Source organism: Flagellimonas sp. (genome assembly GCF_965215805.1).
Taxonomy (GTDB): domain Bacteria; phylum Bacteroidota; class Bacteroidia; order Flavobacteriales; family Flavobacteriaceae; genus Flagellimonas.
Genome location: NZ_OZ244124.1, coordinates 3,061,201 through 3,118,871, shown reverse-complemented (window position 1 = coordinate 3,118,871; position 57,671 = coordinate 3,061,201). Strand labels below are relative to the sequence as shown.

Sequence of the window (57,671 nt, the reverse complement as noted above, 5' to 3'; positions counted from 1 at the left end):
TACATAATAATAGGAATGACCTGGAGGCGTAAATGACACATCAGGATCATCTCCCCACCAAATAGCCGCTTCTTTTTCCTCTTGGGTGAGTGCCAAATCTTTTTTATAGACTTCCATAAATTCCTCATAGTAGGGAGAGCCAGGTATGGTGTCATATGGAATCATATTAGGTAGCTCCAATGCTGAATTTTCCTTTAAAAACCTTCGGTTTTCACCCCAATGCGGATGCAAGGGATAATGACTGAATGACTGGGCAAACAAAGGCGGTTTCCAAGAACCTGGTCGCTCTGGGTGAACCATTTCCTTATCAAAATTGTAAAGATACCCTCTGTGTCCTCCGTCAGATTTTGACCATTCGAAAATGGCATTCGCTACTTCTTTTCCATAGGAAACGGATCGCTCCACAATTTCCAAATCGTTGATCTTATCCGAATAACTCTGGTATATATCCTGTTCCAACGAATCTATACGGGCCTTGTTCTCATCTGAAGTTTGCAGATAAATCTGTCGTAAAATTTGGGCCTGTCCTGCATTCAGGGACAATTCCCAGCTGTAGGTTTTATCATTTTCGGGTTGTGGAAGTTGATCCAAACCGTTGAGTTGGCCTTGCAATGAATTATTGTTTTGAAAACCGTGCACCACAGACTCATACATGGTCAATCCAATGTAACCAAACCCGCGGGAAGCAAAAGTTGGAGAATTTGCTGGGGTAAATTGGGTAATATATGTAGCCATTTTAGCCCATTCCAGGACTACGTCCTGCTCTGAGTACTCTTTACGTTCGCTGCAGGAATTTATGAAGACTGCAACGACCAAAATCCAATATGATTTTCTAATCACTTTTATCATGCACACATTTAATTAGCCCCAAATTGATAGGCCTCCAGGGATTGACCCTGAATTCCCACAAGCAATAGGTCATTCAAAATCACGGCACTTTCCACAACTCCATCTATGCGCAATCCAGACTTGGTCTGTTCCGTATATGAAAAGTTTCCATTCCCATCTCCCAAGAATAGCGTTCCGTAGTTGGCATCAAATTTTCCCAATCGTAATTTATAACGATGATTGTTCCCCAGTAACAGGAGGTCTAAATGACCGTCCTGATTAAAATCCTTGGATACAATCTCGTTCACAGGAGAAAATTGAGCTTGTCCAGGAAGCTTCATTTCCTTGAATGTTCCATTTGGTGTTCCTTTAAACAGCGTTGTTTCCATGTGATTCACAGAGAGCCTTTCAACTTTAGAAGTAATTTCCTCTTCAAAAATTTCAGATAAGTCGGCATCAGCATAGCTGCTATAGCTATTGAATTTAGGTCGTAAATGGGTCAATTGTCCCAACAGTTCATCCCTTGTTACATAGGGATAGCTTTTTCCTTGAATATAAAAACAGAATATGGGGTCTACTGCACCATTATGGTCAAAATCGTCATAATAAAGTTCCAAAGGTTCAGTGGACGAGGCTTGAAATTGGGTATTTGTCCCCATGTTGCCCGCAACGATATCCAGCTTTCCATCTTTGTCCAAATCCTCAATATGTACCGTGTTCCACCATCCCTGATACGAACTCCCAAAAAATTGGGATGTTGATTCAGCCAGCTTACCCTTTTCTATAGAAAAGACAGTAATGGGCATCCATTCACCAACTACAACCAACTCTTTTTTCCCGTTGGCATTCAAATCTGCCCAAGCAGCATCAGTAACCATTCCCAATTCAGAAACCTCAGATGCCAGTTGTGCGGTCTGATCTTTAAAACTGCCCTTCCCGTCATTCATCAGAATAAAACTTTTAGGGGTTTCAGGATATCGACCAGGAACCACCCTACCTCCCACAAACAAATCTGGGAATCCGTCTTCGTTAACATCATGGGATGCTATGCAACCCGTGCTAACATGCATTGCAGGAAGTGCATCTACGCTTCTTGAGAAATTGCCTTTTCCATCGCCTAAATACAGGCGATCTTGCAAAAGTTTGTCCCCAGAATCCAAATGGTGATAACCTCCGCTGGCTACATAAAGGTCAAGGTTGCCATCGGCATTAACATCCAAAAAAGATGCTGCGGAATCGTGAAATTCCTTGTCCACATTAAAATCTGGGATATTCAGTCTCTGAAATCGGCCATTGGCATCTTGCACAAATAGTGCACCGGATTGGTTTTGGGCTCCGCCAATAAAAATATCTTCCCTACCATCATTGTTCACATCCCCCTTACTAAGGCATGGGCCGTTATGGGAAAACTCTTCTAGTAGAAGTGATTGTCGTTTAAAATCATTGATCTGCACTTGTTGGTGGGCATAATCAATTGGCGAGGTGATTTCCTTAAAGTACTGCCCTGAACTTTGCGCAGTTTTACCCGCTGAAGGAACCGCATTGGACTCTTCGAGCTCTAGCACTTGATTGGACGAAACCTGGGTCAACGTCTGTACTTTACCACTGCTCCATCTTATTTTTAGAGAATCCACGAAAGTCAGGTCACCTAACCCAAAATGCATCACATCTGAAACAGACGATAGATAGCCCCTAGTGGTCATTTGTTCCTGGATTTGGATTCCGTCCCGGGAATACAAACTTACTTTTGCACCCAAGCCACGTAGATTTCCTGGCTTTCCCTTCAGTTTTACTTGAAGGTAATTATGCTTTTCATTGGACTCATTCTGATAAATAAACACAGGCTTGTTGATGTTGTTCACAATCAAATCCAAGTCGCCATCATTGTCCAAATCGGCATAAGCAGCGCCATTACTGTTGGACACCTGATCCAATCCCAGCGTTTGGGTTTTATTCTCAAATTCCAATCCACCTTTGTTGATGAACATATAGTTCAGCAAATCGGTTGAGGGCATTTGTTTGATAATCTGCAATACGTCTTCCCTGACCAATCTACCTTTGGACTGGACATAGTCTTCCATATAATTGATGAAATCCAAGTTGGTATAATCCCTAAAATAGCCGTTGGTTACGTACAGGTCCTTCCAGCCATCATTGTCAAAATCGGCCAAGAGGGCGGCCCAGCTCCAGTCGGTATTGGAAACTCCCGCCAACTGTCCTATCTCACTGTAAGTGCCATTTCCATTGTTGCGTTGTAACATATTACGCATGTATTGATAGTGGAAACCGCTGCGTAGGTTTAAATCAAATTTTTCATAATTGTCCGGGGAAAGAAGCAGTTTTTGCCTGCGGTTATCCTCAGGTAGCATATCCAAGGTATAGATATCCATCCACCCATCGTTGTCAACATCCGCAATGTTATTTCCCATGGAAAAATGGCTGGTATGGCCCATGCTGGTTTTCAGCTGATCTGTAAAAGTACCATCGCCATTATTTATGTAGAGATAATCAGGGATCGTGTAATCATTGGAGACGTAAAAATCTTCCCAACCGTCATTGTTGACATCGCTAATACATAGTCCCAATCCATAGCTCAAGGCCGAACCGCTTATGCCGGAATTTGGGGTTACGTCTTGAAAAAAGCCATTGGTTTGTTTGAACAGTCGAAGGCCGCGATGCGGATCATCAATTTTTAATTGGTTCTTCGTACTGGTCTCATTTAATACAGGTAAGGACTTTGGGTTATGGTTGAGCATCAAAACGTCTAAATCCCCATCATGGTCATAGTCAAAAAAATGGGCTTGATTGCTAAATCCTGCAGTATCCAATCCGTATTGCTTGGCACTTTCTTCAAAAACGGGAATTCCATTTTCATTGTTCCCCTTATTGATGAACAATTGATTTCTTCTTTTCTTATCAGGCAAGGCGCCCGAGTAGCAAAGGTAAATATCCAACTTGCCATCACTATTGATGTCCACGGAGCTTACCCCAGTTTTCCAAGGTCCTTTTCTTCCAGAAGTCCCGGAAGCCAGGGTAACATCTTCAAACTGCATATCCCCTCTATTTAGGTACAGTTGATTGTCGCCCAAATTGGCTGAAAAATAGATGTCGATATTCCCGTCCCCATTGTAGTCACCTACCGCAACCCCTCCACCGTTATAGAGATACTCATACATCAAAACATTGATGTTCAGATTCTCTTGCAGCCGATTTTGAAAATGGATATTGGTCTGTTCAGGGGATAGTAGGGTAAATAACCTCTCCTCAGCTTGGTGCCCTTTGGAATTTGCCGATTCATTGGATTCTTCTTTGCATCCAAATAGTAACAGCAGGCAAAGCGCCCAAGCCGAAGTAATATTTCTGAGGTTATGTATCATATCTGGAATGGAAAAAATCCATCCTAATGAAAGGACGGATTTTCCACTAACTCAAACGAAATTAACTAATAAACCTAAACTTAATATTCAAATTAGTATCCGGGGTTTTGTTCCAACAATTCGTTTCGGTTGATTTCATCCCTACTGATTACCCTGTAATACATTTTGTCATCCCAAATACGGGTTTCATTGTCTGTATTATCAATGGGTACGTATAGATAATCGTATACATCTTTGTCATGTCTGTACGGTATGTGTGCTGTTTGACCACCTTTGAGGGTTGCCGATGTCTGCATTACCTTAATTCCCCTACCAATGGTCTCTGCAGGAATCATCCAGCGTCTTGCATCAAAATATCTGTGCTCCTCATAGGCCAACTCAATCCGTCTTTCATTTCTGTAGCGGTCTCTGAGAGCATCCCCAGTATCAGCAATGGCAGGCATTCCAACTCTGTATCGGATTCTGTTCAGCCAAGTAATCGCCTCAGCTTCGTCTCCAGTTTCAATACAGGCTTCCACATAATTCAAGGCCACTTCGGTATATCTTATAAACGGCCATGGAACCACCTGGGCATTGGAACGGTTATCTACCAATCCTGGATCCGGGTCAATGAACTTTCTTACATAATATCCGGTTCTACTTCCATTCCAATCCTCAATTGGGGATTGTCTGGTATCCACACCAGGAATTGTTCCTCCAGCACCATCATCATAGGAACCTGTCTGGATTTGATCCACTGGATCTATACTTACAACGTCGGATGGGCGGGGTTTCCAATCGGCACCATCGTATAGTACCGTTGCGTAAAAACGCGGGTCCCTATTGGCAAATGGGTCTGCTGCATGGGTTGGATTGTTCCAATCAAACTGGGAACCATCCATCATTTCGTAGTCATCCACCAATTGTTGAATAGGGGTGTTTCCTGCCCAGTTGTGATAACCGTTAGGCCCGTTGTTTACCCCAACATTGATTCCGCCCAATGGCCAATCGTTTTCTTCGGTATACAAACCTGTATGGGTACGCTCCCAAATCAACTCTACAGCCGCAGCGGCATCGCCCACGCTACTTCCGCCTCCCATTGAAAGTGAAACATAGTTGGCCTCACCTTCTTCGGCAGATACTGGTGCATTTAAATCCAATTTATATCCTGATGACATATCCAAAACTGCTTTTGCGGCAGTTTTGGCCGCTTGCCAACGAGAAGCTTGGTCACCTCCAGTGTAGGCTACCAACGCTAGATTGGAAAATGAACTTAGGGTTCCGGAATTCCCGGAAGCTGTTGGTCCATGGTGCAGGTCACTAGCCGCGTACAACAATACACGGGCCTTTAAGGCCAAAGCAGCCAATTGACTTGCTCTTCCTTTTGTGATTTCCTTCCCAGCCAACATTCCGGCTGCAGCATCCAAATCGCTGATAATAAAATCTACAGTTTCAGCATACGTATTACGGGCTATGCTAAAATCCTCACCAAGTTCATATGGTCTATCAATGAGCGGTACACCACCAAAGTGTCTTAATAGTTGATGGTAGTAATATGCCCTTAGGAAATGACTTTCACCCATTAATCTTTCCTTGAGGTCTGCATCATCAAAGGTTGCCTCAGGTAATTCCTGCAAGGCAATATTTGCATTACGAATGGCACCGTACAATTCTTCCCATGTTGGAAGAATCCTTGTGTTACCCAGGTTAGAAGGCGTGGAGGTTCCCTCCATTAATACATCTATACCCCTACCGGAGTGGGTAAACATAGCTTCATCTGTTAAAGCGGAAAGACCTTCCTCTTCAAAGCCTGCGTTACCCAGTGCAGAATAAATACCAAAAACAAAAGCTTGTGATAAAGCGCCATCTCCCCAAGTTGCATCCGAAGACACACTATCCTTGGGCTGTGTGTTCAAAAAGTCATCGTTGCACGAAATAAACAGCGCGGAGGCCATCAAAACAAATGCAACCCATTTTTTCATAATTTTCATAACCAATTTTATTAAAAAGTTAAACTAAATCCTGCGTTAATTACCCTAGATTGTGGATAAGCCCTTCCGTTTCCTGCATTGGATTCCGGGTCGAAAATCTTGTTTTCGGCAAAGGTTACCAAGTTCAGACCACTCAAGTACACTCTTGCGGCTGATAACCCAAAAGGTGCAATAACGTCCGTAGGAAAATTGTATCCCAAGCTTACGTTCTTAATTCTAAGGTAATCCTTGCTGAATAACAAATAAGAGTTTTGACCAAAGGCTCCACCTGTATAATAGGTGTCTCCCCTACTGGCCAATCTTGGATGTACACTGCTAGGATTGTCTATACTCCATCGGTTGTCATAGCTATACTTTAAATAGTTACCTATGTCACCGGATTCAGTGAAAATACGCAGGGAAGCTCCTGTTGCTCCCTGTAACAACACTGAAAGATCAAAATTCTTGTACTGTGCATTGAAAGTTGCACCAAAGTTAAAGGTTGGGGTATCATTTTCGTCCAAACGAACTTGATCGTCCCCATCAATAACGCCATCATTATTGATATCCTTAAATTTCATGTCACCAGGTCTAAGCTGGGAAGTAACCCCACTGTAGTCCAAGGTATTGGCGGCTATATCCGCTTCATCCAAAAACGCGCCATCAGATTGGAACACAAAATGGCTTCTAATTGGCTTTCCTTCCATTCTTTGATAGGAAGGCGCCCCTGGAACTTCGTCCATAAAATCCACCGTGTTCTTCGCAACCCCACCATTAATTCCGGCATCCCAACTAAATCCGTCAGGGTCTCCACCAAAATAGTTTACTGCAAATTCAAATCCTTTATTGGTCACCTCACCTGCATTTACCGGAGGTAATCTATCAGCAATACCCGAGGAGCCAGGTGTAGAACCGGTTTGCTGAATCAGGATTTGATCCCTTTTGTTCAAGAAATACTCCAATACAAAGGCAATCTTGTTGTCCATGAGCCTACCATCCAAACCAATGTTGAAGTTGTTGGCGCGCTCCCAAGTAAAGTTGTTGTTAGCCAATAGCGGCTCCAATATGGTGGTCTGAACAGCTCCGTTAATCGGATATCTGTTAAAGTCATATATGGATAGGTATGCATATTCCCTTAGCTCATCATTGGAAATTTGACCATCGCCATCATCATCAAAAGCAACTTGGTCATTACCCATTTGCCCATAAGAAGCCCTGATTTTCAGGTTGTTGATGAAATCCACATTGAAGAATTCCTCATTGGAAATATTCCAACCTACCAAGAATCCCGGGAAGAATCCAAATCTATCATTTTCAGGAAAAATGTAGGAACCATCATATCTCCAGATAAATTCCGCCAAATATTTTTCCTTAAAATTGTATTGTACCCTTCCGTAATAACCCAATCTATTTCTGTTGAAGGCTACACCATCTGCAACCTGTCCATCTTCACCACCTACGGTAAGTTGGTCAATGGCATCAGAAAGGAAATTTAATCGACTACCAAACAGCTCTTCAATATTAATGGTCTCCCTGGTTACACCGGCCAATGCACCAATAGTGTGATCTCCAAAGGATTTCTCGTAATTTAAAAGCGCGGTAAGGTTGACATTCAATTGGTTTCTGGACCATTGTTGCAATCTGGATCAGTGAATGAAGAACGTTGTGCTCCATTCAGAATTACCTCACCGGTATTTATATAAGTATCCCTATCCAAAAAGTAAAGATCCCATGGCGTCTCCCATAATTTTCGTTGGTCAAATCTTTGGTCAACACCAGCCAACAAGGTCAATTTTAAACCATCGATCCATGGGTTGGTAATATCCACAGAACCAGTGAATTGAAGATAATCTCTTTTCTCCCTATCATATCCAGTTTCGTTGGTAGCGATTACCACTGGTTGCTGTCCATTTTCAATATCCGGACCAGGTAATCCTCCAGGCCATACGGCCACATCAGTTGGCTTACCACGCATCAACATTCTAAAAATTGCATCAGAGCTTTCAGTGGGAAGAGATCTATCCTCTTTTCTATATCCCATGCTCATCTTTGCGGTAACATAGTCGTTAATGGTTGCTGTGGTGTTCAATCTAAAGTTATACTGTTGGTATCTGGTACTTGAATTTTCATAAATACCATCTTGATCGGAATAACCTAAAGAAGAGAAATATTTCATCTTTTCCGAACCTCCAGAAATGGATAGGTTATGTCTGCTCTGGCTTGTCCAATCTTTAAAAGTCGCATCAAACCAATCACTATCTGGGTAGAGATAAGGGTCTGACTGGTTCAGATAACCCTGCACGTCCGCAGGACTGAAGACAGCATTAACAACCCCTGTTCCCGGATCTATTGGCGTATAGCTTCCGTTGGTGCGGATAGCTTGGGATGCTGCAGACCACTCACTGGCAGGCAAATTGTAAATAGGCAACTCATTTCTTATATCCGCATACTCCACAGCATTTGCCATTTCAGGTACGAAAGTGGGCTGGCTCAAGCCAAAATCAGCTGTATAGGTAATCGTAGGCTTTCCTTGCTGTCCTTGCTTGGTAGTTACGATAATTGCACCATTCGCCGCTCTTGCACCATAAATAGCTGCAGAAGCATCTTTTAGTACGGAAATGTTTTCAATGTCATTGGGGTTTAAACGTCCAATTCCACCATCTCTATCTGGAATTCCATCAATAACCACCAAAGGCTGATTGTTACCCAAAGTATTTGTACCCCTAATGGTGATGTTTGATTCATCGTTACCAGGCTCACCACTGGTTTGGATAATTACCACCCCGGGCAAACGCCCAGCAAGGGAGTTGGAAACACTAATGGCCGGGGAGGATTCCAATACAGCACCCTTTACTGCTGTAACGGCTCCCGTCACCGTGGCTTTCTTTTGTGTACCATAACCCACCACCACAACTTCATCCAGTTGAGAGGCATCTTCTTGCATTTGAATGGTCAGGTTGGTCTGGCCATTAACAGGCACCTCCATGGTTCTATACCCCAAATAGCTCACGATCAAAACGGCATCTGGCGCGGCTTCCAAGGTAAACAGGCCATCAAAATCAGTGGCTGTACCATTGTTGGTGTTCTTTACAACAACCGAAGCTCCTGGAACGGCAATGTTTGTTGCCGCATCCACAACGGTTCCCGTAATGGTATTCTGAAGGTGGTCAATCAAGACCTCATTAATTTTCTCCGGGCTGATACTTGCGCTAACCTTTTGCTCGTTCTCACGTAAAAGGTTTTCGATTTTTTCTTTGATCTCCGGCTGGTTTTTGGGAAAAAGGATGATTTGGTTTCTTACATAACTGTAATCAATCTCAGTTTCCAGAAACAGCACGCTCAACGCGTCATCAATAACGGTATTGTTAACACTTAACGACCGTTTTTTATCAACGTTGACGATGCTACTGTTGTAAAAAAAGCTGTAATCGCTCTTTTTCTCAATTTCTTTAAGAATCGTTTTGAGTTTGGCATTTTTCATGTTCAAGGTAATGTTTTGAGCGTAAAGGTCTGATGCCAAGACTTTTACCATACTAAAACATACCAACAGAAAGTAAATCTTCATAATCCGAATAAAGGGGATTGACGAAAAAAAAAGTCTCTTTTTTTTCATAATTTTGAATGGTTTTAGTTACTTAATTAGCTACAATTGGGTAATTAGTCAAAGGGGGTGTTTGCGAGACGCCCTCTTTTTGTTTTTATTCTTTCGGTTTTATTTTTGTTTTTCCAGTACTACATAGTTTTGTTTTAGGGTACACTTTATGGGCGATGATAATTCAAACAGGCTCAACACCTGATCTATACTGAGATTATCAAACACTCCTTTAAATTTATATTCAAGCAATTCTTCGGAATTGACCAAAAAGGTCACATCATACTCCCGCTCCAAATCCTTGATCACATCCTTTAGAGGGGCCTCGTCATAAATCAATTTGCCATCCTTCCAAGAAATCAGAGGTTCGGTTTGAACCTTATCAATAATCAAACGGTCATCAGATTTGTTATAGGTTGCCCGTTGCGAGGGGTAAAGCAATACCGTCTTGTTATCCTTTCGTTCCACAACCTGAACCTTCCCACTTACCAGGGTGGTCTCTACTTTTTTGTCTTCCGGATAGGACTTTACATTGAAAACAGTTCCCAGAACCTTGATATCCATACCTTCATTGGTATTGACAATAAATGGTTTTTCCTTGTTTTCAGTTACTTCAAAAAAGGCTTCACCTTTGAGCATTACCTCTCTGGTGTTTCCAGTAAAATTTGTAGGATAGGATAAAACGCTATTGGCATTTACGATTACCTTGGTTCCATCAGATAGCATAACTTCTTCCTTTTCCCCAATGGAGGTGGCAATCATGACCATGGCGTTTTCGGTTTCAACGGCTGTGCTCTCGGCAGAATGATTAAAATAGAAGGCAAGACCAAAAAGTACAACAAGTACGGCAGCATACTTCAGCAGTGCCCTAGTTTTTCTCGGATGCACCGTTTTAACCTCCCCAGTATCTTCCCTTAAGGACAGAGCAACTTGTTCTGCCTTGGCCCGATGGTATTTTTTTTGAGCTCTCTTGTTTTTAAGTAGCCATTCTATAACTTGCTTCTTTTTGTGAAAACCAAGTCGTTCTTCAATAAGATCGTAAATGTGCTTATTCCTCATTGCAGCGTGTGCCTTTTATATTAATGACGTATAAGAGACCACCTATCCCCTACTTGAGGTTCAATTTTTTTTATTCGAAAGTGAAATGTTCCCTTAATTGGGTCTTTAAAAGCCTGATTGCCTTGGAGATATGGTTCTCAACGGTTTTGGTGGAAATGTTGAGATCTTTGGCAATTTCTTTGTGTTTCAAGCCTTCTTTTCTGCTTTTGACAAATACTTGTCTGCATTTTTTTGGGAGCTGGTCAATGGCTTTATCAACTTGCTTGTGCAATTCATCCTCGATTATGGACGAAGCACTTTCGTTGGAAAGTGCATGGAAGTTCAAAAGATTCTGACGCTGTTCAAGATTGGTCTCTATCGCCAGCACGTTCTTTTTGCTTCTCAGAAAGTCAAGGCAAGCATTGCGGGTCATTCGAAATAGGTACCCTGTGAGGTTTTCTATGCTATGGTTTTCTTCCTGCTTTTTCCACAATTTCACAAAAACATCCTGCACAATTTCCTCTGCATCCTGTTTGGAAGAAATGTATCCTCGAGCGATTAGAAAAAGCTTGTTGAAATATAAATCATGAATGACCTCAAAACTCTCATTGCTATCATGAGAGACTGCTACAGGAGTCTGTATGAACAAATTTTCAGTGGCCATTGTTAGAGTTAGTTGAGTCGATTCCAATCAGCAATAATTGGAAATCAATAGTAATATTACCTCAATTATTTAAATAATCAAAAGAATGGCCTTATTTTTTGAAGAAATCACAAAATTTTAGAATTGTCTTAAAATTCCAAAACTTATTCTAAAATCTGCGCTGCATGATTTTTGGCCTTTACTTTATCAATAACCTTGGTAATAATTCCATCTTCATCCAAGACAAAAGTGATGCGATGGATGCCATCAAAAACCCGACCCATGAACTTCTTTGGACCCCAAACCCCAAAGGTATCTATAACCTCATGGTCTGTATCTGCAAGTAAGGGATAAGGAAAATTAAACTTATTTCTAAAATTGGTTTGTTTTCGTTCAGAATCCTCGCTAACCCCCAAAATTTCGTAGCCATTGTCCTGAAGCTCGGCATAATGGTCACGCAAATTGCAGGCCTCAACAGTGCAAGTTGGCGTATTGGCCCTAGGATAAAAAAAGACGGCCAATTTTTTACCTTTGTAACCACTCAATTTAATTGTGTTGCCATCTTGGTCTTTTGCTGAAAATTCTGGTACTTTATCTCCTACTTTTAAAGTATTCATATGTATTTGCCTTTAAATCAATTGTTTAATTTATTTCATTCAAAGTTAAACAAAAATGACTAAACTAGAAAAAGTCAATTTTGCCATCCGCACCCTGGATGAGCTATATCCAACTATTCCCATTCCGCTAGATCACAAAGATCCATATACCCTTCTTATCGCGGTGCTGATGTCCGCACAAAGTACAGACGTAAGGGTCAACCAAATTACACCACTGTTGTTCGCCAAGGCGGACAATCCTTATGACATGGTTAAACTGTCTGTGGATGAAATTAGGGAAATGATTAAACCCGTGGGGCTTTCCCCAATGAAGTCCAAAGGTATACATGGATTGTCCCAAATCCTAATTGAAAAGTACAATGGAAAAGTGCCTAGGGACATGGCCCTATTGGAAGAATTACCTGCCGTGGGACACAAAACGGCAAGCGTTGTGGTTTCCCAAGCATTTGGGATTCCTGCATTTCCAGTGGATACCCACATCCATAGATTAATGTACAGATGGGGATTTAGCAATGGTAAAAATGTGGTGCAAACGGAACGGGATGCCAAACGGCTTTTTCCTAAAGAAATCTGGAATCGGTTGCATCTGCAGATCATTTGGTATGGAAGGGAGTACTCCCCTGCACGGGGTTGGGATTTGGAAAAAGATATAATTACCAAAACAATAGGAAGAAAATCTGTTTTGGACGAATATCATAAAACCAAAAAGAGCCGCTAATTGCGGCTCTTTTTGACTTGTTTTTCAATCACTTAGTTCAAAGTAACTTCAAACTTGTGTTTTTTGTAATCAACTACTTTAATTGATTTTGAATAGCTCAATAAGAAATCAATGGTTTCTCGTCTAGCTTTTACCGACTTTACGGTTTCTTGTTCTTCAGAGTAAACGTTTTCCATATTCTAGCATTAATGTTACAATTAGATAACGCCGCTAGAATTGAAATATTGTCGTCTTCGATGGAATGCAGATTAATTCGTTAAAACGATATTGTTCCGTTCTACAATTTTTCTCAGGTTGATCAGTGCATATCGCATCCTACCAAGAGCGGTATTAATGCTTACACCAGTGTTTTCAGAGATTTCCTTAAAGCTCATATCCTTATAGATGCGCATCATCAAAACCTCTTTCTGATCTTCAGGCAATTCCTCGATCAAAAGGGTAAGATCACTATCTATCTGATCCTTGATAATTTGTTTTTCAGCGTTGAGCTTCTCATCCTTGATGACAGAAAAGATGTTGAAATCATCGCTCCCCTCGAACTTGGGCATCCTTTTGTTCTTTCTAAAGTGGTCTATAATCAGGTTATGGGCAATTCGCATAACCCATGGCAAAAATTTACCTTCCTCACTATAGGAACCTCTTTTAAGGGTCTTGATTACTTTAATGAACGTATCCTGGAAGATGTCCTCTGCAACATCCCTGTCCAATACTTTAGAATAAATAAAACTGGAAATTCTTTGGTTATGCCTGTTGATTAAGGTCTCAAGGGCCTTTTCGTTTCCGGCAATGTAATCCTTGACTAATATCGAGTCATCAATCTGTAGTTCCATACAAATTACTTTTTTGGTTATAATCGCCAGCCTTCCTTTTCCTAAGAAGGGCTGAGAGTTATTAGCTTAATTTTAAAAAAGTAATTATTTCTGTATAGGCCTATCAGCGTTTTAATTACATACCAAATATAGAAAAACAGTATGCCCGCGAAAAAACAATGTTGTGATTTGGGCTTTTTCCGATGTTAACTCATGCAATATACGTATTAAGTACCTTGTACCGTATCTTTGGGTCTCAAATTTTAACATATGACAGCGGTTGACCATATAGATCCCAAGAAAAACATCATCATAAAAGGTGCCAAACTCCACAACCTTAAGAATATAGATGTTGTTATTCCCAGAAACAAACTGGTAGTGATCACAGGACTCTCGGGTTCTGGAAAATCCAGTTTGGCCTTTGATACCCTATATGCTGAAGGTCAAAGACGCTATGTGGAAAGCTTGTCATCCTATGCCAGACAATTTTTGGGCAAATTGGACAAACCCAAAGTGGATTATATAAAAGGTATAGCCCCTGCCATTGCCATTGAGCAAAAAGTGAATTCAACCAACCCTAGATCTACGGTAGGTACCACCACCGAAATCTATGACTACCTAAAACTATTGTTTGCGCGTATCGGCAAGACCATATCTCCCATTTCCGGTAAAGAGGTCAAAAAAAATACGGTAACCGATGTCATTGATTATATAAAGCCGTTGGCAGAAGGAACCAAGCTTTTGCTGTTGGCACCAATAATAATTAAGGAAGATAGGGAACCGCTAAAATCCCTGGAACTTTTTTCCAAACAGGGTTATGCCCGTATTAAATACCAAGGAGAAGTGCTTCGGATTGATCAGGTTCCCGAAAATATAGGTCGGGAATTTGATTTGGTCGTAGATCGTGTCATTGTTAAGGATGATGAGGATTTTTACAACCGTTTGGCCAACGCAGTGGACAATGCCTATTTTGAAGGCAAGGGACAATGCGCCATAGAAAACTTGGAAAGTGGGAAAACCAAAATGTTCAGCAATCAATTTGAGCTGGATGGAATGAAATTCTTGGAACCCAATGTACATTTGTTCAGTTTCAACAATCCCTATGGTGCATGCCCCAAATGTGAGGGTTATGGGGACGTTATCGGTATTGATGCCGATTTGGTGATTCCCAATACCGCCCTATCCGTTTACGAAAATGCCATTTTTCCTTGGCGTGGCGAAAGCATGTCCTGGTACAGAGACCAATTGGTCAATTCCGCATACAAATTTGAATTTCCCATTCACAAACCCTGGTTTGAACTTTCCGAAGAACAAAAACAACTGGTCTGGGACGGGAACGAGCACTTCACGGGACTCCATGGTTTTTTCCAAATGTTGGAGGAAAAAAGCTATAAAATCCAGAACAGGGTAATGCTGTCCCGATATCGAGGTAAGACCAAGTGTACTGTTTGCAAGGGCAAAAGACTTCGGAAGGAAGCAGATTATGTCAAAGTGGGCGGGCATTCCATTTCAGATTTGATAGAACAACCCATTAAAAAGCTGGCTCCCTTTTTTGAACAGCTACAATTATCCGAGCACGACAATAAAATTGCCAAACGTTTACTAAAGGAAATCACTACGCGACTGGATTTTTTAAGTAAGGTGGGATTAAGCTACCTCACCTTGAATCGCAAATCCAATAGCCTATCTGGTGGAGAAAGTCAACGCATTAATTTGGCAACCTCCCTGGGTAGTAGTTTGGTGGGTTCCATGTATATTTTGGACGAACCTAGTATTGGCCTGCATCCCAAAGACACCGAAAACTTAATAGAAGTCTTGCTATCCCTTCGGGATTTGGGGAATACGGTAATCGTGGTGGAACATGATGAGGACATTATGAAGGCCGCCGATGAGGTTATCGATATTGGCCCCGAAGCAGGAACCTTGGGAGGTGAAGTAGTGGCCACCGGAAGTTTAGACCATATACTAAAGGCCAATTCCCTCACCGCTGATTATTTAAATGGCACCAAAGAGATTGAAGTGCCAATTGACCGAAGGAATTCCAAAAATTACATCCAAATTGTTGGAGCAAGAGAAAACAACCTAAAAAACATAGATGTTACCTTTCCTTTGAACATGCTTACCGTGGTTACAGGGGTTTCTGGAAGCGGAAAAAGTACCTTGGTAAAGAAAATCCTGTACCCGTCCATACTCAAGGAGGTGGGCGGCTATGGTGAAAAGGCTGGGCAGTTCACCAAAATCGAAGGAAAGTATGCGCATGTCAAACATGTGGAATTTGTAGATCAAAACCCAATCGGGCGTTCCTCCCGCTCCAATCCGGTAACCTACATAAAGGCTTATGATGATATCCGAAGTCTCTTTGCTTCGCAAAAACTGAGCAAGCTAAGAGGATATCAGGCCAAACATTTTTCTTTTAATGTGGATGGGGGTCGATGTGAAAAATGTAAGGGAGAGGGAGAAATCACAGTAGAAATGCAATTCATGGCCGATGTACATTTGGAGTGCGATGTCTGTGGCGGTAAACGATTCAAAAAAGAGATTCTGGAAGTCCAGTTTGAGGGAAAGAGCATTCATGATATTCTAAGCCTTACCATAGATGAGGCCATTGACCATTTTAAGGCCTTCAAACAAGATAAAATTGTAGGCAAACTACAGCCACTGCAGGATGTAGGATTGGGATATGTGACTTTGGGGCAGTCTTCTTCTACCCTATCCGGGGGTGAGGCACAGCGTATCAAACTGGCATCCTTTCTAGTAAAGGGGAACACCAAGGAAAAAGCGCTTTTCATCTTTGATGAACCTACAACGGGACTCCATTTCCACGACATTAAAAAGCTGCTGAAGTCTTTTGATGAACTCATTCGTAAAGGTCATTCTGTTCTGGTGATAGAACACAACATTGAATTGATCAAATGTGCGGACTACATTATTGACCTTGGCCCAGAAGGTGGGGAAAATGGGGGTAACCTGGTTGCCGAAGGCACTCCTGAGGAATTGGCACAAAACAAAAAGTCCGTTACTGCGAAATATTTAAGGGAGAAAATCTGAACAAAGTTCAAGAACCAAGACCCAAGACTCAAGACTTAAGAGTTCTTTATTCTAAATGTTGAATGCTAAATTTTAGATTCTGAAATCATTCAGCATTAAAAATTCCCAACCAAAAATTGAACATTGCTAATTGTTAATTGTTTACTGTTCACTGTTCACTGTTCACTGTTCACTGACATCCAACACCAAGCCTCCAGCATCCTGCTCTTAATCAAATCCATTACCAAAATCACCCCATCCATCAATTCAAAAGGGTCATTCATCAAATCAGGCACATTTTAAGCAACCCGCCACCATACTTTTAAGTTGCGGATAGTTTTATCCCAAATCTTTTAGAAACACTTAAAATATGCTTATGAGAAAAATTACTTTTTTGATTCTGATTCTTACCTGTACCACAGTATTTTCAAATGGAAACAGCTCCATCCTTACAAACGATGTAAAAATCATCGAAGTTTTAGCTGACAGTCTAGAAAATGTAAATTATAGCAATTTTGATTTTGAGGTTCCAACCAAAATTATTTTTCCGAATTTAACTTACATTGATGGGGATATTTTAGCCGAATCATCCAAAAATTTAGTAGAACTTGATTTCAAAGTTTTAGATAGTATAAGAGGAAGTATCTATATCTGGGAAAGTCCAGATTTTCGGAAAATCAATGCCCCAGGTTTAAAAAGTGCATTAGGTACCATCTCTTTTTATTCAAATCCCAAATTGGAAATTGTAAATTTCACAGGATTAATAAAAACCGGCAGGGATATTCATTTTGTACATAATCCAAAATTGTTGGAATTTAATACCCCTAAACTTGAATCAACAGGCGACAATTTTTACTTTCATTCGAATATCAATTTGATTGAAATCAATGCACCCTCATTAAAATCGGTAGCCAAGCATCTATCTATTCATGGCCACGAGAAACTACAAAAATTAAACCTCTGCAGTTTAGAATTTGCGCTTTACACAGATATTTCCGGTAATAATCCAGTTGTTGAGGAGCCACCATATTGTCCAGACCTATTCGATGACGAAGAGGAAGAAGAAGATAAAGAAGATGAATCAGAAGATGAAGAAGATGAATCAGAAGATGAAGTAGAAGAAGTAGAAGATACCGACGACGATAATCTAGAGGAAGAGGAAGGTTCCGAAGATGATCCCAGGGTGGTGGATGAACCAACCCGAGTTGCCCTCTACCCCAACCCCGCAAGAGGAGTCTTTCGTATTGATTCCGAAATTGAGTTCTATAAAATAGAAATCTATGAGGCTACCGGGAATCTTGTTACCACCTTTAGATCTTCTCAAGAGGAATATGATATCAGTCTCCTCCCCGCAGGTTTATACTATGTAGTTGCCCATCACACAGACGGGGTGCATGCAACAGTTAAAAAATTAATGGTTCTATAGTTTTGGCTGTTGCACTTTAATACTCCTCAAAGCAAAAAAAGAAATTAACTCAATTTTATATAGTTAATTTTCAGTTAGTTACGCTAATCCAATATTTTTTGGCACGCTGTTTGGTTCATGCTATACAGAATGTAAATAGTTGCATTCAGAATTTAAAACCCTATAGTATGAAAAAGTTAGTACTCATTATAGCAGCAGTGCTTTTGGGTGTTCCAAACATCCAGGCAGCCAAAGAGGATACAGCCTTTGTTACAAATGCGTATCGTTACGGGAACTCATTCATCTTTGTCGAAAATGGGGTGACTTTTTCAGTTTACCCAGATGGCGAGTTCGATTTCTATATCGACAATCAAGTAAATGTGGGTATAGGTGCCCGAATTGGAAATGTGGGCGTAACCTTCAATTCGGGATATAACTACAATCCTTTTGTACAGTATGACGATTATGGTGCTGTAGTTCAGGTAGAGAACATCCCCATTTATTATGACTATTACGGTCGTGTATCACAAATTGGTGGTGTGGACGTATGGTACAGAAACGGTCGTGTAAGACGAGTTGGTGGATTGAACATCTTTTACAACGGTGGAGTTTTTAGTCACTATACTGGATATATCAATATCTATAACAGACACTATGTATACAGACCTTTCCACAGGTATTTTATCAGACCTTCCGTTGGATTCTGTAATGTATACACAAGACCTTATAGAAGGTATTATAGACCTATTAGGTATACCTACTATAGACCTTACAGACACAACTATAGAAGAAGTTATGCCCATAGAGGGAAGGTTTTTAGACATGATCGATACAATGACAGAAACTATAAAAGAGGTAATATCTATAGAAATGACAAGCGGGTTACCAGACGTAACCATGTACGAAGAGATGGAGCCGACTATGGTAGAAGCAACAGATATACTGGTAGAAACGATTATAGAAACAACGATTACAGAAAAAACAATACGGTAAGTCGTTCCAATAGAAGCGTTAAAAGAGGTACCGGTGTTGATCGCTCCATAAAGCAGGGCAACTATAGAAACAGTAATAGTGTTCGAAGAAACAATGAAGGAAGAACTGTAACCCAAAGACAGGTGACCAAAAGGCCAAACAGCCGTACAGTCACTAAGAGAGAGGTCACTTCTACACCAAAAAGTAGAACGGTTACGCGTAGCACAAGCACTACCTATAGGAAACCACAGACCAGAAACAACAACAGGTCGGTAACCAGTAGGAACAATGTTCAAAAGAGAACGGTTTCACGTAGCACAAATAATAGCTATAGAAAGCCTCAGGCTAGAAAAAGTACTAGCAGGTCAGTGACAAGCAGAAGCAGTGCTCCCAAAAGAACCGTAAGCAGAAGTACCAAAACAACGGTACGCAAAAGTTCAGGGAATACCAATTCAAGAAGAAGTAACAATACAGGCACTAGGACAAGAAGCTCCAGAAGAGTGCAATAAAGATAGTTTTTAGGTTGGTTAGTTGTTACCCCGTAGTTGGATTTATTCGCTACGGGGTTTTTCGTTTCAACCACTTGGCCAAAACCCCGGACACTTCCTCAGATATGTTAAAACGAAAAAGAATTCCCAAATACATGGCAATAACCAAAGCCGACTTCAACCCAATATTGACCAAGGGATGAAATGGGAACTGGAGCATTCCAAACAACGCTCCAATTAGCAGAAGGGTGGCAAACACCTTAAAGGTGGCTGCCGTCATCGGTAGCATTCCAAATTTGAGTTTTACAAAAATCAACTTGGAGAGATTAAAAAGGAAAATAGCTATGAAACTCGCCATGGCCGCACCTTCAATTCCGTAAATGGGAATCAACCATAAATTGAGCAAGATGGTCGCCAATGCAAAACAAATCCCCACGGTCAATACCCATTTGTAGTATTTTGAATAGTAGAGTATTGCGGTGATATTACCCAATAAAGAATCAAAAACCTTGGCCAGACCAATAAGAAATACAATGAAAAATCCATCTCGGTATTCCTCTGGAATCATCAAATACAAATCGTTTAGGTTGAGCACGATCAAAACAAAGAGGATTCCAGAAGCAATAAAGGAAGTCAGGGAAGTCTTTTTATACAAGTTTTCCAGCTCAAAGGTATTCCCATAATTCAAATAACTGGCGGTCATCGGATAGGTTATTTGATGCATGGCCCTTGTAGGTACAATAATGCTAGTAGCAATGTAAATGGCAACTCCATAATACGCCACCTGATCCAATGTTCTAAACTGATTGATCATGACCTTATCAATCTCGAGCAGAATTAAGGCTACAGACCCGCCTAGAACCATTAACAAACCATAGCCCAGTATCTGTTTGGTCTCCTTCGGGAAATTGAAATTAAGAACGGGGCGTTGCAGGGAATATGCATACAGTTTCATCATAAGGGTACGTAGCAAGTAGACTCCAACAAGGGCTTGGTAAAAAAAGTCAAGAGAGATAATTTCCAGATACAATAACACCAACAATACGGTGGCGCAAACCCTGGCAAAAACTTCTTTTAAGAAATTTCCAAAAACGGACTTCAAATGAACCTTGCCCCAAGCATAGAACACCTCAAAATAGGCCAGCGACAATCCTACCAAAAACAAATACCAGATATAATCCTTGACCAAGGAATTCTGCATGGAAAGAAAATCCCCAATGTTGTCATAAAATAGCCAGACCAATAAGGTCAAGGGCAAAATGATCATTAAGGGCGCCAAAAGAATTAGCGTCAGAAATCCATTTTTGTCTTTGTCGTCCTGGGCACTATAAAATTTGACCATAGAATTATGCGCCCCTGCAGACATTATGGGCATTAGGATAGCACCAGAGGCCAAAATAAAGGTAACCAGCCCGTAATAGGCAGGTTCAAGAATATTGGTGTAGAGAAAAAGGGTGTTTAGGGCCCCAAACCCAAACCCAATAAAGGTTGTGATGGTATTTGTTACTGTCTGTTTTAAGACGATTCCCATACAATAAAGTTTACCAGCTCTTTGGTCAATTCCCGGCGGTGGAATTTTTCAATTCCTATGGAATTGGCGCTCAATGCGCCTTTTTCAAATTGTTCAAACCAATCCAAAAGTACATTTTTTAATCCTGGGGCATCAGCAGCGGATAAAGAGATTCCCGCTTTTGTTTCCTGTACTATCCTCCCCGCTTCCCAATCCTTGGGTCCCAAGGCCAAAATGGGCCTTTTCGCGTTCAGGTATTCAAATAATTTTCCTGGAATAATTCCTTTGGTTTCTTCGGATGCTATTTCCAACAACAATAATAACTGCGACTTTTGCTGAACTTCCACTACTTGTTCATGGGGTAGATATCCCAATTGATTTGTATAAGACTGCAAGCCGTGCTTGCCAATGGATTCCCAAACTTCCTCCCCTACTACACCCGCTAACTGTATGCTCAATTGTTTTGCAAATTCTGGTCGTTCGTTGACCAGTTCTTGTAGCACTTTCCAGAGCACATTTGGGTTCCTTCCTGTTAGTAGCGAGCCCAAATGTGAGATGGTGAACTTGGAGTCCAATTCCAAAGGTCGCAATACTTCATCAAACCCGTTGGTGATCACCTTAATGGGTCGGTCGGTTATAGCTTCAAATTCCAATTGGGTAGTCCTGCTGGTGACCACAATCTTGTCCGAGTTTGTCAAAACCTTCTTTTCCAAATCTTTGTGTTTTTTCTGGGAACTTTTGGTCAACCGAAGCTTATTGTGATACCCAATGGTGGTCCATGGATCACGGAAATCCGATATCCATTGAATGTTCGCCTTCTTTTTCAGTTCCAATCCAATCAAATGTAGGCTGTGCGGGGGACCCGTAGTGATTATGGTTTCAATTCCTTCTTTTTGAATAATCCCTGAAAGAAATTTGACCGAGGGATTTACCCAGTACTTTCGCGCATCTGGAATAAATAGGTTTCCCCGAATCCAAAGCAAGATTTTTTCTAGAGACGACGGCTTTTTCTCTGGGATGATTCCAGAACTAATGGTTTTGGTTTTCTTTTTGGACAATAGGGATGCCCACGCATAGGGTTCCTTAATGGGTCGCTTTAGAACCTGAACATCTTTCCGCACTTCCGAAAGTAAATTTTCATCCACCAAAGGATAATGCGGATTTTCCGGAACATAAACTATAGGTTCAATATCAAAATCTTGGAAGTACTTAACAAATTTCAGCCAACGCTGTACCCCTGGCCCACCCGCAGGCGGCCAATAATAAGCTATGACCAAGACTTTGCGCATTATTCCTTTTTGGATTTTTTAGGTCTGAGTGAAAACCCAAGTCCACCAATGATGATCAATCCCAATAAAATATTGCTTGCCAATGCAATTTGACTCCCCATCTGAACAACTGTAGGTTCAAACTTAAATTCTATGGTGTGCTCCCCAGCAGGAACCTTCATCCCTCTTAGCGCATAATTTACTTTATAATGGGGTTCCAACTTTCCATCAACAAATGCATTCCAACCCAGGGGATAGTGCATTTCCGAAAAAACAGCAAACCCATCATTTACATTATTTGTTTGATACTTGATCACATTGGGGCGATGGTCAACAAGGGTTATTGAGGCCAATGAATCCAGTTCAAAATTCAGTTTGGTAACTGTGGGATAGGCTTTGGTATTTACAATAGCCTCTTCCTTGGAATCAAAATCTACCAACCCCTGAATCTCTTCATTGGCTGAACCAACTGGTTTTATTTTTCCAACAAACCAAGCATTTCCATTGGCATCATCGTTTATGGCAGGAAAACTACCCCCTTCTTCATCCTGCTGGATGATGTACTTTACATTGAGCATGTTCAGCACCTGCAGATTGTTTTGGTACAGATGGTGTTCAAACAAATCTTGTAATTGTCTGGGCTTGGCAGCGTGGTACCCACCAATGGAATTGTGAAAGTAAGATGTTCTGGCTCCATTCAGTCCTTCTTGCGGATCAAACACCCGATAGACGGAATCATCTTGTTGGATCATTTGGTCAATCTGGCTGGCTTGGAATGGTGTTGCCACACGGCGTTGGCGCACAAAATCTCCCTCATTGACATACCTTACGTCCACCCCTATCAAATCAAATAAAATCAAGGCACCTAAAGCAATTGCCATCAAGTTCTTTCCTATTTTATCTTTGATAAAGAACCATAATACGGTAGCCGCCAACAACACATAAATCAAAGAGCGAATGGTATCACTAATATAGACTGCTTCACGATCACGTTGTATCATGGTCATTAATTCATCTCCAAAATACCCGCGATACGTCTCGTCCCGTAGTCCTTCAAAATCAAAGAAGCCCTTCAATAAAAAAATGAAGACCGTAAGTCCCAAGCTAATAAAGAAGGCCAATTTTAGCGAACGAATCTTCTCCTTGGATTTCATAGAATTTCTGAACAACTCCCGAATACCCAGTATCCCCATCACAGGCATGCACAGTTCCAAAACCACTTGAATGGAAGAAACCGCCCTAAATTTGTTGTACAACGGAAAGTAATCCACCATAAACTGTGTCAAAGCCGGAAAGTTCTTTCCCCATGAAAGCAGCAAGGACAAAACAACCCCGGACAATAACCACCACTTCTTCTTGCCTTTAACCACAATCAAGCCCAAAACAAAGAGAAAGAAAATTATGGCCCCTACATAGGCTGGCGCAGCCACAATGGGTTGGTCACCCCAATACAATGGCATCCCACTGGAAAACTCCAATGCCTTGGTTGGGGAAAGTCCTTGGTCGGTCAAATATTCGAAGGCTTTGGATTTGGAACCCAAATCCTCGTTTCCTGAACCTCCGAACAATCGCGGAGAAAACAGATTAAGAGATTCAGCAATACCATAACTGTATTGGGTTATGTAGTCGTAGTCCAATCCAGAGGTGGCCACTTTTGGGCTGCCATCAGGGTTAATGGTCAATTCCGATTTTCCCCTGGTACTCCAGTCCGCATATTCCTTGGTAGCCAAAAGTCCAGTGGCGTTAGTGGCAATGGACAGCGCAACAGCACCAATCAAAATCCCGACAGAGGCAAAGAAATGTTTTAGTTTTTTGTCCTTGATGGCATAAACCAACTGTACCAAGCCCAAAATCAATACCAATAACATAAAATAATAGGTCATTTGGTAGTGATTGGCATTTATCTCCAAGGCCATGGCCAGTGACGTTAAAATAAAGCCCAACAGGTACTTCTTTCGAAAGACGAGCACTATCCCGCCCAAAACCATGGGAATATATCCCAGTGCATGCGCTTTGGCATTATGCCCCACCCCCAGGATGATAATCATATAGGTGGAAAAACCAAACGCCAGTGCGCCTAATATGGCCAATCGATACTCGACTTTAAGGCAAAGCATCAAAATATAGAATCCAATAAGGTACAGAAACAGATAGTCGGCAGGTCTTGGGAGAAAACGAATCAGCCGATCCAACTTTTTAATGTAATCGTGCGGATAATTCGCCCCAAGTTGATAAGTCGGCATGCCTCCAAAAGCGCTATTGGTCCAATAGGATTCCTCCCCGGTCAACGCTTTGTAATCATTACGTTCCTTGGCCATGCCGTTGTATTGGGCAATATCTGACTGGAAAATAGCCTTGCCCTGAAGCACTGGGTAAAAATAGACCAGGGATGCAAGGATAAAGAATGCTACGACACAAATATGGGTGCTTAGCGCTTTTACGGAAAGGTTCATGGATTGATTTTGAAAAGACAAATATTAGTCAATTTCTTCAAAATCTATGTATTCTCCAACTTTTTTTGAGGGATTGGATTTTGGGTTGGGTTGCTTATAAATACTTGTTTCTCCTTCTTTTTCCTTGGGTTCACTGTAATCCTGATACGATCCAAATTGTTGCCCAAATCGTTCTTCAGTTTTGCGTACCGCATAATTCAGCAATCGGGGTGCCAGCCATTTTAGCAGCAATTTGACCGCGTAATATACTAATACAACCAGTAAAATCGTTTGTAATAAAACCATATAACAATAGCTATTGCATCAAAATTACATTGTTAGTACCGTAAACGCACTTAAAGTTTCATAAAATAGTATTAAAATCAGTTATATGGATTTCCCTAGTTTGAGAAAAATCTCTTTGCTTTTCTTTTTGGTTCCCTTTATTTCCATGGCCCAATACACAGATGTTATCAATTCCAACAGGCCCGGGAGAGCCGTTAGCGCCTATGCCGTTGGAAGAAATGTGGTACAGTTGGAAATGGGATTGGTTTACGAGCAACGTGACGACGCTTCCTTAAACACGGATTCGAATATTTTTGGAACCGACCTTGCCCTTAGATACGGGCTGTTGTTTGAAACTTTGGAACTGGTTTACGAGGGATCCTTTATTTCGCAGAACGTCACCTTTACTGATTTGGGAACAAAGGAAAGACGAACAGATTTCTCTAGAAATAGATTGGGTCTTAAATTTTTGATTTATGATCCATTCAAGAACCCTGAAAACAATAAACCCAACCTTTATAGCTGGAGGGCCAACAATGTTTTTCAATGGAAAAACCTGATTCCTGCAGTTTCCATCTATGGAGGTGCTACTTTTACCCTTGGGGACAATCCTTTTTATCCAGGAGACGATGTTGCAACACCTCGGGTAGGGATCAACACCCAAAGTAGGTTATCCCCTAGATTTGTTCTCATTTCCAATGTGGCCTACGACCGAATAGGAACGGACTTTCCGGAATGGAGTTATGCGATGTCCGTTTCACATTCTTTTAGAGATCCCAAATGGAGTGTGTTTTTGGAAGGTCAAGGGTTCAGCAGTGACCGATATTCGGATATTCTGTTACGAACTGGGGTGGCCTATCTGATCAACCCGAATTTTCAGGCAGATTTTCATCTAGGTTCGGGTTTTAAGAACGATCCATCCCGCATATTCACAGTTTTGGGCTTCTCCTATAGATTGGACTACCACAAGGACAAATTGGTTTCCGTTAATCAAAAAGGCAGTGGAAGTGGGAAAATCAAGAAGAACGCCGCCAAGAAAAAGCGTAAAAAAAGTAAAAAGAAGAAGAAAGATAAGTTGGATTTCTAAGATTTCCGGATATCATTTTTCTTCTGGGAGATTATTCCTAATATTGACCCTACAAACTACTTTGTATGGTTCAAGTAAAACAGGTACAATCCAAGTCCGATTTAAAGAAATTTGTAAAATTCCCCTTTTCCATTTATAAAGATTCTCCCTATTGGGTTCCTCCCATCATTAACGATGAAATGGAAACTTTCAATACGGATAAAAACCCTGTGTTTCAAAATGCCGAGGCCTCCTTTTTTCTGGCCTACAAGGATGGGAAGCTAGTAGGAAGGGTGGCTGCGATAATCAATTGGCTGGAAGTCAAAGAGCAAAATCTGAAGAAGATGCGCTTTGGATGGTTTGATTTTATAGATGATTTGGAGGTTTCTGCTACCTTGTTGGAAAAGGTGGCTGAAATTGGACAAGAACATCAACTGGCCTATATGGAAGGACCTGTTGGCTTTTCCAATCTGGACAAAGTAGGAGTGCTCATTGATGGTTTCGACCATATTGGAACCATGATCACCTGGTATAATCATCCATACTATCAAAAACACTACGAGCACCATGGTTTTGTGAAGGAAAAGGAATATCTGGAAAACAAGTTTTTGTTTGCCAATGCCGATCCAAAGATTTTTGAAAAGGCAAATCTCCTAATCAAGAAGCGATATTCACTACGCGAACTCAACTTTAGCAATAGCAAGGAAATCATGCCCTGGGTGGACAAAATGTTCGATTTGTTCAACAACAGCTATTCCAGTTTAGCCTCTTTTGTAAAGATTACAGATGTTCAGAAAGAGTATTTCAAAAAGAAGTACATCAGCTTTATAAATCCTGAATACATCAAATTTATTGTCGATTCCGATGATCAGTTGGTAGCATTTGCCATTGTAATGCCGTCTTTTTCCCAAGCCTTGCAAAAGGCCAATGGTAAACTATTCCCAACGGGAGTCTTCCATTTATTGAAGGCCAAGAAACACAGTAAGGATGTTATCTTTTATTTGATTGGAATTCGTCCAGATTACCAGAACAAAGGCGTTACTGCAATTATTTTCAACGAATACTACAAAACTTTCAAAAAACGCGGGGTGGTCAACTGCATCCGTACTCCTGAATTGGAAGAAAACGTGGCAATCAGGCAAATGTGGAAGCATTTTGACCCAGTCACCCATAAACGAAGAAGAACATATAAAAAGTCGTTAAGCTAGTTAGTTGACTTGATGGGATTCATAGTATAGTGCGGCTGAATTTGGCAATCACAATTTTAGCCAGCTTTAGCCGTTTTGTAGACTAATAAACAACCTTAAAACCTCAGCATGAAATTTTTACTTTCCGCCAAAAAGTATGCAATCCTTTGTATTTGTTTAATTGGGCTATCAGTTACTGCCCAAAATGAGACTTCCAATTATGAAAAAGCGCTAGGGGAGCTATTCGCTGTTAATGGATCCCATGAAACTTTTGTAACCGTTATAGACCAAATGTTTGATATGATTAAACAAAACTATACCTCGGTGGACACTGGTACTTGGGATGAACTACAGGCAGAATTCAAAAAAACCTCGGTTGATGAATTGGTGCAATTGCTGACACCTGTTTATCAAAAATACCTGACGGAAGAAGATTTATCGCAGCTTGTGGCCTTCTATTCAACCCCAGTTGGGAAAAAATTTGCTGACAACACGCCCAAAATCACAGCTGAATCCATGTCTGTTGGACAACAATGGGGATTGAAAATCAGTGAAAAAATGATAAAAAGACTGGAAGAGAAAGGATATTAATCCAAAAGAGGTCCCCCTCTTATTCACCCATCGCAGCGGCTACAGCTGCAGAAAGTCTTTTATAGGTTCCGTTTTGCAATCGTTCCCGAATGCCGGAAAAGGCATCCAGAGTCTCTTTGATATCTTCCAAAGTATGAGTTGCAGTCGGAATCAGTCTCAACAAGATCAGTCCTTTGGGTATCACAGGATAAACCACAATGGAACAGAAGATTCCATAGTTTTCCCTAAGGTCTTTTACCAAAGCCATGGCTTCAGGAATACTTCCATTCAGGTATACAGGAGTTACACAGCTGGATGTGGTTCCAATATCAAATCCACGCTCCTTAAGGCCATTTTGAAGGGCATTTACATTTTCCCAAAGTTTGGCCTTTAGCTCCGGTCTTGTGCGCAACATATCCAGACGCTTTAAGGCTCCCTTGACATAGACCATAGGAAGGGACTTGGCGAACATTTGGGAACGAAGGTTGTATTTTAGGTATTCTATAATTTCTTTGTCAGCAGCTACAAAAGCTCCAATACCTGCCATGGATTTGGCAAAGGTGGCCAAATACACATCTATTTCGTCCTGTACACCTTGCTCCTCTCCTGCTCCGGCTCCTGTTTTACCCAGTGTTCCGAAACCGTGGGCATCATCAACCAACAATCTGAACTTATATTTCTTTTTGAGGCCAACAATCTCTTTTAGAATTCCCTGCTCTCCACGCATACCAAATACACCCTCGGAAATCACTAAAATACCACCACCAGTTTCTGAGGCCAGTTTGGTAGCACGCTCCAAGTTTTTTTCCAAACTCCCAGCATCATTGTGCTTAAAGGTGAAACGCTTGCCCATATGCAATCGGACCCCGTCAATAATACAGGCGTGGCAATCCACATCATAGACAATAATATCATCCTTGGCAACCAAGGCATCTATCACAGACATGAACCCTTGATAACCAAAATTTAATAGGTAAGAAGCTTCTTTGTGAACAAAAGCAGCCAATTCCTGCTCCAATTGTTCGTGATAGTCGGTATGTCCGCTCATCATACGAGCACCCATAGGATAGGCAGAACCATGCTCATAAGCAGCATCCCCATCCACTTTTTTAATTTCAGGTAGGTTGGCCAATCCCAAATAGTCATTAATACTCCAGGTAATAACATCTTTTCCTTGGAATTTCATCCGGTTAGAGATAGGACCTTCCAATTTTGGGAATACAAAATATCCTTCTGCCTGCGAAGCCCATTTTCCCAAAGGCCCTTTATTTTCAATAATCCTGTCAAATAAATCTCTCATCTACCCTAAAATTAATTCAAATGCAAAAATATATATTTTTGGTAAGCCCTCACAATGAAATGGGAACATAAAAAAACGGCAATGAAAACCATTGCCGTTCCAATTTTTTATAAGTCTCTGTTATTATTTGATATACTCCACTTTTTCAGGTGCTTCGGAATTCTGGATGTCGAAGAAACCTTGGTTTTCCATCCATTCATTACTGTACACCTTGCTCATATACCTTGAACCATGGTCTGGGAATATTACCACCACGTTGCTATCCTCTGAAAATTCACCTTCAGTGTTCAACTGATACAAGGCCTGCATGGCGGCTCCACTGGTATAGCCAACAAACATCCCTTCGGAATGCGCAATTTTTCTGGCCATATGGGCACTTTCACCATCGGTTACCTTGATATATCGGTCAATACAATTAAAGTCCGTTGCCGCAGGAATCAAATTTTTACCCAATCCCTCTATTCGATAAGGGTATACCTCATTATGGTCAAATTCCCCGGTTTCGTGAAATTTCTTCAATACCGAACCATAAGCGTCAACTCCCAATATTTTTACCTCAGGGTTCTGCTCTTTTAAATACCTGGCTATTCCGGAAATAGTACCTCCTGTTCCACTACAGGCCACCAAATGGGTGATTGTACCGTTGGTCTGGTTCCAAATTTCAGGACCCGTGGTATTGTAATGGGCCGCTATGTTCAGTTCGTTGAAATATTGGTTGATATAAATGGAATTCTTGGTCTCGCTGTGCAATCTTTTGGCCACCTCATAATATGATCGTGGATCATCCGCACTAACGTGGGCCGGGCATACATATACCTTAGCTCCCATGGACCTCAACATGTCTATCTTATCAGGTGATGATTTGGAACTAACCGCCAAAACACATTTATAACCTTTAACAATGCTCACCATGGCCAAACTAAACCCTGTATTACCAGAGGTAGTTTCAATAATGGTGCTTCCAGGTTTCAAAATACCCTTTCGCTCCGCCTCCTCAATAATATAGGCAGCAATTCTGTCTTTGGAAGAATGGCCTGGATTAAAGGCCTCTACCTTGGCATAAAAATTACCGGTAAGGGGTTCTGCGATTTTGTTTAGCTTAACAAGAGGGGTATTTCCAATTAAATCAAGAATACTGCTACACGCACTTATCTGTTTTTTCATAACTGGGTTTAGGTAAGGGGCAATTGCCGAACATGCCAACAATTAATCCGGGACAAAAATAGTATTTTTTATTTTAAGCGGCATTTTATCCAAGAATTATCCCCTTACACCCGATTTTCCCAAATTAGTCCAATGGTAACGCCTTATCCAACTTTTCCTTGGATTCTGTGATTGGTGGCATACCATGGTCAATCCTTTTGGATTTTGACAATATGGGTCGTATCACAAAACCGTAATTGTATTCCTTGGACGGCAGACGAAACTCTTCATGGGGTCTTGCATTGATGGTCCAACTGTCATCTCCTCCCACGCCCATTTGTCGGTAATCCACGTTAAGGGTTATGATATCCCTTTCCGGTAATTCCACAATATGTCCCTTGGGGTCCGAAAGATCCTCCATGGTATACGGCCATGCACTAACACTTAAAGGAACACTGCCCAAAATTTCAAGCCCTTTGCCTGATTTATCAGCAAGTCTTGCCCATTCCACCCCAGTATAATTATTACTTTCCTGTGGCCGTACATAATGGAAAAAGTCGTTTTTAACCGATTTGCTGTACAAGCCATAAGCGGAAGAGGTAGCTCTATCCACATAATTTTCGTGAGGGCCCTTCCCTAGCCATTCCATGGCATCAAAATCGTCATGCAAGGTCAATTGCAAACCAAATCGAGTTAGGTTAGGAAGGTCAGCTACTGGGGTAAAAGTGCTTTCCACAGCAATTTCACCATCTCCAAACACTGAATATCTGACTACCAAAGTTGGATGTTGTCCACCATCTTCGGAAGATACCTTTGGCAAATCATAAGTCGCCTGCAAAATCATACTTTTGGGGCCTTGGTAAACAACTTCAAACGAACGCAATGTTCTGTCTTTGGCTGCATTTTTCCAATACTTTTGCCGCTCCGGCATGTTAGATCCGACATCATTGTCCGTTGGAGGTCTCCAGAAGTTGGGCTGTATCGCTCCTTTTAACAATTCTGTTCCCTGTAAATCTATAGAAGTGAGTGCACCGGTCTTTTTGTCAAACCGAACTCTAGCTGTTTTGGTAACAACAGTCACAGCATCCTCGGTTTCTTCGGCAGACAAATCCCTATTATCTTTTAACTTTTGCTCGGGAGCCTCCTCAAAAAATGGCAATTCAAACTGTTGCCAGGAGGTTTCATGACCTGCCTTTGTCCAATTGTAGTCCCTGTTTAATCTAAGACTCAGGGTAATATAATAGCCAACTCCTGGTTTCACCTTGGGTTGTTTGTAATTGATTTGAATCGTTCCCGTGGCCTGAGCTTCTACATCAGGCACCTCAAATGTGCCTTCTTGCACGGTTTGGCCGTCAGCCTCCAATTTCCAAAAGCCATCATATTGGGACAAAGAAGTAAAATGATGTCTGTTTTTGAGTTTGAAAATTCCATTCATCAAATCATCCGAGGTGATTTCAACAGGTTGTTGCACCTTTTTGGCTTCCCAAGTGGCTGGTTTGGGGGTTTGGTCCGGGCTAATGACCCCATTATTGTTGAAGTTTCCACTGTGAATGGTTTCTCCGTAGTCGCCCCCATAAGCCCACATCTCTTTACCATTATCCAATTTTTTGATGAGTGCACCATCCGTCCAATCCCAGATAAAAGCACCAATAAACCTCTTATTGGCCTTGATGGCGTCCCAGAATTTGGTAAAATTCCCCAAGGAATTCCCCATAGCATGCGCATACTCACAATAGATCACCGCACGGGGGTCTTTTGGGGCATTGGCAAGATCTACCATGTACTCTATGGAATTATACATTCTACTACGGATATCCACATAAGGTGGATCGGTCAACCCCCTGTCCCAACTTCTGTACTGGGCTCCCTCGTAATGAATAAAGCGGGTAGGGTCGTAATCCTTGATCCAACCCGACATAGCAGCATGATTTGGACCCATTCCACTCTCATTTCCCAAAGACCAAAAAATGATGGAGGGGTGGTTTTTATCCCTTTCCACCATCCGTTTCGCCCGATCTACATGGGCATGGGCCCAATCTGGATTGTTGGTCAAGATTCCCGTTATACCATGGGTTTCAAGGTTAGTTTCATCAATTACGTACAATCCATATTCGTCACATAGTTCATACCAAAATGGGTTGTTGGGATAGTGAGACGTTCTCACAGCGTTAAAGTTGAACTGCTTCATGAGCAATGCGTCCTTCCTCATTATCTCTTCGGATACCACTTTACCGGTATGCTGGCTGTGGTCATGCCTGTTAACACCATATAGGAGAACCGGTTGGCCATTCACAAAAAACTCCCCGTCCCTGATTTCAATAGACCTAAATCCAACCTTGCTGCTCCTTGTTTCTACTATGGCTCCCGTAGCATCCTTTAAATACAGGACCAAGGTGTATAAATTTGGATGTTCTGCAGACCATTTTTTAGGGTTATCGACTTCTGCTTCCAAAAATGCAAAATCGATTGTGGCCCTTTGAGGATATTGTTCCTTTAAGAGCTCCGAAACGGATCTTGCAACCGCTTTGTCAAATACTGGATTGGAGTTTCCATCAAACAGCTGCATGGACAGTTCCCAATTGGAAACATCTACCCCCTCTTCCAGTTGAAGCTTGGGTCGAAGGCTGAGTTTGCCATTTTCAAAGGCGTCATCCAATGAAGCACGTACGAAGAAATCGTAAATATGCGTTGTGGGCAAAGCTTCCAGATAAACGTCCCTATGAATGCCGCTCAAACGCCAATGGTCCTGGTCTTCCAAATATGAGCCATCACTCCATCTAAAAACTTGGGCTGCCAGAACGTTCTCCCCTTCCTGCAGGTAATCAGTGATATCAAACTCTGCTGGCAATCGACTCCCTTGGCTATAGCCTACTTTTTTTCCATTGATCCATAGATAAAATGCAGAAGTGACACCTCCAAAATGGATAATTACTTTGTTATTATCCCAATTGGCGGGAATTGTAAAATTGGTTCGATAGAATCCGACGGGACTATCATCTTTTGGGACATTGGGTGGGTCCACGGGCACAAATGGATAGGTCACATTGGTGTAAATGGCCCGTCCATAGCCATGAAGTTCCCAATTGGCCGGAACAGGAATACCATTCCATGTAGATACGTCAAATGTCGGTTGGTAAAAGTCCTCATGGGCCTTTCCTTGCTCCACAGTTGGAGCAAAATTGAACTTCCAAGTTCCATTAAGGCTCTGATAACGGGGACTGGCTTTTCTGTCACCCTTAAGGGCCATGGCTTCATCGGGAAACGAAACGGAAGTAGCGCGAGCAGGAAGCTTGTTAATACTGGTCACCAACGGATTTTCCCAATCGTTGGGAGATTGCGAGAGTGCGGTCCAGGTTGCGAGAAGACACAAGACCGCCATGAAATTGTTTTTCATTTTGAGGTTTTGGTTTTAGATATGCTACAATTAAGTAGCCTCTAAATTACGCAATCAACGATGGATTCCATCATCCAAAACCACTTTTATGAAATCACAGAAAAGGTAAGTTTGCTACTCTATTTTTTCCTCCAAATCCAGGATAAATGCATACTCCTTGGCAGTTTCCCTTAAGGATTCAAACCTTCCTGACGCCCCGCCATGACCTGCATCCATATTGGTGTCCAGGAATAAAAGATTGTCATCGGTCTTCAACTCCCGTAATTTGGCCACCCATTTGGCCGGTTCCCAATATTGAACCTGGGAATCATGCAATCCAGTAGAAACATAGAGGTTGGGATACTTCTTGGCTTCAACATTGTCATAGGGAGAATAGGATTTCATATAATCATAGTATTCCTTTTCATTGGGATTGCCCCATTCATCATATTCCCCAGTGGTCAATGGAATGGAATCGTCCAGCATGGTAGTTACCACATCTACGAAGGGTACCGCAGCGATAACACCATTATACAACTCCGGCGCCATGTTGATAACGGCTCCCATTAACAGTCCGCCAGCAGAACCACCGCTTGCATATAAATGTTCAGGGCTGGTATAGTTTTCTGCAATCAAGTATTTGGAACAATCCACAAAATCGGTAAAGGTGTTCTTCTTGTGGAGTAATTTTCCATTGTCATACCATCCTCGACCCAAATATTCGCCTCCCCTCACATGGGCAATGGCATAAACAACGCCGCGGTCCAACAAGCTCAATCGAATAGAGGAAAAATAGGGATCTATAGTACTTCCGTAGGAACCATAGGCATACTGTAACAACGGACTGTTACCGTCAAATTCGACATATTTATGATAGACCATGGAAATTGGAATTTGGACTCCATCCCTCGCTGTGGCCCAAACCCGTTTGGTTCTATAGTTGGCTTTATCAAACTTGCCGCCCAACACCTCTTGTTCCTTTAAAACTGTTTTGGATTGGGTCTCCATATCAAAATCGATAATGGCATAGGGTGCTCCCATTTCATTGTAATAGTATCTGAACATCTTGGAATTAAATTCCACATTGATGGAAGCTCCCGCCACATAAGTCTCGCTATCAAAGGGCAAATAGTAAGATGCTGAGCTGTCCCATCGGTTTACCTTTAATTTGTTAAGACCATTTTCCCGTTCCGAAAGCACATAATAATCTTTGAATATCTCCACATCTTCCAACAAGACCTCTTCCCTGTGCGGAATAAACTCCTGCCAGTATTCCGAAGAAGTTTTGGCGTCCGTGGTCTTCATCAGCTTGAAATTCGTGGCTCCATCCTTATTGGTCAGGATAAAAAAGTTGCCGTTGTAGTGCGAAATACCGTATTCTACCCCCCGCTCCCTGGGAGAAAATATGGCAAATTCCCCTGCTGGATCATTGGCATCCAAAATTTGATATTCCGAAGTCAGTGTACTTACCGACCCTATGACCAGGTATTTCTTCGATTTGGTTTTATACACAAAAGTGTTATAGGTGGAATCCTTTTCATGGTAGACCAATACATCCTCTGAAACCGATGTGCCCAAAACATGTCTGTAGATTTTATCGGCGCGAAGGGTTACTGGATCCTTTTTGGTATAAAACAAGGTTCTTCCGTCATTGGCCCAAACAGAACTTCCAGTCGTGTTTTCAATCTTGTCATCAAAAATTTGTCCAGATTCCAAATCCTTGATTTGGATTGTGTATTGTCTTCGCGATACGGTATCTGTGGCAAATGAGGCCAAGGTATTATCAGGACTCACGGAAATCCCTCTCAAATTGAAGAATTCATGTTCTTTGGCCATTTCGTTGCAATTGAACAAGAGCTCATCTGGGGCTTCCCTATCCTCTTTCTTCCTAAAATACATGGGATATTCCCCTCCTTTTTCATAACGGGTTATGTACCAGTAGCCATTGTACTTATACGGAACCGAATTGTCATCCTCCTTGACGCGGGATTTCATCTCTTGGAAAAGTTCCTCTTGAAAATCCTTGGTATGCTTGCTCATTTCTGAATAGTAGGCATTCTCAGCATTGAGGTAATCCAAAACCTCCTGATCTTCCCTATCGTTCATCCAATAGTAATCATCAATTCTAATGTCCCCATGTTTTTCAAGCTTCTTGGGGTGTTTTTTAGCTATTGGCGGAGTAATCCTCATGCGGTCTTCAGTTTTATTTTTACAAGCGGCTGCAAAAATAAGGCATATCAAACAACCTAAGTAGGTATAAAGTGATAGTTTCATCGCGACAGATTTTGCCCAAATTATTACTTTTGACCTGAATTTACACTATACTATATCATGTTTGGAGATTTTATGGGAATGATGGGTAAACTCAAGGAGACCCAAGAAAAGGTTAAGCAAACCAAGGAACGTTTGAATACCGTGCTGATTGACGAGGAATCCTCAGACGGATTGCTAAAAATCACTATTACCGCCAATAGGGAACTTAAATCAATTGCCATTGATGATAGTCTACTTGAAGACAAAGAGCAATTGGAAGATTATTTAGTGCTAACACTGAATAAAGCCATAGAACAGGCCACCAAGGTAAATGAGACGGAATTGGCCGCTGTGGCCAAAGAGGGTATGCCCAATATACCTGGAATGGATTCCCTTTTTAAATAGGCAATCAACCTATAGTTTTTAGGGTTTTTAAAAAATGATCGTGCATTGTCTGGGTGTAATCCAGATGTGTGACTATACGCAGTTTCCCTTGCCCCATTCCTATGATGGAAATCTGGTTTTCGGTCAGTTTTCCCAAAAAGGCATCAGAGGTCATTTTGGATTCATCCAATTCAAAAATAATGATGTTGGTTTCAATGGGTTCTACCTTCTGGACAAAATCCAAGCTTTGGAGCAGCTCCCCAATTTCCTTGGCCTTTGCATGATCCTCGGACAAACGGTCAATATGATGATCCATGGCATAAATGGCAGCAGCAGCCAAAAATCCAGATTGCCGCATTCCACCTCCAAGAATTTTTCGGACCCGAAGCGCTTTGTCCATGGCCTCCCTTGAACCCACCAAGACTGAGCCCACTGGGCATCCCAATCCCTTGCTAAAACAAACACTTATGGTTTCGAAGAGGTCACCGTAGTCTTTGGGATTCTCATTTTTGGCTACTAAACCATTCCAAAGTCTGGCACCATCCAAATGATAATGCAACTGGTTTTGATCGCAAACCTTCCGTATTTTCTTTAATTCTTCAAAATTCCAGCAAGCCCCACCTCCTTTGTTGGTCGTATTTTCTATACATACCAAGGTAGATAAGGGACTGTGATAAAAGTCGGGCGGATTTATGGATTCCTCCACCTGTACGGCGGTCATCATTCCTCGATTTCCATCTACCAATCTACAGGATACCCCACTATTAAAACTTGCCCCTCCTCCTTCATAATTAAACACATGGGCGTACTTGTCACAAATGAGCTGTTCCCCAGGTTGGGTGTGCAATTTAATGGCTGTTTGATTGGCCATGGAACCACTGGGAAAAAACAGGGAAGCCTCCATACCAAAGTATTCAGCAACTTTTTCTTCCAAAGCGTTCACGGTGGGGTCATTTTTAAACACATCATCCCCTACTTTGGCGGCCATCATGGCCTCTAACATCCCAGGAGTGGGTTTGGTTACGGTGTCACTTATTAGATTTATCTGCATGATTATTTGTTCACTGCAAGTGGTTTGTGTTAATGGTTAATGGTTAAAAGGTAGTTTTTCCATGTGTCACTATCAGCAATTCAAGCTACATTACTATTAACTCTTAACTTTTCACTTTTAACTATTTAATGGAAACAATCCATCCCAATAGGAGAACCATCTGGAATTTTGGGAACTGCAATCAGTTTGAACTTGGCCGGGGCATTCATAAAGGCATCAATACGTCTCACGGTCTCTGCTGCAATCGTGCCTTTTCCCTTACTTAGCAAGGACGACCTCAAACTTCTTAGCGTTTCATTGGCAATGGCATTTACTTGCGGATGAACCTCTTTGCTGGCGGCCAAATTCATGATATGATATAATACCCTAAAGTTGATTGTTTGTTGTACCTCTTGCAGATAAGGATCACGATGCGATTCATCAAAGGTTTTTTGAATGGTATTTTCCAAAACAGCATTCAAACCTAATTGGTCTTTATCAAGACTTTTTTGTTGGATGAGGCGCGAAGCCCTTTCAGGATGCAATACCAATCCCAAGGTCATATCTGCGGCAGTTTCGGCAGCGGATAGCGCATCAAAGGCCACTCCGCTTCTACCCTTAAAGGACTCCCTTGTTTTTCCATACCCAATGGCCCTCGGAGGGAACAATTCCAATTTGTCTTTAGGTAAAGCTATGTTTGCTGCATTCAAGGTAGTGAGGATGGTTTCCAATGCATTCTCTTGTCTAGCGGCGCTAATGGTGCGCACGGTGTGTTGTCCATCTCCTTTGGTGGCATAATTGTAATCCAAACCACCAATCAGCTTGGAAACTGCTTCGGTTTGATATCTATGGAAGAAATATAAGGGAGCAAAGACATCCTCCAAAACTGAATTGGGTTCCCCCGTCCGAATGTTATCCATGGAAAAATTGGAGATCGCTGTTTTTCTTATCTCCATTACTCTCTCCAATTCTTGGGCGGCATTTTTGCCGTTGTCCCAAAGATGTCCAAGAGCATGCGATCCACCCCTGGGTCGGGCATCTTGATCGGATATATACCGCAGACCATCATCTTGGGCCTTTTTCAAAATGGCATTAAGCCCTTCCCGTTCATTCGTACCACTTGGGAAATCGGTATAGGAGTAGGCAACGGTTACCTTGTCCCACTCCCCTATGCCAGTATCGTAGGCATTGGAGAAGTCGATAGTTCCATCCTTCAGCTCAAATTGAGGATGGGGATAGTCCATTACAGAAGCCCTGTTATTGGTACTGGCAGCAAAATTATGGGCAAATCCCAAGGTATGTCCAATTTCATGTGCAGATAACTGACGAATCCTGGCAAGTGCCATTTCCAACATGGGCTGATAGTTATCGTCCCGTTCTGCAAAGGGTTTGTTCATTAAGGCTTGGGCTATTAAAAAGTCTTGGCGAATCCGTAAACTGCCCAGGCTAACATGCCCTTTAATAATCTCTCCTGTTCTGGGATCTTTCACACTCATACCATAACTCCAGCCCCTTGTGGAACGATGCACCCATTGAATAACATTGAATCTTACATCCATAGGATCCGCATCATCCGGTAAAATTTTGAGTTGAAAAGCATCTTTGTAGCCTATGGCCTCAAAGGCTTGGTTCCACCATCTCCCACCATCCAAAAGCGCAGAGCGAACAGGTTCTGGAGTGCCATTGTCAAGGTAATACACAATAGGTTCAACAGCTTCGCTCACCTCCGCATTGGGGTTTTTCTTCATTAAGCGATGTCGTGTTATATACCTTTTTAGAATAGGTTCTTGCACGGGCGTTGAATAATCATAATATGAGAACAGGTTAGATCCAGAACGAGGATCGAACTCTCTTTTTTCATAATTGTCATCCGGTAATTCAATTAAGGAATGGTGTTGTGCAACTGTGACCAACGAAGGATTTGGAGTTACAGATCGTATCCAGTCCCCTTGTGCATTTCCTTTAAACGTAAGGGTGACATCAAATTCCACATTTTTTGGGAAGGCCTTTGTGCGCTCAAAAGCCAAGGCACTTTTGGTTTTATCCAAGCTATAGGAACCTTGTTTGGTATTTTTCAATCTTGAAGAAACCCCATGGGCATCACGCATCAAAAAGTCGGTCATATCTATTAAATAACTCCCTTTTGATTCTTCCTCTATTTTAAATCCATGCAGCACAGATTTGGCAAAAGCCTGTTCCACTGACTTGCGCTCCAGTTCATTCTCCGTAATGGCTCTAAAGGTCAAATTGGGTTGAATCAGCAATAGCTTGTTTCCCGCTTTTTTGAAATAAACTACCTGCTCATTTCCCAATTGTCCCCTATCCAGACCTATATCGTTACTTCCAATTCCGCTACTCAGGGAATACACATAGAGAAATTCCTTTTCCAGATCATCCACTTGAAGAAAAATCTTATCGGAAGCATCATCATAATAAAAATTGAAATACCCATTGAACTTTTGGTAATCCTTAGCTTTTTCAAAATTTTGGGCAACTGAAAATTGGGAGTAAACGGCAATCGCGAAGAGAGCAAGAATGTATTTTTTCATATTCGAATTAGTTCTAGCTAAAATTATATAAATTTCGTTGTCTGACTGCATTGAAACCTTATTTTTGCCTGAAATAAATTCTATGATTACCACAGATCAACAAAAAGATCTTATTGAACGCCTTGGCGCGTTAAGGAGGTATCTTTGACATTGATGCCAAACTCATCGAAATAGAAAACGAAGAGGAGAAAACTGCAGCTCCCGGATTCTGGGACAATCCCCAAGAAGCACAGCAACAAATGCAAGCCTTGAAATCCAAGAAAAAATGGGTGGAGGATTACAATTCCGCTACATCTTTGGTGGGTGATTTGGAAGTTTTGATGGAGTTTCTTCAAGCTGGGGAAGTTGAAGAAGATGAGGTCAACTCGCAATATGACCAAGCCCTGTTATCCATAGAAAACCTGGAATTCAAGAACATGCTTTCCGAGGAAGGAGATGAGCTTACGGCGGTACTTCAGATTACAGCTGGAGCCGGTGGTACGGAAAGTTGCGATTGGGCATCCATGCTGATGCGCATGTACTTGATGTGGAGCGAGAAAAATGGATATAAGGTCAAGGAACTCAACTATCAGGAGGGAGATGTAGCCGGGATCAAAACGGTGACACTCCAAATTGAGGGAGAATTTGCTTTTGGATGGTTAAAGGGCGAAAATGGGGTTCATCGCTTGGTACGTATATCCCCATTCGATAGCAATGCCAAAAGACACACGTCTTTCGCATCTGTGTATGTGTACCCCCTTGTGGACGACACGATTGAGATTGATGTAAATCCATCCGACATTGAAATAACAACAGCACGATCTAGTGGCGCTGGAGGACAAAATGTGAACAAGGTGGAAACCAAGGTTCAACTGGTGCACAAGCCTACTGGAATTCAAATTTCCTGTTCAGACTCCAGATCACAGCACGATAACCGGGCTACGGCCATGAAAATGTTGAAATCCCAATTGTACGAAATTGAGCTTCGCAAAAAACAGGAAGCCCGAGCGGAGATCGAATCATCCAAAATGAAGATTGAATGGGGATCACAAATCCGAAATTACGTGATGCACCCCTATAAATTGGTCAAGGATGTACGTACCTCTGAGGAAACAGGAAATGTGGATGCGGTGATGGACGGGGAAATCAATCCTTTTTTGAAGGCCTTTTTAATGATGATGGGGCAGAAAGCGGAGTAGTGTTTGGTGTTTGGTGTTTGGTGTTTGGTGTTTGGTGTTTGGTGTTTGGTGTTTGGTGTTTGAAACTTAAAAACTATTTAGAGAATTGTAAATTGACAACTGTTAATTGCTAATTGATCCATCATGATAAAAATATATCACAACCCTAGATGCAGAAAGTCGCGCGAAGGATTGGAGTTTTTGGAAAACAGTGGCGAATCTTTTGAAGTGGTACGGTATTTGGAAGAAGTTCCGTCGAGAGAAGAATTGGAAACCCTAATTGGTTATTTGGGTATTTCACCAGAGACATTGGTTCGCAAAAATGAAGCTGTGTGGAAAGAACAATTCAAGGGTAAAAGTCTCACGGATTCTGAAATTATTGATGCGATGGTACAACATCCAAAATTGATTGAGCGACCTATAATTGTAAAAGATAATAAGGCGGTCATAGGAAGACCTGCAGATAAAATTAGTATCTTGTTGGGCTAGGGTAATCCATTGAAAAACAACGATAAACAATTCTGTTTTTGATTATGAAAAAAACACGAACCTTATATATATTGGCCACGCTATTAGGCTTGTTCTGTGTGAATGATTTGGTAGCGCAGTATGGCTACGGGAGTCCTTATGGCTATGGCTACGGGAGTAGATATGGTAGACAACGCAGCACCATCCCCCAGGCAGCAGACCCACCTAAAAAGGCCGATCCGCTTACCGCAGAAGAAATTGTGGACCTTGAAATGCCCAAGATCACCGAAGAACTTGGATTGGATCCTTTTGAAGTTGCTGTGGTAAGAACCACATTGGTCAAATCCGTTCAACAGCGTATTGAACTTCAAATCTTGGAACTGGAGCCTGAAAAAATGAGAGAAGAAGTGGAAAAAATAAAGGAACGCCAAGATTCGGAGATGAAGGCGGGCCTCCCGGAAGACAAATACTTGGCCTATATAGAACTGCAGAAAAATAAGTTCAAGGCCAAAAAGAAGAAAAAGAAGAAGAAGGATAAAAAGAAATCCAAAACATAAAAAAAGCCCCCGAAAATTTCGGGGGCTTTTTTTTATCTATTCGTTTCGTTTGGCGCGTTTGGCCTCACGTCTTTCTTGGTACATTTCCCTTAGGTTGCCGAACAACCAGTAAGGCACTACAAAAGTCAATAAGAAAATCATCAACCAAAAACCGATGGTCAAGATGGTTAAGAATGCAAGAAATCCTAAATATTGGTCAAATTCGAACATGTGGTTTGCTTTTGTTTGGCAAAGATACCTTCATTTCATCAAAAAAAACAAATCTGTATTCAAAAAATGTTGATTTGGGCATAAGTCATATAAAATAAATGACTGAACCCCTAAATTTGCATATCCTTAAAAAAGCAAAAATGAGTTTCAGAATTGAAAAAGATACGATGGGCGAAGTCAAGGTCCCATCTGACAAATACTGGGGAGCCCAAACGGAACGTTCCCGTAATAATTTTAAAATTGGTGTCCCCGCCTCTATGCCCTTGGAAGTGGTATACGGCTTTGCCTATTTGAAAAAAGCCGCTGCCTATGCTAATCATGAATTGGGAGTTCTCGCTGAATCCAAAAGGGATTTGATTGGTCAAGTTTGTGATGAAATCCTCGCAGGGCAGCACGATGGGCAATTCCCCTTGGTCATTTGGCAGACCGGTTCTGGAACCCAAAGCAACATGAACGTGAACGAGGTGATTGCGAACCGGGCACATGAAATTGCTGGTAAGAAAATTGGTGAAGGAGAAAAAACCATACAACCCAACGATGATGTCAACAAAAGTCAATCCTCCAATGATACCTTTCCTACGGGAATGCATATTGCCGCTTACAAAAAAATCGTAGAGGTAACCATCCCTGGAGTTGAACAATTAAGGAATACTTTGGATAAAAAATCCAAGGAGTTCAAGGATGTGGTCAAAATTGGACGTACGCACTTGATGGATGCCACTCCCCTAACCTTGGGTCAGGAATTTTCCGGTTATGTTTCACAATTGGACCACGGTCTGAAAGCCTTAAGGAACACACTGGAACACTTAAGTGAGCTTGCTCTGGGAGGAACCGCTGTTGGAACCGGATTGAATACCCCTAAAGGGTACGATGTTTTGGTAGCCAAATACATAGCAGAATTTACCGGACAACCTTTCAAAACGGCTGAGAATAAATTTGAGGCTCTTGCTGCACATGATGCAATCGTTGAGAGTCATGGGGCTTTAAAACAGTTGGCCGTTTCCCTGAACAAAATTGCCAATGACATTCGAATGATGGCTTCCGGACCTAGATCGGGTATTGGAGAAATCATTATTCCCGCGAACGAACCGGGAAGCTCCATTATGCCGGGAAAGGTTAATCCTACCCAATGCGAGGCACTGACTATGGTTTGTGCACAAGTAATGGGTAACGATGTCGCCGTGTCCGTGGGTGGTACGCAAGGACATTATGAACTAAACGTCTTTAAACCTATGATGGCAGCAAACATTTTGCAATCAGCCCAACTCATCGGAGATGGTTGTGTAAGTTTTGATGTGAATTGCGCAGTTGGAATCGAACCCAACCATGAAGTCATTAAAACTTTACTGAACAACTCATTGATGTTGGTCACCGCACTGAATACCAAAATTGGATATTATAAAGCAGCAGAAATTGCCAATACAGCTCATAAAAATGGCACTACTTTAAGAGAAGAAGCCATTAACCTAGGATACGTTACCCCAGAAGAATACGATGCTTGGGTAAAACCGGAAGACATGGTGGGTAGTTTAAAGTAATTTCAATACCCATCAAATAAAAAAGCCCGATCCATTACAGATCGGGCTTTTTTGTGAAATGTGGATAGTGTATACTATTTTAAAGCAAATTTGGAAGTTCCCAAAAGCTTCAGCTTGTTATCATATACATTTACCATGTAGTTTCCTTTTTGGAAATCGGAAGCCGGCTTATTGATGTAATCGCATACATCCAAAGAGCTGTTCTCATAGTAAAAGTTGGTACCCTTGCTATAGGTGATGGAAGCACCTTCTTCGCTAGATTTAGAGAAGCTATCTCCCAATACATTTCCTTGGGGATCCAATACCTCAATAAAGAACTCACGGTCACCTGCTTCGGCAATTACGTTATCAGCAACGGTAAAACAAACTTTAAACTTATCAGTAGCTTTAGCTCTAGAAGTAGAAACCAATTTACCGCTGTTTCTTTCCCTTACGGCATCAACAGTAAAAGTAGAAAGGCTTAGTGCAGATCCTCTTTCAACGGCATCGGCCAATTGAGTGTTCTGAACTACCAAAGAATCGTTAAATACAGTTTGCTTTTCCAGCTCTACAAAAGTGCTGTCTCTTTGCATAGCCAACAAGGTGTTGGAAGTAGTCAAAGAATCTACTTGCTTCAATAATTTTTCTCTTTCTGCCTTAAGTACACTTACTTGTCTTCTGTATCTTGAAAGAGAAGCGATATCAGCTTTCATTCCTTGTACAGAATCAATGTATTTTGCAATGTTGTCACGAGCGGCAACCAATTCCTCATTGGTAGCGTTGCTTTCCAAAATTGCTTTGTCGTACTCAGATTTTAGGTTGTTCAAATCCTCCACAACCAATTCCTTCTCCTGTGTAAGAGCAGTAGTGGTTTTTTTCTTATCCTGGTAAAGGCTAACCGTATAGATAATGGTTCCCAAAAGAACCACAGCCAACAAACCTGCGATTACCTTTAATCCGTTGTTACTTTTTGTTTCAGTCATAACTTTTAAATTAATTGATTCTTGCTATTAAGTGATTTGATCAATTGCGTTCTGAGTTATATACGCTATAGTTTTTGATTTGGATCATTTATATGTAAACTATGTTAAAAAAATATGGACTTGTAGTCTGGATGTACTAATTTTAAAGGGCTTTCTAAAATTTTGTCTCATGAAAAAATTATTAACAATCCTATCTTTTTTCCTTTTTTTATGTGGGGTAGGCCCAAAATCCATGGGGCAAGCCGTGATGATTGTTGAAAAACCGAAAACGGAAGACGTCAAAATAATTCCTATCGAACATGCGACGGCCGTCTTGGAATGGAACGAAATCACCATCTATATTGATCCTGTGGGTGGCAAAAAAGCCTTTGAGGGCCAAAAACTACCTGATCTCATTCTCATCACTGACATTCACGGAGACCATTTTAGTTTGGAGACCATACAAGAACTGGATACGCACAAAGCCAAGATTATGGTACCACAGGCTGTAGCTGATAAGATGCCCCAAGAATTTACCCCCCAAATCGATGTATTGCACAATGGGGATTCCAAAGAACGGTACGGAATTACGGTGGAGGCCATACCCATGTATAATCTTCGGCAAGAGGCCCTTAAATTTCATGCCAAAGGGAGAGGCAATGGCTATGTGCTTGACATGGAAGGGCAACGGCTCTACTTTTCTGGGGATACCGAAGATATCCCTGAAATGAGGGCTTTAAAAAATATTGATAAGGCCTTTGTATGCATGAACCTTCCATATACCATGAACGTTTACAGCGCGGCGGATGCTGTTTTAGAGTTTCAACCCAAGGAGATCTACCCGTATCACTACAGGGGCAGACCCAACGTAAGCGATGTGAAAATGTTTAAGACCATTGTCAACAACGGAAATCCAAATATTGAGGTTGTGCAATTGGACTGGTACCCTAATGATGAATTTTAATCCCATAAAATATTGAAGCCCAAATTTCGTTAAGGTTAGAGTACCAACCCAAATCAGTACTTAACCATGATCAACAAACACACCTCTTTGTTTGCCCTAGTGTGCATTTTAATGGCGCATTTTTCCTTTTCCAATCAGTGTGATAATTTCTATGCCAAAATCACCTATGGACTAAGCCATACCAAAAAGGCCATGGGCGCAACCAATTTTGAACATCAAATGTATTATGCCGAAAGAGCTTTGATTGCCTTGGAAAAATCTGAGAGTTTTATGGCAGAATGCGCTTGTGCTAAATCCGAGGATAAAAGATTGGATGCCATTGAAGCCCTCAACAAGGCCATAGAACCTGTGGATTGGGATGCTGGACGCTTTTTTTCCAAGAAATCCATGGGATTGATCAATGAACTGATCACCATTTTGGATGAATGCACTCTTGGCGTTGTGCCCGATACTGTGGTTGAGGATAGTGCTGATACCACCTTGGAGCATGAAGCTTATGCCGATTCCGAAGAAGATAAGGATTCCATGGAGCAGGAAATGCTCAAGGTTTTTGATAAACATGCCAATGATAAATTGACCAGAGCAGAGAAGGCAGTTTTAGACTTGGTGCAATTCAGTAATGGCTTTCAACAAAGTTTGCCTGAAAAGGAAAACGACCCCAATAGCCTGGAGCACCATCAAAAAGCCTATATTGAAGATGCTAAAAGTCTACTGCAACAAGCACTTAAAAGCTTGGAATCAGAACAGTAAATCCGTTGGTTGATTCTAGCGAATCAGCTTTTTGTATTTGATACGCTTGGGCATGATATCCGCGCCCAGGCGTTTCTTTTTGTTCTCCTCGTAATCAGAGAAGGAACCTTCAAAGAAATACACTTGGGAATCCCCTTCAAAGGCAAGGATATGCGTACAGATTCTATCCAGGAACCATCTATCGTGGGAAATAATCACTGCACAGCCTGCAAAATTTTCCAATCCTTCTTCCAAAGCCCTTAATGTGTTAACGTCCAAATCGTTGGTAGGCTCATCCAACAACAATACGTTTCCTTCTTCCTTGAGGGTCATTGCCAAATGAAGTCTGTTGCGTTCCCCACCGGAAAGCATGTTGACTTTTTTGTTCTGTTCGCTCCCTGAAAAATTAAATCGGCTTAAATAAGCTCGGGAATTGACTTGCTTCCCTCCCATCATCACCAATTCTTGTCCATCACTGAAATTTTCCCAAATGGTCTTGTTGGGGTCAATATTGGAATGGCTTTGATCCACATAGGCCAGTTTGGCCGTATCACCTACTGAAAATTCACCCTTATCCGGATTTTCTTCGCCCATGATCATTCTAAAAATGGTGGTCTTACCAGCCCCATTTGGGCCAATGATACCTACAATTCCAGCCTGGGGCAAATTGAAATTCAAATCTTCGTACAGAAGTTTATCGCCGTAAGCTTTGCTTACCCCTTGGGCCTCAATAACATTGGTACCCAACCTTGGCCCATTGGGAATATAGATCTCCAATTTTTCTTCCAGTTGTTTTTGATCTTGACTTAAAAGCTTGTCGTAGTTCTTTAGACGGGCCTTTTGCTTGGTTTGCCTTCCTTTGGCTCCCTGGCGTACCCAATCCAATTCGCGCTCCAAGGTTTTTTGACGTTTGGACGCCTGCTTGCTCTCTTGGGCCAGACGCTTCGCCTTTTGATCCAACCAACCGGAATAGTTTCCTTTCCATGGGATGCCTTCTCCCCTATCCAATTCCAAAATCCAGCCTGCAACATTATCCAAGAAATAACGGTCGTGGGTCACCGCTATAACGGTTCCCTTGTATTGGGCCAAATGGTGTTCCAACCAATGGACCGATTCTGCGTCCAAGTGGTTGGTAGGCTCATCCAATAGCAATACATCCGGTTCTTGCAACAACAATCGGCAAAGAGCAACCCTTCTGCGCTCCCCACCGGAAAGTACCCCAATCTTTTTGTCCGATTCAGGAGTACGCAATGCGTCCATGGCTATTTCCAGTTTGGTGTCCAGTTCCCAAGCGTTGGAAGCATCAATTTTATCTTGGAGGGCAGCCTGTTTGTCCATCAACTTTTGCATCTTGTCCGCATCTTCGTAGACTTCAGGTAACGCAAACATATCGTTGACCTTGTTGTACTCGTCCAATATGGCAACCGTTTCGGCCACTCCCTCTTTCACGACTTCAAGAACGGTCTTCTCCTCATCCAGTTGCGGTTCTTGTTCCAAGTACCCTACCGTATATCCCGGAGAGAATACCACATCGCCTTGGTAATTCTTGTCCACCCCAGCTATGATTTTCAGCAAAGTGGATTTTCCCGAACCATTAAGTCCTAAGATTCCAATCTTGGCGCCGTAAAAAAAGCTGAGATATATGTTCTTTAAAACTGGGGTATTGGCCGTTTTAAAAGTCTTGGTCACCCCGGACATTGAAAAAATGACCTTCTTATCGTCTGACATTAGGTTGTTATTAGAATTATGTAAAAAAGGAAATTAAACTCGGCCTTTGAGCGCGTTAAAGACCCATGCAATAGCAAAGAATCCTATGCCAACGGAAGCAAATCCGTAACCCGCTACCTCATCATATTTAAAAGCCCCAAGTGCGATCATACCCAAACCTACCAAGATCATAATCCATGTGGCCCAGGCCAGCACCGTATTTTTGTTCATTCCCATATCATTAGTTCAGTAGAAAATCAAATATCGTAAAAAATGTAAGAACCCAAAATGACAGGGGCAAGTTTAACCCTCAAAAGGAAACTTGATCCCCGCCTTTTGTCTGATGGTATCCATTAGCTCCACCAAGTCCATACTGTGCTGGTGCGACCATAAAGGACTCTCCAATAATTGTTTACGCAGGCAATGATGTACGTGCTCAATTTCATAAACAAATCCAATGCCCTGGATAGGAAGTTCTACGGTTTCCTGCACTCCTTTTTTATCAATAGTGTAGGCAGAAGCCTCATGCCACCTTGGCTGAAGAAACAAGGTTCCTTCACTTCCCGATATCTCCGCCTCCATTTTAGAATTACTGCTAATTCCACTGTACAGCACAGCTTGACTTTTGGGATAATGAAAAATCATCGAAGTCTGCACTTCGGTTCCATTCGGATGAAAATTGGAAACTGCATGAATTTCATCAGGTTTACCCATGAGGAGAAAGGCTAAAAAAATGGGATAAATTCCAATATCCAATAAAGAACCGGATGCCAAGTTTGGGTTCAATACCCGAGAATCAACATCGCGATCCAAGCCGTAAAAGGCAAAATCTGCATGCAGATAGCCCAGTTCCCCAATACTACCTTCATCCACCAGTTGTTTTACCTTTTGGATGGAAGGGTTAAAACGTGACCACAATCCTTCCATAAAAAAGACTTGATTCTCCTGTGCCACTTGTATCATTTCCCGAACCTCTCCTTGATTGATTCCAGCTGGCTTTTCGCAGAGCACAGCCAAACCATGGCGCATGGCTTGAATGGACAAATCTTTATGGAAGTTATGCGGTGTGGCTATATAAACAATGTCCACAGTTTTGGAGGCAAACAGTGCTTCGTAACTATCAAAGACGTGTTCCGCATTAAACTCAGTTGCAAATTTTTCCGCCTTTTCACGGCTTCTTGAAGCTACTGAACTTATCTCAGCATCTTCAACCAAAAGTAAATCCGACGCAAATTTTCTGGCAATGTTTCCTGGGCCAATAATGCCCCACTTTATCTTTGATTCCATAGAGATCAAAAGTAATGATTATAACTCCTTATCTTTAGCGGGACGATGAAATCATATTGAAATTATGGATATAAACTTCAATAAAAACGAAGATCACAATAAGCTTAAACTTTCCGAACTCCGTAACAAATTGGCCCAAACAAAGCTTGGTGGTGGCAAGAAAAGAATTGAAAAGCACCATGCCAAAGGAAAAATGACAGCACGGGAACGCATTGATTATCTGTTGGATGCAGATTCCGAACAGCTAGAAATTGGAGCGTTTGCCGGAGAGGGCATGTACGAGGAGCACGGTGGATGCCCTAGTGCAGGTGTGGTGGTCAAGATTGGGTATATCCAAGGGAAACAATGCGTAGTGGTGGCCAACGATGCAACGGTAAAAGCGGGCGCTTGGTTCCCTATAACAGGAAAGAAAAATCTCAGGGCCCAAGAGATTTCCATTGAAAACAAACTACCTATCATATACCTGGTGGACAGTGCCGGGGTGTATTTGCCCATGCAAGATGAGATATTCCCGGATAAGGAACATTTTGGACGGATTTTTAGAAACAACGCGGTCATGAGCGGTATGGGAATTACCCAAATCTCTGCCGTCATGGGAAGTTGTGTGGCTGGAGGTGCCTACTTGCCCATAATGAGCGACGAAGCCATGATCGTGGACAAAACCGGAAGTATTTTCCTTGCGGGAAGTTATTTGGTAAAGGCCGCTATTGGCGAAAGCATAGACAATGAGACTCTAGGCGGTGCCACTACCCATTCGGAAATCAGTGGAGTGACGGATTACAAAGCCAAGGATGATAAGGATGCCTTGGACAAAATCAGGAATATAGTTGGCAAAATTGGCATGTTTGAAAAAGCGGGCTATAATCGAACTGAGGCTCAAAGTCCTACAGAAAAAGAAGAGGACATTTATGGCATCCTTCCCAAATCCCGAAGTGATCAATACGATATGCTTGAAATCATCAAGCGTTTGGTGGACAATTCAGAATTTGAGCAGTACAAGGAAGGCTATGGTAAAACCTTGCTTACCGGCTATGCCCGAATAGATGGCTGGGCTGTTGGAATTGTGGCCAACCAACGGAAAGTGGTCAAGACCAAAAAAGGCGAAATGCAATTTGGTGGAGTTATCTATTCCGATTCGGCTGATAAGGCTACCCGATTCATCGCCAATTGCAACCAAAAGAAAATCCCGTTGGTCTTTTTACAAGATGTCACCGGATTTATGGTGGGGAGTAAAAGTGAACATGGGGGCATTATCAAGGATGGCGCAAAAATGGTGAATGCTGTTAGCAATTCCGTAGTTCCCAAATTTACCGTGGTCATTGGTAATAGCTACGGGGCCGGGAATTATGCCATGTGCGGGAAGGCGTATGACCCAAGACTGATTGTGGCATGGCCCAGTGCAGAATTGGCAGTGATGAGCGGGAATTCTGCTGCTAAAGTGCTTTTACAGATAGAAAAGGCTTCTTTGGAGAAAAATGGGGAAACCTTGGATGCCAAAAAAGAAAAGGCACTGTTCGACAACATTAAAAAACGCTATGACAACCAAATATCCCCCTATTATGCAGCAGCTAGGCTGTGGACAGATGCCATTATCAATCCTTTGGAGACCCGAAAATGGATTTCAATGGGAATTGAGGCCGCCAATCACAGCCCCACAGATAAAAAATTCAATATGGGGGTATTGCAGGTCTAGTTATTGGACTGCGAATTTGGCCAATTGTTGCTCATCTCCATTGTCCTGAAGTCGTACCAGGAATTCCTCACTGTACTGATTGGCTTTACCAAAATTGTATTGCACCGTGCACTTTAAAAAAGTTGGTGTCGTGTTGCCAGAAGTTCTATTGCCCATGTAGGTGACATTTAAAATCCAATCTCCCACGGTTTCTGGCCCCACAATTTCAAATTGTTCGCTGCCAAAACCATGTTGAATTTCATCCATTATTCTTTTTCTATCCGCAGCCACGGTATGCTCCCAGTTAAAAAAGCGCTTTTGAGGGTTTACAAATTGCACCACAAATTCAGCATCGGTATTGTTCCATTCCAAGACCAGTCGGGCATTGTACGTGAGATTGTTTCGATATGATGAGGACACCTTGGATATATCCAAGTGTTTTCGTTCCTGATTGACCAAGTTCCTTAAATCTGCACCCACCAGTTTTTCCAAGCCTAAAAAATTTACTTTGGGATTGGCACTTCCATCCAAAATAGCATTGTAAAGGTTGGAGGCCATTTGATGGTTCCCCAACTTTTCCTGCGCTTTGGCCACATCCAGATAAGGTTGAATCTTATTTGGGAAATCTGTAATCATTTTGTTGGCTGCCACCAGAGCCAATTCGTGGTTCCCAATTTCCATGGATTTTAAATAGGTTCCCCTTAATTCCTCATAACCGGGGGTTGGTTTTTCCAAAGTGTTGGACAATATGCGGTTGCCCAAGCCCTTGTCGGAGTTATAAAAGAAGGAAGCCACGTCCACAAGATATTCAGGAGTATCCCAATATTTTGTTCTTTGATTGAGATATAAATCATATGCTTCCTGTACACTTTTTCCATTTTTTAACTCCTTAAGATAAGGTGTTACCAAGCTTTTTTTGTTCACCTTTAACTTCCCGTCATATACGTTGTTGGTCAATCGGGCCAAATCTTTTTTCTGTCCCCTTGGGCCGTCCACAACTGCTGTTTTAGTAGTGATCAGGAGAACCCCATTGGCCCCCATGCTACCATATCGATTAGTGGCTGCCAATCCCTTTAATACGGTGACCTCTGCAATATTGCGAGGATCAATAAAACCAGTACCTGCGACGTCGCCAGTAAAAGAATTGGAGCGTTCCATGGGTACTCCATCAATAACAATCAAGCTATAATTGTTGCCCAGAATGGAATTGCTGGGTCGCATTTTAGTTTGGCTCAAATCATCATTTTGACCCAGACTAACACCAGAGAATTTTCCTTGTACCGCTGTATTGGCGGTAGTGGCGGCATCAGGAATGGCATCTTCCTTTATTGACTGCACTGCATAACCAATTTTGTCTTTGTTTTCTTTCCCGTAGCCTGTTGTAATTTCCTCTGGTTCTTCACCCCCAACTTCCTCGGTCACCACCACTTCCTGAAGTTGAATTTCCCCATCGCTAATGGAAAAATCCAAGTTTTTGACCTCATCCAAAACGTGCTCTGTGACTCGGTTTCCATAGGCTATGACCAGTGTGCTTCCCGCTGGTGCATCAATTTGAAATGAACCTTGGTTATCCGTGCTAACCTTATTAGCAGGTTCTTCTTTAATGTACACATCCACAGAAGCCAAACCAGCCGCTCCACCATAAACGGTCCCGGAATAAGTTACCTCATCCATATCAGTATCCGTATTGGCCTTCTTTTCGGTTAGATTGATCAGATTACCATTGTTTACGATGGATAGCAAATTAAGACTGGCCCTATCAAAATCCTTTTTGCTATTGACAATATAAAGTTCGCCTTCAAAACTAGGTGAAGAGGAATCCAGGTTTTGTTTTCCATCTGTAAATAACAAGACATCGCCGCTTCCCGCATAATCGCCCAAGGAGGCATAGGAAGTCGCTCCATCATACTTGAAAGTTTGGAGCTTATCTTTTACCGCCGACCAGTCTGCATTCTTAACCGTGAATTGATTCTTGGAAACAATTTCATTACTAAAAGGCAACAGGGTAACAGCTGCATTCTGAACGGTCTTGAAATAGGCATCCAAAAAGTAAAACTCCTTTTCCAAATCCCTGTCCTGCATGGAATGCGAAACATCCCAGCATATGGTAACATTCTTAACTTCTTGGGCCGTTAAGCCTACGGTAAACATAAAACATAACAAGAAGGTCCAAATCGGTGTAGTCTTCATATTGAATCAACGAATTTTAATTAAGCGCAAACAATTGCTGATTTACATCTCTTGCCCGTAGCTTAAAAACTTTGATTTCCTTGGTTTGATTTTTCGTATTGAAATTATGATACACAGTAGTTTTCAAATACGCAGGGGTAAGTTGTTTGTTGCCCAAATATTTAATATTCACCTTCCAAGTTCCATTAAGCGGTTTGTAAATCAGGTATTCCTCACTGGAAAAGCCTACTTGTTTCTCCTTTGTAATTCGATTTGGGTCTGCATCCAGGGAATGGGCCCAGGTAAAGTACTGTCCGTTGGGATCCACAAACTGAATTTCAAATTCCGCTTCCCCATCATTCCATTCAAAAACCAATCGGGTACCATCAAAATTGTCAGAGTTGCCAATGCCCTTCCCGACCAACTTGGATAATTTTGACCCATTGAGAACAAGCAGGTTACTGAAATCCTTGTCCATGACGGATTCAAATTCCTTGGATTCCCCCAAAATATCCTCTCCAATCAGGTAATTGTATCTAGCATATAAGGCAGCCGATTTTTCCACTTCGCCAATGCTCTTAAAGCTATAGGCCAAATTTTTATAAGACTGTACGTAACCTGGTCGAAGTTTAAAAACCTTTATATAGATTTCATGGGCTTTTTGATGCATACCCTGGGCTTCCAATTTGTAGGCCAAGGCCTTTAGCACTGTAGGGTCTGTACCAAAACGCTCCTCCAATGTCTCTACCATCCGAAGTGCAAACTTGTCATCCCCTATCCGCTCCGAAAAATAGGTGAAGCAATCCAAATAAAAATAAGGCGAATTGGCATACATTTTTTCCATGTCTTCATAACTGTCCCTTGCTCCTTTTTGATTCTTGGCCCCAGCAATCTTCTCTAAATAAATAGGAGTTTCCAGACTGGATTCCAGCACCACATCCTTGTCCTCAAAATAATTGTCCCGAAGTAAAGCTGGGTTCAGAGGCTCTCTCTCGGGAGTCCTGTTAGGGCTGAAGTTACCTGTTTTGGTATTGATTATGACCACACCTCCTGCTCCCATAGTACCATATTTGGCTAGACCTGTCAAGGATTCCAATACGGCGATTCGTTCTATTTCCGAAGTATGCAAAAAAGTAGGGGGAACGGTAGTCACCACCCCATCTATTTCGTATAGTGCGGGAAGGGGTTTGGGATGCCTCAGCGCCCGTGGTAGATACAAAACAGGAGCGGTAAGGTCCGTAGGCCTTCCCTGCTTTCGTAATTGAGTCAAAGACCCTTGGGCTGCAATACGGAATGCACTTGGTCTAAATACCACTGAAGCCGGTATCCAAGATTCCAGGGCGTCCACAAAATCCTGACCCGCAGGACTAAGGTCGTCCCCATCAATAATTTTTAAGGAATGACCCAAACTCTCCTTGTCCAGTATGCCAAAAGAGGTCTTTATTATATCCTTATTGGTGTTATACTCCTGAAAAAGTTCTTGTTGCGATTTTTTTCTTCGCTTGGACACCACCACCTCGTCAAGTTCCTCAACCCAACTTTTAAGGGAAACATTTAAGAACTCGGTTACATCCTCTACTACAATCTCAACCGTTTTCTTTCCCATAAAGCTAAAGGTCAGGGTTTCCCCTTCCTGCACTTCAATCTGATATTTACCCTGACTATCCGTTTTTACACCAATATCGGTGTCCTTGACACTAACGGTGACGTTTTCTAGAAGTTCTTTACCATCGGTAACACTGCCCTGAACATTTTTTACCTGCCCCAAGGATACTTGTGCGAACACCAAGCTAATTGCGAGTACAACTATTTTTGATTTTACCATTTTGCAGTTCTTTATGATTGACGCTATACAAATTAGCAATTTTATTGCTTCGATGCCAGTTGAACCAACAATTGACCTACACCATCGGCTATTTTGGGTATTAATTCCCCTGATGTTCCTTTACTCGGGGAATTAGGAGCAACTCGGTTTGTCTCCCATTTACATACCTGAATCCATCTTCTCCATAAAACCCTGCTTCTTCCAACATCACCCGAATATCCCGTTTCCATTCAGGGATGTTCACGGTAGTATTTAGCTCGATGGCGTAAACGGTGTTGGGATTAAGGGGATAATTATCCCCATCATCCTTCATGACCCCACCTTGGGCATCCCACATTCCAATAGTGGTTCCTGCTGAATGTCCATAGGATCCTAGAGGATGGGTATAAATAGCAGGCCGAAGTCCGGTAGCTTTGGCATCGCTTAAGGCTTTGGCCAAAATTTCGTTGCCCGTCCTGCCCTTAATCATGTTTTCTGTGAGAAAATCCTGTACACGGTTTCCATCATAAAGTGCATTCACCAAGAAGGAAGGGGCAGTAGCCTCGTTGGGTTTAAGTACATAGGCCAGTTCTTGGCAATCGGTATTCAAGCGCAAATAGGTGATTCCAAAATCGCAATGCAATAAATCCCCAGGCTGTATGACCAAATCGTCAGGTCGCCCGGAAAAGGAGTACAAATGGCTTACCAATTCCTCGCTAGTGCGCTGAACATCCACTGTGGGATGAAACCAAGTTTCAAGCCCTAAATCGGTCACTTTTTGGCGCATCCACCACTCTACCTCCGTGGTGGTGGTTATTCCGGGCGTAATCACTTTTTCGGAAAATGCCTCTGCTATAATATCATGCGTAATATCCACCAATTGGTTGTAAATGACCATTTCCCTTGGGGTTCTGGTTTCTATCCAACGAACCGCCAACTGTTCTGCCGATGTAACCCGAGAATGAAACTTTTTGGGAAGGTTGGCCATAAATTCATCATAGTCCGTCTTGTCCAATCCATCCGCTATGTTGTGATCCTTGGAAAAATTAAGCCCAATACTTTTCGGATTACGCTCTTCAATGAGTTGAATCAGACGTTTCCACTGGTTGGGTTCCTTTTCCTTGTCCCAAGCGGATTGGATGCTCTTACCCACATTGTACCGTGCCACTGCTAGTTTATCTATGGTGTCATTTGCTTTATCTCGATAAAATAGCAGGATGGTTCTCCTTCTGGCATTGAGCCAAGTGGCGGGCAGCATGGTTTTGAGAACAGGGTCTTCATTATACTCTCGGGAAATCAGAATCCACATATCCAGTCCTGTTTGATCCATTAAGGTGGGAAGCAAGGTATTGAAACGCTCTTCCAGAATTTCATCCACTACCCTTGCTCTTTCCTGTTCGGGAAGGATTTGTTGGGAATTTAGTGTGAAGGGTAAAAGAAGAAGGGGTAAAAAATTAATGAGGAAGGTGTGTTTTTTCATGATTGGAATTTGATTCCATCAATTTACGAAACTTAGGGAACTACCCCATTTATTCATTTACCCCACAAGTAGCAATTAATTGAAAATACCCATCCGTCAATTCAAAACGGGTATCCATCAATTGGTGCCCTACAAATAGATAATAGATGCCTTCCTTGGTTTCAAAATTTTGATAACCATGAATTCTTCCACAAAAAAACTTCTTGTCTTGACGTTATTTTGCATCATTTCAATTATTTCCTGTAAAAAGGACAAAGATGAATTACCTGTCCCTGAAATTACTACGTTCAGTCCTACCTCGGGCACTGTGGGGACGGCAGTCACCATAACAGGTGAAAATTTTGGAGCCAAAATTGCCGACAATCAAGTAAAATTTGGCAGTGTGACGGCTACCATCAACTTTGCCAACAACAAGCAAATTAAAGCGGAAGTCCCCGAGGGAACCGAAACGGGCAAGATAACTGTACGTGTAGGAGAACAAATGGCAACCAGCAGTTCCAATTTTACGGTTGTTCCCATCGCCTCCCCATCCGTTTCCATTACAAGTTTTACCCCTGCAAGTGGGCGAGTTGGTACTGAAGTTACCATAGTTGGTGAAAATTTTGGAGAGACCGTTGCTGAAAACGAAGTGCGATTTGGAGATGATTTGGCCACTATAAGCAGCTTAGACGAAGACCAATTGGTGGTAAGTGTTCCCCAAGGAGCAGAAACTGGAAAAATATTGGTTACCGTTGGGCAGCAAAATGCGGAAAGTATAGAAGACTTTACCGTAATACCTCCACCTACCATAAGCGGTTTTGACCAAAATGCAGGGAAACCGGGTGACCAGATAACCATAACCGGAGAACATTTTAGCACCACCTTGGAAGATAATATTGTGACTTTCCCTGAGGATGTTACTGCCACGGTGATCAGCGCCAGCGAAACCGAATTGGTAGTAGAGGTCCCAGAAAACACCAGCACTGGTCCTATAAGTGTTTCCATTCAAGGAAATGTTGGAACGAGCACAGAGGATTTTACACTGATACCTGCTGGTTTTGAAGAACAATTGGCAAAAGTATTGGCTGGAGATGGTGGTATAGATGATGAGTTTGGATATTCGGTTGCTATGGATGGAGATTATGCAGTAATAGGAGCCCTAAAGAATAATGCGGCCTACATCTATAAAAGGAGCG

Annotated in this window: 43 protein-coding genes (2 of these 43 only partly in view); 16 read left to right on the top strand and 27 right to left on the bottom strand. The window is 42.0% G+C overall.

What is annotated here, in order from left to right; all coding sequences use genetic code 11:
- From ACOOE0_RS13725 to bcp, 8 genes are all read right to left on the bottom strand, one after another.
- Positions 1 to 849, bottom strand: partial view of a vanadium-dependent haloperoxidase gene (locus tag ACOOE0_RS13725; protein WP_420399471.1) — the 5' portion only. It extends 495 nt beyond the left edge of the window; 849 of the gene's 1,344 nt are visible here — the first part of the coding sequence; it begins with the start codon at positions 847 to 849; the stop codon falls past the left edge of the window.
- Between the two features lie 8 nt (positions 850 to 857).
- On the bottom strand, positions 858 to 4,205 hold the full coding sequence (locus ACOOE0_RS13720; RefSeq protein ID WP_420399470.1) for a VCBS repeat-containing protein: 3,348 nt from the start codon (positions 4,203 to 4,205) through the stop codon (positions 858 to 860).
- A gap of 92 nt (positions 4,206 to 4,297) precedes the next feature.
- The gene (locus ACOOE0_RS13715; protein ID WP_420399469.1) at positions 4,298 to 6,166 is read right to left on the bottom strand and encodes a RagB/SusD family nutrient uptake outer membrane protein; all 1,869 of its coding nucleotides are present in this window, start codon (positions 6,164 to 6,166) and stop codon (positions 4,298 to 4,300) included.
- Positions 6,167 to 6,186: 20 nt separating this feature from the next.
- Positions 6,187 to 7,794 carry a SusC/RagA family TonB-linked outer membrane protein gene (locus ACOOE0_RS13710; RefSeq protein WP_420399468.1) on the bottom strand — a complete coding sequence of 536 codons (1,608 nt, stop codon included), beginning with the start codon at positions 7,792 to 7,794 and terminating at the stop codon, positions 6,187 to 6,189.
- Complete coding sequence (locus ACOOE0_RS13705) at positions 7,767 to 9,767, bottom strand: SusC/RagA family TonB-linked outer membrane protein (protein ID WP_420399467.1); 2,001 nt, start codon at positions 9,765 to 9,767, stop codon at positions 7,767 to 7,769. The genes ACOOE0_RS13710 and ACOOE0_RS13705 overlap by 28 nt, the downstream gene beginning before the upstream one ends.
- Before the next feature lie 99 nt (positions 9,768 to 9,866).
- Entirely contained in the window at positions 9,867 to 10,805 is a 939-nt protein-coding gene (locus ACOOE0_RS13700) for a FecR family protein (protein WP_420399466.1), read from the bottom strand.
- Between the two features lie 70 nt (positions 10,806 to 10,875).
- Entirely contained in the window at positions 10,876 to 11,448 is a 573-nt protein-coding gene (locus ACOOE0_RS13695) for an RNA polymerase sigma-70 factor (protein ID WP_420399465.1), read from the bottom strand.
- Positions 11,449 to 11,591: 143 nt separating this feature from the next.
- Entirely contained in the window at positions 11,592 to 12,044 is a 453-nt protein-coding gene (gene bcp / locus ACOOE0_RS13690) for a thioredoxin-dependent thiol peroxidase (RefSeq protein ID WP_420399464.1), read from the bottom strand.
- 55 nt (positions 12,045 to 12,099) lie between these two features.
- Here bcp and ACOOE0_RS13685 point away from each other — a divergent pair, with 55 nt between their 5' ends.
- The gene (locus ACOOE0_RS13685) at positions 12,100 to 12,762 is read left to right on the top strand and encodes an endonuclease III domain-containing protein (protein WP_420399463.1); all 663 of its coding nucleotides are present in this window, start codon (positions 12,100 to 12,102) and stop codon (positions 12,760 to 12,762) included.
- A gap of 248 nt (positions 12,763 to 13,010) precedes the next feature.
- On the opposite strand, the gene ACOOE0_RS13680 is transcribed toward ACOOE0_RS13685, so the two are convergent.
- A complete protein-coding gene (locus tag ACOOE0_RS13680; RefSeq protein ID WP_138832656.1) occupies positions 13,011 to 13,592 on the bottom strand; it encodes an RNA polymerase sigma factor in 582 nt (193 codons plus the stop codon).
- A 249-nt stretch (positions 13,593 to 13,841) separates the two neighbouring features.
- On the opposite strand from ACOOE0_RS13680, the gene uvrA reads away from it, so the two are divergent.
- The 3 genes from uvrA (at position 13,842) to ACOOE0_RS13665 (ending at position 19,484) form a co-directional block, all read left to right on the top strand.
- Positions 13,842 to 16,619 (top strand): excinuclease ABC subunit UvrA, encoded by a 2,778-nt coding sequence (gene uvrA / locus ACOOE0_RS13675; protein ID WP_420399462.1) that lies wholly within the window; start codon positions 13,842 to 13,844, stop codon positions 16,617 to 16,619.
- Between the two features lie 355 nt (positions 16,620 to 16,974).
- Positions 16,975 to 18,024: a T9SS type A sorting domain-containing protein gene (locus ACOOE0_RS13670; protein ID WP_420399461.1), complete on the top strand. Its 1,050-nt coding sequence runs from the start codon at positions 16,975 to 16,977 to the stop codon at positions 18,022 to 18,024.
- A 167-nt stretch (positions 18,025 to 18,191) separates the two neighbouring features.
- A complete protein-coding gene (locus ACOOE0_RS13665; RefSeq protein WP_420399460.1) occupies positions 18,192 to 19,484 on the top strand; it encodes a hypothetical protein in 1,293 nt (430 codons plus the stop codon).
- Positions 19,485 to 19,533: 49 nt separating this feature from the next.
- On the opposite strand, the gene ACOOE0_RS13660 is transcribed toward ACOOE0_RS13665, so the two are convergent.
- From ACOOE0_RS13660 to ACOOE0_RS13645, 4 genes are read right to left on the bottom strand one after another with little or no spacing between them, the layout of a single operon-like run.
- Positions 19,534 to 20,994 carry a lipopolysaccharide biosynthesis protein gene (locus ACOOE0_RS13660; protein ID WP_420399459.1) on the bottom strand — a complete coding sequence of 487 codons (1,461 nt, stop codon included), beginning with the start codon at positions 20,992 to 20,994 and terminating at the stop codon, positions 19,534 to 19,536.
- On the bottom strand, positions 20,979 to 22,262 hold the full coding sequence (locus ACOOE0_RS13655) for a glycosyl transferase family 1 (RefSeq protein ID WP_420399458.1): 1,284 nt from the start codon (positions 22,260 to 22,262) through the stop codon (positions 20,979 to 20,981). The genes ACOOE0_RS13660 and ACOOE0_RS13655 overlap by 16 nt, the downstream gene beginning before the upstream one ends.
- Positions 22,262 to 24,694, bottom strand: coding sequence for a YfhO family protein (locus tag ACOOE0_RS13650; RefSeq protein WP_420399457.1), 2,433 nt, complete (start codon positions 24,692 to 24,694; stop codon positions 22,262 to 22,264). Before ACOOE0_RS13650 ends, ACOOE0_RS13655 begins: the two co-directional genes overlap by 1 nt.
- Positions 24,695 to 24,718: 24 nt before the next feature.
- Positions 24,719 to 24,979 (bottom strand): DUF4834 family protein, encoded by a 261-nt coding sequence (locus ACOOE0_RS13645; RefSeq protein ID WP_420399456.1) that lies wholly within the window; start codon positions 24,977 to 24,979, stop codon positions 24,719 to 24,721.
- An 85-nt stretch (positions 24,980 to 25,064) separates the two neighbouring features.
- Here ACOOE0_RS13645 and ACOOE0_RS13640 point away from each other — a divergent pair, with 85 nt between their 5' ends.
- The 3 genes from ACOOE0_RS13640 to ACOOE0_RS13630 all read left to right on the top strand — a co-directional run bounded on the left by ACOOE0_RS13640 (position 25,065) and on the right by ACOOE0_RS13630 (position 27,802).
- On the top strand, positions 25,065 to 26,045 hold the full coding sequence (locus ACOOE0_RS13640; protein WP_420399455.1) for a transporter: 981 nt from the start codon (positions 25,065 to 25,067) through the stop codon (positions 26,043 to 26,045).
- Positions 26,046 to 26,110: 65 nt separating this feature from the next.
- Entirely contained in the window at positions 26,111 to 27,232 is a 1,122-nt protein-coding gene (locus ACOOE0_RS13635; RefSeq protein ID WP_420399454.1) for a GTP cyclohydrolase, read from the top strand.
- Between the two features lie 108 nt (positions 27,233 to 27,340).
- Entirely contained in the window at positions 27,341 to 27,802 is a 462-nt protein-coding gene (locus ACOOE0_RS13630) for a DUF2059 domain-containing protein (RefSeq protein WP_420399453.1), read from the top strand.
- A 19-nt stretch (positions 27,803 to 27,821) separates the two neighbouring features.
- Here the strand turns inward: ACOOE0_RS13630 and ACOOE0_RS13625 are convergent, their stop codons facing one another.
- From ACOOE0_RS13625 to ACOOE0_RS13610, 4 genes are all read right to left on the bottom strand, one after another.
- Positions 27,822 to 29,081: an aminotransferase class I/II-fold pyridoxal phosphate-dependent enzyme gene (locus tag ACOOE0_RS13625; RefSeq protein WP_420399452.1), complete on the bottom strand. Its 1,260-nt coding sequence runs from the start codon at positions 29,079 to 29,081 to the stop codon at positions 27,822 to 27,824.
- Positions 29,082 to 29,204: 123 nt separating this feature from the next.
- Positions 29,205 to 30,245 carry a PLP-dependent cysteine synthase family protein gene (locus ACOOE0_RS13620; protein ID WP_420399451.1) on the bottom strand — a complete coding sequence of 347 codons (1,041 nt, stop codon included), beginning with the start codon at positions 30,243 to 30,245 and terminating at the stop codon, positions 29,205 to 29,207.
- Between the two features lie 124 nt (positions 30,246 to 30,369).
- On the bottom strand, positions 30,370 to 33,618 hold the full coding sequence (locus ACOOE0_RS13615) for a glycoside hydrolase family 2 TIM barrel-domain containing protein (protein ID WP_420399450.1): 3,249 nt from the start codon (positions 33,616 to 33,618) through the stop codon (positions 30,370 to 30,372).
- A 114-nt stretch (positions 33,619 to 33,732) separates the two neighbouring features.
- Positions 33,733 to 35,871: a S9 family peptidase gene (locus ACOOE0_RS13610; protein ID WP_420399449.1), complete on the bottom strand. Its 2,139-nt coding sequence runs from the start codon at positions 35,869 to 35,871 to the stop codon at positions 33,733 to 33,735.
- A gap of 57 nt (positions 35,872 to 35,928) precedes the next feature.
- Between ACOOE0_RS13610 and ACOOE0_RS13605 the strand changes: the two genes are divergently transcribed.
- Positions 35,929 to 36,255: a YbaB/EbfC family nucleoid-associated protein gene (locus ACOOE0_RS13605; RefSeq protein ID WP_420399448.1), complete on the top strand. Its 327-nt coding sequence runs from the start codon at positions 35,929 to 35,931 to the stop codon at positions 36,253 to 36,255.
- 4 nt (positions 36,256 to 36,259) lie between these two features.
- On the opposite strand, the gene ACOOE0_RS13600 is transcribed toward ACOOE0_RS13605, so the two are convergent.
- Together ACOOE0_RS13600 and ACOOE0_RS13595 are read right to left on the bottom strand one after the other, a co-directional pair.
- Positions 36,260 to 37,285, bottom strand: a complete 1,026-nt coding sequence (locus ACOOE0_RS13600; RefSeq protein ID WP_420399447.1) for a threonine aldolase family protein — start codon at positions 37,283 to 37,285, stop codon at positions 36,260 to 36,262.
- 125 nt (positions 37,286 to 37,410) lie between these two features.
- On the bottom strand, positions 37,411 to 39,813 hold the full coding sequence (locus ACOOE0_RS13595) for a zinc-dependent metalloprotease (protein WP_420399446.1): 2,403 nt from the start codon (positions 39,811 to 39,813) through the stop codon (positions 37,411 to 37,413).
- An 82-nt stretch (positions 39,814 to 39,895) separates the two neighbouring features.
- Here ACOOE0_RS13595 and prfB point away from each other — a divergent pair.
- From prfB to ACOOE0_RS13580, 3 genes are all read left to right on the top strand, one after another.
- A protein-coding gene (prfB, locus tag ACOOE0_RS13590) for a peptide chain release factor 2 (protein ID WP_420399445.1) occupies positions 39,896 to 40,991 on the top strand; the annotation gives its coding sequence in 2 pieces (ribosomal slippage) (positions 39,896 to 39,958 and positions 39,960 to 40,991; 1,095 coding nt in all).
- A 123-nt stretch (positions 40,992 to 41,114) separates the two neighbouring features.
- Complete coding sequence (gene arsC / locus ACOOE0_RS13585; protein WP_420399444.1) at positions 41,115 to 41,459, top strand: arsenate reductase (glutaredoxin); 345 nt, start codon at positions 41,115 to 41,117, stop codon at positions 41,457 to 41,459.
- 44 nt (positions 41,460 to 41,503) lie between these two features.
- Entirely contained in the window at positions 41,504 to 41,995 is a 492-nt protein-coding gene (locus ACOOE0_RS13580; RefSeq protein WP_420399443.1) for a hypothetical protein, read from the top strand.
- Positions 41,996 to 42,031: 36 nt separating this feature from the next.
- Here the strand turns inward: ACOOE0_RS13580 and ACOOE0_RS13575 are convergent, their stop codons facing one another.
- The gene (locus ACOOE0_RS13575) at positions 42,032 to 42,205 is read right to left on the bottom strand and encodes a hypothetical protein (RefSeq protein WP_420399442.1); all 174 of its coding nucleotides are present in this window, start codon (positions 42,203 to 42,205) and stop codon (positions 42,032 to 42,034) included.
- A gap of 140 nt (positions 42,206 to 42,345) precedes the next feature.
- Here ACOOE0_RS13575 and fumC point away from each other — a divergent pair, with 140 nt between their 5' ends.
- On the top strand, positions 42,346 to 43,743 hold the full coding sequence (gene fumC, locus ACOOE0_RS13570; protein WP_420399441.1) for a class II fumarate hydratase: 1,398 nt from the start codon (positions 42,346 to 42,348) through the stop codon (positions 43,741 to 43,743).
- 74 nt (positions 43,744 to 43,817) lie between these two features.
- Here the strand turns inward: fumC and ACOOE0_RS13565 are convergent, their stop codons facing one another.
- The gene (locus ACOOE0_RS13565; protein WP_420399440.1) at positions 43,818 to 44,705 is read right to left on the bottom strand and encodes a hypothetical protein; all 888 of its coding nucleotides are present in this window, start codon (positions 44,703 to 44,705) and stop codon (positions 43,818 to 43,820) included.
- Positions 44,706 to 44,874: 169 nt separating this feature from the next.
- Between ACOOE0_RS13565 and ACOOE0_RS13560 the strand changes: the two genes are divergently transcribed.
- Positions 44,875 to 45,648: an MBL fold metallo-hydrolase gene (locus ACOOE0_RS13560; protein ID WP_420399439.1), complete on the top strand. Its 774-nt coding sequence runs from the start codon at positions 44,875 to 44,877 to the stop codon at positions 45,646 to 45,648.
- Between the two features lie 66 nt (positions 45,649 to 45,714).
- Entirely contained in the window at positions 45,715 to 46,398 is a 684-nt protein-coding gene (locus tag ACOOE0_RS13555; RefSeq protein WP_420399438.1) for a hypothetical protein, read from the top strand.
- Between the two features lie 15 nt (positions 46,399 to 46,413).
- On the opposite strand, the gene ettA is transcribed toward ACOOE0_RS13555, so the two are convergent.
- The 3 genes from ettA to ACOOE0_RS13540 form a co-directional block, all read right to left on the bottom strand.
- Entirely contained in the window at positions 46,414 to 48,105 is a 1,692-nt protein-coding gene (ettA, locus tag ACOOE0_RS13550; protein WP_420399437.1) for an energy-dependent translational throttle protein EttA, read from the bottom strand.
- A gap of 33 nt (positions 48,106 to 48,138) precedes the next feature.
- Positions 48,139 to 48,315 carry a CAL67264 family membrane protein gene (locus tag ACOOE0_RS13545; RefSeq protein ID WP_202619517.1) on the bottom strand — a complete coding sequence of 59 codons (177 nt, stop codon included), beginning with the start codon at positions 48,313 to 48,315 and terminating at the stop codon, positions 48,139 to 48,141.
- A 72-nt stretch (positions 48,316 to 48,387) separates the two neighbouring features.
- A complete protein-coding gene (locus tag ACOOE0_RS13540) occupies positions 48,388 to 49,371 on the bottom strand; it encodes a Gfo/Idh/MocA family protein (protein ID WP_420399436.1) in 984 nt (327 codons plus the stop codon).
- A 64-nt stretch (positions 49,372 to 49,435) separates the two neighbouring features.
- On the opposite strand from ACOOE0_RS13540, the gene ACOOE0_RS13535 reads away from it, so the two are divergent.
- A complete protein-coding gene (locus tag ACOOE0_RS13535; protein WP_420399435.1) occupies positions 49,436 to 51,064 on the top strand; it encodes an acyl-CoA carboxylase subunit beta in 1,629 nt (542 codons plus the stop codon).
- Here the strand turns inward: ACOOE0_RS13535 and ACOOE0_RS13530 are convergent, their stop codons facing one another.
- From ACOOE0_RS13530 to ACOOE0_RS13520, 3 genes are all read right to left on the bottom strand, one after another.
- Positions 51,065 to 53,233 (bottom strand): TonB-dependent receptor plug domain-containing protein, encoded by a 2,169-nt coding sequence (locus ACOOE0_RS13530; RefSeq protein WP_420399434.1) that lies wholly within the window; start codon positions 53,231 to 53,233, stop codon positions 51,065 to 51,067. It lies immediately after the preceding gene.
- 16 nt (positions 53,234 to 53,249) lie between these two features.
- Complete coding sequence (locus tag ACOOE0_RS13525; RefSeq protein WP_420399433.1) at positions 53,250 to 55,037, bottom strand: carboxypeptidase-like regulatory domain-containing protein; 1,788 nt, start codon at positions 55,035 to 55,037, stop codon at positions 53,250 to 53,252.
- 100 nt (positions 55,038 to 55,137) lie between these two features.
- Positions 55,138 to 56,496 (bottom strand): M24 family metallopeptidase, encoded by a 1,359-nt coding sequence (locus ACOOE0_RS13520; RefSeq protein ID WP_420399432.1) that lies wholly within the window; start codon positions 56,494 to 56,496, stop codon positions 55,138 to 55,140.
- Between the two features lie 178 nt (positions 56,497 to 56,674).
- Between ACOOE0_RS13520 and ACOOE0_RS13515 the strand changes: the two genes are divergently transcribed.
- A protein-coding gene (locus ACOOE0_RS13515; protein ID WP_420399431.1) for an IPT/TIG domain-containing protein crosses the window boundary here: on the top strand, positions 56,675 to 57,671 show its 5' portion. The gene runs 980 nt beyond the window's last position; the window shows 997 of its 1,977 coding nt (coding positions 1-997); its start codon is at positions 56,675 to 56,677; its stop codon lies beyond the right edge, outside the window.

What these genes read in the sequence shown, in the direction of transcription:
- ACOOE0_RS13650 (WP_420399457.1), bottom strand. Translation starts at nt 24,694, where the DNA reads ATGAACCTTTCCGTAAAAGCGCTAAGCACCCATATTTGTGTCGTAGCA.
- ACOOE0_RS13560 (WP_420399439.1), top strand. Translation starts at nt 44,875, where the DNA reads ATGAAAAAATTATTAACAATCCTATCTTTTTTCCTTTTTTTATGTGGG.
- ACOOE0_RS13680 (WP_138832656.1), bottom strand. Translation starts at nt 13,592, where the DNA reads ATGGAACTACAGATTGATGACTCGATATTAGTCAAGGATTACATTGCC.
- ACOOE0_RS13525 (WP_420399433.1), bottom strand. Translation starts at nt 55,037, where the DNA reads ATGGTAAAATCAAAAATAGTTGTACTCGCAATTAGCTTGGTGTTCGCA.
- ACOOE0_RS13610 (WP_420399449.1), bottom strand. Translation starts at nt 35,871, where the DNA reads ATGAAACTATCACTTTATACCTACTTAGGTTGTTTGATATGCCTTATT.
- ACOOE0_RS13720 (WP_420399470.1), bottom strand. Translation starts at nt 4,205, where the DNA reads ATGATACATAACCTCAGAAATATTACTTCGGCTTGGGCGCTTTGCCTG.
- ACOOE0_RS13605 (WP_420399448.1), top strand. Translation starts at nt 35,929, where the DNA reads ATGTTTGGAGATTTTATGGGAATGATGGGTAAACTCAAGGAGACCCAA.
- ACOOE0_RS13565 (WP_420399440.1), bottom strand. Translation starts at nt 44,705, where the DNA reads ATGACTGAAACAAAAAGTAACAACGGATTAAAGGTAATCGCAGGTTTG.
- ACOOE0_RS13660 (WP_420399459.1), bottom strand. Translation starts at nt 20,994, where the DNA reads ATGGGAATCGTCTTAAAACAGACAGTAACAAATACCATCACAACCTTT.
- ACOOE0_RS13635 (WP_420399454.1), top strand. Translation starts at nt 26,111, where the DNA reads ATGGTTCAAGTAAAACAGGTACAATCCAAGTCCGATTTAAAGAAATTT.
- ACOOE0_RS13595 (WP_420399446.1), bottom strand. Translation starts at nt 39,813, where the DNA reads ATGAAAAAATACATTCTTGCTCTCTTCGCGATTGCCGTTTACTCCCAA.
- ACOOE0_RS13670 (WP_420399461.1), top strand. Translation starts at nt 16,975, where the DNA reads ATGAGAAAAATTACTTTTTTGATTCTGATTCTTACCTGTACCACAGTA.
- ACOOE0_RS13530 (WP_420399434.1), bottom strand. Translation starts at nt 53,233, where the DNA reads ATGAAGACTACACCGATTTGGACCTTCTTGTTATGTTTTATGTTTACC.
- ACOOE0_RS13615 (WP_420399450.1), bottom strand. Translation starts at nt 33,618, where the DNA reads ATGAAAAACAATTTCATGGCGGTCTTGTGTCTTCTCGCAACCTGGACC.
- ACOOE0_RS13665 (WP_420399460.1), top strand. Translation starts at nt 18,192, where the DNA reads ATGAAAAAGTTAGTACTCATTATAGCAGCAGTGCTTTTGGGTGTTCCA.
- bcp (WP_420399464.1), bottom strand. Translation starts at nt 12,044, where the DNA reads ATGAATACTTTAAAAGTAGGAGATAAAGTACCAGAATTTTCAGCAAAA.
- ACOOE0_RS13545 (WP_202619517.1), bottom strand. Translation starts at nt 48,315, where the DNA reads ATGAACAAAAATACGGTGCTGGCCTGGGCCACATGGATTATGATCTTG.
- ACOOE0_RS13620 (WP_420399451.1), bottom strand. Translation starts at nt 30,245, where the DNA reads ATGAAAAAACAGATAAGTGCGTGTAGCAGTATTCTTGATTTAATTGGA.
- ACOOE0_RS13655 (WP_420399458.1), bottom strand. Translation starts at nt 22,262, where the DNA reads ATGCGCAAAGTCTTGGTCATAGCTTATTATTGGCCGCCTGCGGGTGGG.
- ACOOE0_RS13520 (WP_420399432.1), bottom strand. Translation starts at nt 56,496, where the DNA reads ATGAAAAAACACACCTTCCTCATTAATTTTTTACCCCTTCTTCTTTTA.
- ACOOE0_RS13715 (WP_420399469.1), bottom strand. Translation starts at nt 6,166, where the DNA reads ATGAAAAAATGGGTTGCATTTGTTTTGATGGCCTCCGCGCTGTTTATT.
- ACOOE0_RS13600 (WP_420399447.1), bottom strand. Translation starts at nt 37,285, where the DNA reads ATGCAGATAAATCTAATAAGTGACACCGTAACCAAACCCACTCCTGGG.
- ACOOE0_RS13645 (WP_420399456.1), bottom strand. Translation starts at nt 24,979, where the DNA reads ATGGTTTTATTACAAACGATTTTACTGGTTGTATTAGTATATTACGCG.
- ACOOE0_RS13700 (WP_420399466.1), bottom strand. Translation starts at nt 10,805, where the DNA reads ATGAGGAATAAGCACATTTACGATCTTATTGAAGAACGACTTGGTTTT.
- ACOOE0_RS13630 (WP_420399453.1), top strand. Translation starts at nt 27,341, where the DNA reads ATGAAATTTTTACTTTCCGCCAAAAAGTATGCAATCCTTTGTATTTGT.
- ACOOE0_RS13575 (WP_420399442.1), bottom strand. Translation starts at nt 42,205, where the DNA reads ATGTTCGAATTTGACCAATATTTAGGATTTCTTGCATTCTTAACCATC.
- arsC (WP_420399444.1), top strand. Translation starts at nt 41,115, where the DNA reads ATGATAAAAATATATCACAACCCTAGATGCAGAAAGTCGCGCGAAGGA.
- ACOOE0_RS13555 (WP_420399438.1), top strand. Translation starts at nt 45,715, where the DNA reads ATGATCAACAAACACACCTCTTTGTTTGCCCTAGTGTGCATTTTAATG.
- ACOOE0_RS13685 (WP_420399463.1), top strand. Translation starts at nt 12,100, where the DNA reads ATGACTAAACTAGAAAAAGTCAATTTTGCCATCCGCACCCTGGATGAG.
- uvrA (WP_420399462.1), top strand. Translation starts at nt 13,842, where the DNA reads ATGACAGCGGTTGACCATATAGATCCCAAGAAAAACATCATCATAAAA.
- ACOOE0_RS13695 (WP_420399465.1), bottom strand. Translation starts at nt 11,448, where the DNA reads ATGGCCACTGAAAATTTGTTCATACAGACTCCTGTAGCAGTCTCTCAT.
- ettA (WP_420399437.1), bottom strand. Translation starts at nt 48,105, where the DNA reads ATGTCAGACGATAAGAAGGTCATTTTTTCAATGTCCGGGGTGACCAAG.
- ACOOE0_RS13705 (WP_420399467.1), bottom strand. Translation starts at nt 9,767, where the DNA reads ATGAAAAAAAAGAGACTTTTTTTTTCGTCAATCCCCTTTATTCGGATT.
- fumC (WP_420399441.1), top strand. Translation starts at nt 42,346, where the DNA reads ATGAGTTTCAGAATTGAAAAAGATACGATGGGCGAAGTCAAGGTCCCA.
- ACOOE0_RS13540 (WP_420399436.1), bottom strand. Translation starts at nt 49,371, where the DNA reads ATGGAATCAAAGATAAAGTGGGGCATTATTGGCCCAGGAAACATTGCC.
- ACOOE0_RS13625 (WP_420399452.1), bottom strand. Translation starts at nt 29,081, where the DNA reads ATGAGAGATTTATTTGACAGGATTATTGAAAATAAAGGGCCTTTGGGA.
- ACOOE0_RS13535 (WP_420399435.1), top strand. Translation starts at nt 49,436, where the DNA reads ATGGATATAAACTTCAATAAAAACGAAGATCACAATAAGCTTAAACTT.
- ACOOE0_RS13580 (WP_420399443.1), top strand. Translation starts at nt 41,504, where the DNA reads ATGAAAAAAACACGAACCTTATATATATTGGCCACGCTATTAGGCTTG.
- ACOOE0_RS13640 (WP_420399455.1), top strand. Translation starts at nt 25,065, where the DNA reads ATGGATTTCCCTAGTTTGAGAAAAATCTCTTTGCTTTTCTTTTTGGTT.